This is a genomic window from Sphingopyxis panaciterrae, from assembly GCF_011762125.1.
GTDB classification, from domain to species: Bacteria; Pseudomonadota; Alphaproteobacteria; order Sphingomonadales; family Sphingomonadaceae; genus Sphingopyxis; species Sphingopyxis panaciterrae.
Map to the genome: position 1 here is coordinate 57,004 of NZ_JAASQN010000009.1, position 57,671 is coordinate 114,674.

The window sequence follows — 57,671 nt, forward strand, 5'->3', positions numbered from 1 at the left end:
GGATATCGATCCGACCGAAGGCGGCGCGCCCGGCGTCGACCATGGCCTGCAGCGATTCCTTCGACGACAGGCTCGACGATACCGCAATCGCATGGCCGGGATGCTTGGCGTTGATCGCCGCGGCGATCTCTTCGCACGGTTCCAGATTGCGGCTGGTGATCACGACCTTCGCGCCATGATCGGCATATTCCTCGGCGATCGCGCGCCCGATGCCGCGCGACGACCCGGTGATGATCGCGACCTTGCCGCTGAGGTCGAACAGGCTCATGCCCCGGCTTTCTTCGCGAAGTCCCATGCCGTTTCGGCGAGCGGGCGGACGCGTTCGGACATGTCCTTCGCATGCTGGGACGAGGCGGTTCCCTCGATCACCCGCTTCTTGATGCCCTGGATGATGCCCGCGAGGCGGAAGAAATTATAGGCGAAATACCAGTTCATGTCGGGCACGCCGTCACGGCCGGTGGCGGCGCAATAGCGGGTGACCACCTCGTCGAGCTCCGGAATGCCGAGCGCCTTGCGGTCGAGATCGGCGACGCCCGACCGCCCGCCATTATCGGTCACCCAGGCCATCGCGACATAGGTGAAATCGGCGAGCGGATCGCCGAGGGTCGACAGCTCCCAGTCGAGCACCGCGAGCACTTCGGGCCGATCCCTGGCAAAGATCATATTGTCGATGCGGTAATCGCCATGGACGACGCTGGTGCGCGTCTGCTCGGGCAGGGTCGCGGGCAGCCAGGCGATCAGCCGCTCCATCTCGTCCATCGTTTCGGTTTCGGAGAGCCGGTACTGCTTCGTCCAGCGATCGACCTGGCGGCCGAAATAATTGCCGGGCTTGCCGAAATCCGCAAGCCCCGCCGCCTCGACATCGACGCTGTGGAGCGCCGCGAGCGTGTCGATCATCGCCTCATAAGTGGCGCGGCGGTTTTCGGGGGTCGATCCCGGCATCGCGCCGTCCCAGATCGTCTGGCCGTCGACCATGCCCATCACATAGAACCAGCTGCCGACGACGCTGTCGTCGGTGCACAGGCCATATTGGCGCGCCACGGGAAAGCCCGCCTTATGAAGTCCCGCCTGCACCTTATATTCGCGATCGACCGCATGCGCCGATGGCAGCAATTGGCCAAAAGGCTTGCGGCGGAGCACATAATTGCCCGACTGCGCCGCGATCTTGTACGTCGGGTTCGACTGGCCGCCGGCAAATTTGCCCTGCGTCAGCGGCCCTTCGAAACCTTCGACATGGGCTTCCATCCATTGGGTCAGCTTTGCTTCGTCAAGGATGTCGGCGCCTTCGGGGGCGACGGTGCCGCTGAAGGCCTTTTGTGCATCTAATGTCATTGGCCGAATACGATCACCGACCGTGCGGCGTCGCCCTTTTTCATGCGGTCGAAACCGTCGTTGATCTTTTCGAGCGGGATCGTCTCGGCGACGATCGAGTCGAGGTCGAGCAGTCCGCGCAGGTAGAAATCGACGAGGCGCGGGATATCGACGGGGAAGCGGTTGCCGCCCATGATCGCGCCCTGCAATTTCTTGCCCGAAAGCAGGTCCATCGCGCTGAGCCCGACCTTTTCCGACAGCGGCATCATGCCGAGGATCGTCGCGGTGCCGCCGCGGCGCAGCGAGGCGACCGCGAGGCTCGCCGAAGCCGGACGCCCGACCGCCTCGATCGCATGATCGACGCCGCCCTTGGTCAACTCCAGAATCTGCTTTGCGGCATCATCGGCAAGCGCGTCGACCACATCGGTCGCGCCGAGCTTTACCGCCAGTGCGCGCTTTTCGGCAACCGGGTCGGCGGCGATGATGCGGCCCGCGCCGGCGATCTTCGCGGCGTTGATCGTCGCGAGACCCACACCGCCGCAGCCGACGACCGCGACGGTCTCGCCCGGGGTCAGCTTGCATGCGTTGAAGATCGTCCCCGCGCCCGTCGTCACCGCGCAGCCGATCACCGCGGCGCGGTCGAGCGGCATGTCGGGATCGATGCGCACGCAGGCATGTTCGTGGACCAGCATCGTCTCGGCAAAGGCGCTGAGGTTCAGCATCTGGTTGACGATGCTGCCGTCGGGGCGGGTGATCCGCGGCGGCTGGCCCGGTGCGCGGCGCGTGTCGCCGCCCATGCACAGCGACATGCGGCCGCTGACGCAAAATTCGCAGTGGCCGCAAAAGGCGCTGAGGCAGGTGACGACCGCATCGCCGACCTTCACCGTGCGCACTTCGCTGCCGACCGCCTCGACGATGCCCGCGGCTTCATGGCCGGGGATCGCGGGCAGGGGGTGCGGATAGGCGCCGTCGATGAAGTGCAGGTCCGAATGGCAGAGCCCGCACGCGGCGGTGCGGATGCGCACCTCGTGCGGGCCGCAGTCGGCGATCTGGACGGTCTCGATCGACAGCGGCTGGCCCGGCTCGATCAGGATGGCGGCTTTGGTCATCTAAGGCTCCGTTCTGTCCCCCTCCCGCAAGCGGGAGGGGAGAAAGCTTACCGCGAGGCGCCGATGTCGCCCGACGAAAAGCCCGGCTCGGCGGCATCGCTGTGCTTGGCGAATTCGATGCGCGCGATCGCACGTTCGTGGACTTCGTCGGGACCGTCGGCCAGACGCAGGGTGCGTTGATGGGCATAAGCCTTGGCCAGCCCGAAATCCTCGGACACGCCCGCGCCGCCATGCGCCTGGATCGCATCGTCGATGATCTGCAAGGCCATGTTCGGCGCCTGCACCTTGATCATCGCGATTTCCGCCGCTGCCGACTTGTTGCCGACCTTGTCCATCATGTCGGCGGCCTTGAGGCAGAGCAGGCGCGTCATCTCGATGTCGATGCGCGCGCGCGCCAGGCGATGTTCCCAGATGCTGTATTCGGCAACCTTGCGGCCGAAGGCGACGCGCGACTGCAGCCGCTTCGCCATCTTCGAAATCGCTTCTTCGGCGACGCCGATCGTACGCATGCAGTGATGGATGCGGCCCGGGCCGAGGCGCCCCTGCGCGATTTCGAAACCGCGGCCCTCGCCGAGCAGCATCGCGTCCTCGGCGTTGACGCGGACGTCCTTCAGCTCGATTTCCATATGGCCGTGCGGCGCATCGTCATAGCCGAAGACGGGCAGGTGGCGCAGGATGTTCACGCCGGGGGCGTTCAGCGGCATCAATACCATCGACTGCTGCGCGTGGCGCTTGGCGGCAAAGTCGGTCTTGCCCATGACGATCGCGACTTCGCAGCGCGGATCGCCCGCACCCGACGACCACCATTTGGTGCCGTTGATCACATAATCGTCGCCGTCGCGTTCGATCCGCGTCTCGATATTCGTCGCGTCGGACGAGGCGACCGCGGGCTCGGTCATCAGGAAGGCCGAACGGATCTGGCCGTTCATCAGGCGGCCGAGATATTTTTCCTTCTGCTTGGCCGTTCCGTAACGGTGAAATACTTCCATATTGCCGGTGTCGGGCGCCGAGCAGTTGAACACTTCGCTGGCAAAGCCGACGCGGCCCATTTCCTCGGCGCACAGCGCATATTCAAGGTTGGTGAGGCCGGGGCCTTCGAATTCGAACGTCTCGTCGACATGATGATGCGCGCCCGACCTGGGCGGCATGAACAGGTTCCAGATGCCGGCTTCTTTCGCTTCAGCCTTCAGATCCTCGACGATCTGGATCACCTTCCAGCGCTCGCCGGCCTTGTCCTGCTTGTCATAGGTGGGGACGGCGGGGCGAACCTTGCGCTCGATGAAATCGCGCACCCGATCGCGCCAATAGACCTGCCGGTCGGTGAGGTCGAAATCCATCTTCGCATCCTTCCCTTTACGTTCACGTAAACCATTGGACCGATTCGCCGGGCTTGCCAAGTCCCGCGGTCCGAAAATTACATCATCGCGCCGCACGGCGACATGATCGTTACGGATGCGGCCTCGCCGTCTCGGCAGCGACCGCTGCCATCGCCGCGATGCGCGCCTCATGATCCGACCGCGAAATCGGGAAGCGGGCGATGAACGCGACGCTGGCCAGCGAAAAACCGACCAGGATGAGCAGATAATAGATGGCGAAATCGTTGAGGATCGTCTGGCCGATCATACCCGGCTGCGCCTGCGCCGGGATGCCGGCGGCGCTGATGATCACCCCGGTCAGGAACAGCCCGATCCCGGTCGCGCATTTCTGGATGAAGAAATAGGCCGAGAAGAACAGCCCTTCGGACCGCTCGCCGGTCTGTTCCTGCGACGCTTCGATGATGTCGGCGGCCATCGATTGTCCCAGCATCATCGATGCGACGGCGCAGGCGTTGGACAGGGTGACGAGAGTGAACAGCGCGGGGATCAGTGCCGGATCATGATTGGCGGGAAAGGCGCCGACATATCGCAACGCATAGGGGGCGACCGCGAGCAGCAGCGCGGCGATGCCGGCACCGACCGCCCCGGTCCGCTTTTCGATCCGCTTTTGCAGCAATCCGACGATCAGGAACGCGCCGACGACGCCGATGAACAGGGTCACCGAATAAGCGAGGAAGCCCGCCTGCGGCATCTCCCAATAATAGCTCAGCATGTACGTCGTTGCCGAAAAGGTCATGCCCTGGTTCACATAGGCGAACAGCGAACTGGCGAGCAGGATCAGGAAGGCGCGGTTGCCCAGCGTCCGGCCGATCTTGCGCAACGTCTCGCCCAGCGGCAGGTGCGTCGGGGGGCTGCTGTCCAGCCGCGCGATGCGGCGATGCGTGGTGATCGCCGAAACGCTCGTCGCGACGATCATCAGCGCGGCGCCGGTCCAGCCGTAAAGCTGGTAACCATCGACGTTGAGCTGGCCGACCGGATATTTGTCCGACGGCACCAGATACACCGCGAACGCCAGCGTCAGCATCAACAGACCGCCTGCCCAGCCGAACATAAAGCGCCAGCGGGTCAGCGACGTGCGATCATCATAGTCGCTGGTCAACCCGGGGACGACCGACAGCGCCGGTATTTCATAACAGGATACCGCGGCGCGCATCAGGAAGGCGAACAGGAGCAGATAGCCATAGAGCCAGCCCGACGCGGCGGCGGGCGGGTGCCACAGCATCATCCAGGCGGCCGCCATCGGCAGGATCGACGCGTACATCCACGGATGGCGCTTGCCCCAGCGGCTGTGCGTCTTGTCGCCCCAATAGCCGACCAGCGGGTCGACGATCGCATCGAGCAGCAGCGCGATCAGCAGGATGAAGCCGACGATCCTGGCGTCGAGCCCCAGCACCTGATTATAGAACAGCATCAACAGCGTCGCGAAACCATTGTCCTTGACGCCGTACGCCACCGACCCGAAGCCGTTGCCCAGCTTGATATGCAGCGGCAGTTTTTCCGTCGGCGGCAGCGGCGCCGCGCTCGCCGCACTCACGCGTCGGTTCCGGCCTTGGCCGCCTCCTCCATCTGGGTGAGCGCGTCGAACAGCCCGGGCGCCTCGGGATCCCAGGCGTGGCGCTGGCCGATCGTCAGCCCGCCATCGACCAGCATGTGCGTGCCGGTCATGAACGAGCTTTCCTCGCTCGCCAGATAAGCGACGGCATTGGCGATATCATCGGGCTGGCCGCCGCGCGCGACGGGCTGCGCCGCCTCGCTCATCCCGGCGATGATCGCCTTGGCCATATCCTTGCTCGCGTCGGGCACGTCGAGCGACGAGGTGAAGATATTGGTGTTGATAAAGCCCGGGCAGATCGCGTTGACCCGGATGCCATAGCGCGCCAGATCGGTCGCCGCGACTTTCGACAGGTGCAAAACACCCGCCTTCGCCACCGCATAGGCGATCGGCGAATAGCCCGCGCCGAGTGCCGCGACGCTCGCGGTGTTGACGATGCTGGCGCCCTTCCGCCCCTTCATGTGCGGCGCGGCGTAACGGATGCCCATCGCGACGGACTTGAGCACCAGGTCCATCGTCCGGTCCCAGCCTTCGGGGCTGATCTCGTCGATCGGGGCCCGGTCGCCGCCCGCGGCGGCATTGTTGAAGACGATGTCGATGCCGCCGGCTTTCGCCGCCGCCTCGTTCATCAGCGCCTCGATATCGGACGGCTTGGTGACATCGCAGCGGACGAAGTCGATCTTGCCGTTCGATGCTGCGGCGAGCGCTTGTCCGCCGGCCTCGTCGATGTCGGCGGCGAAGACATGCGCGCCCTCGCTCGCGAGTTTCAATACCGTGGCTTTGCCGATGCCTGACGCCGCACCCGTGACGACCGCTACCTTGCCTGCGAATCGCATTGACCCATTCTCCCGTTTTCTTTTGCCACTTAGCTTAGGCGCCAAAGGAGACGCGTCAACGCCGGTCAAACGGACGCTACGGCGCCGTAACGGCAGGTGCGCCCGGCCAAGTTGACGCTTGCGTAAAGTAGCGAACCGGACGTAGATTTGCACAAAGGAAGAGGAGCCGAGAGGATGAGCGAACTGGACGCTTTCCGCACCGAGGTGCGCGAATGGCTGGAGGCGAACTGCCCCGCCGAGATGCGTGAGCCCGTGCGTGATGAGGGCGACGTCTGCTGGGGCGGGCGCAACTTCAAGTTCAAGAATGACGCCCAGAAACGATGGCTCGAAGCCTGTGTTGCCAAGGGCTATACCGTCCCCGACTGGCCCAGGCCTTATGGCGGCGCCGGGCTGACGGCGGAGCAGACCAAGGTTTTCAAACAGGAAATGAAGCGCATCCATGCGCGCTCGCCGCTCGACAGCTTCGGCATCTGGATGCTCGGCCCCGCGCTGCTGCAATTCGGCACCGAGGAGCAGAAGGTCCACTATCTGAACCCGATTGCACGCGGCGAAATCCGCTGGTGCCAGGGCTATTCGGAACCCGGCTCGGGCAGCGACCTCGTCAGTCTGCAGACCTTCGGCGAAGACAAGGGCGATCATTGGGTCGTCAACGGCTCGAAGATCTGGACGAGCTACGCCGACAAGGCCGACTGGATCTTCTGCCTCGTCCGCACCGACAAGACGAACAAATATCAGGGCATCACCTTCATGCTCTTCGACATGGCGAGCAAGGGCGTCACGACCAAGCCGATCCTGCTGATCAGCGGCAACTCGCCCTTCTGCGAAACCTTCTTCGACGATGTCGAAGTGCCCAAGACGCAGTTCATCGGCGAGATCAACCGCGGCTGGGACGTCGCCAAATATCTGCTCGGCCACGAGCGCGAGATGATCTCGGGCGGCGGCGCGGGCGGCGACATGGTCAGCATCGGCGGCGCCTTCGCCAAGGCGTTCGGCAAGAATGCCGCGGGCGAGCTCGACGATCCGATCCTGCGCGCGGAAATGGCGGCGTTCGACGTCGATGTCTTCGCCTATCGCGCGATGGGCGAACGCTTCATGGACATGTGGAAGACCGGCCGCGCGCACCCCGCCAGCTCGAACATGATGAAATATGTCGGCACCGAACTCAACAAGCGGCGTCACGAGCTTGTCATGTCGAGCGGCGGCAGCGAGGCGCTCGAATGGGACAGCGAAGAAACCAAGGGTGGTGCACGTCCGCGCGGCTGGTTGCGCACCAAGGCCAATTCGATCGAAGGCGGGACGAGCGAAGTCATGCTCAACGTCATCGCCAAGCGGATATTGGATCTGCCGGGGGCTTGAGGCCGCCAACCTCCGTTCGTCCTGAGGAGGGACTGAGCGGAGGCGAAGGCCCGTCTCGAAGGACACGCACGCAACGGTCCTTCGAGACGCCGTTTCGACAAGCTCAACGGCTCCTCAGGACAAACGGAGTTTTTGGAATATGCCGCTCTATCACAATGACGACCAGGCGATGCTCAAGGACAGCGTCGCGCCCTTCGTGGCCGAACAGGCACCCGTGTCGCATCTCCGCAAACTCCGCGATTCGGCCGACGCGACCGGCTTCTCGCGCGACCTCTGGACGCAATTCACCGAAATGGGCCTGCCCGGCATGCTCGTTCCCGAAGCACATGGCGGGCTCGGCATGGGGCATATGGAAGCGGGCATCGTGCTCGAGGAAATCGGCCGCAACCTGACCCCGTCGCCGTTCCTGTCGACCAGCGTCGGCGCGGTCGCTGCGCTGGCAAAAGCCGGCGGCACGCAGGCGGGCCGCTGGCTCCCCGCGATCGCGTCGGGCGAGGCGATCATCGCGCTCGCGATCGACGAGGGCGCCAAGCACCGCCCCGACCGCATCGCCACCACCGCAACGCGCGCGGGCAACGGCTTCCGCCTCGACGGCAAGAAGAGCTTCGTCCTCCACGGACATGTCGCCGACATGAGCATCGTCGCGGCGAAGACTGACAACGGCATCACCCTGTTTGCGGTGCCGAAGGATGCCAAGGGCGTCACCGCCGACCCGCGCCGCCTCGTCGATTCTTCGCTCGCGAGCCATGTCACGCTCGATGGCGTCGAGGTCGATGCCGATGCGGTGATAGGTGAGGTCGATGCGGGCGGCGAGATCCTCGACGCGCTGCTTGCGGCCACTCGCACCGGTGCTGCCGCCGAAATGGTCGGCGTCGGTCAGGGCGCGATGGACATGACCGTCACCTACCTCAAGGAGCGCAAGCAGTTCGGCAAGCTGATCGGCGAGTTTCAGGGCCTCCAGCACCGCGCCGCGCATCTCTATGGCGAAATGGAAGTCGCGCGCGCCACCGTGATGAAGGCGCAACAGCTTTTGGACGAAGGCAGCGAGGGGGTGAAGCTGATGGTTTCGGTCGCGAAAGCGAAAGCCGGCCGCGCCGCCAATCTTGCAGTGCGCGAAGGCGTGCAGATGCACGGCGGCATCGGCATGACCGACGAATATGACATCGGCCTTTATATGAAACGCGACCGCGCTTTGGCGGAATATATGGGCGATGTGCACTACCACATCGACCAGGTCGCGCGGATGAACGGCTACTAATCTGATTACGCCCTCCCCTTCAGGGGAGGGCAGCGAGACTTGGCGGCTTGCCGCCTAGTCGCAGCGGGTGGGGGCCAAAGGCCTTACGCTACGCCGCGAGCCCCCACCCCAACCCCTCCCCTGAAGGGGAGGGGCTTTAGAGGAGAAGCCATTATGAACCTCCAAGACATGTTCGGCCTCGACGGCCGCATCGCGCTCGTCACCGGCGGCTCGCGCGGCATCGGCAAGATGATCGTCGAGGGCTATCTCGCCGCGGGTGCCGCGCGCGTCTACATCTCGGCGCGCAAGACCGCGCAGATCGAGGAGGCCGTCGCCGATTTCGAAACGCGCTATCCGGGCAAGGTTATCGGCCTGCCGGTCGATCTCGCGACCGTCGAGGGTTGCCGCGCGCTCGCCAAGGAACTCGAAGCGCGCGAGGAACGGCTCGACATTCTCGTCAACAATGCCGGCGCCGCATGGGGCGAACCGTTCGAGTGTTTCCCCGAAGCGGGCTGGGACAAGGTGATGGACATTAACGTCAAATCGCCCTTCTTCCTGACGCAAGCGCTGCACGGCCTCCTGAAGGCCGGCGGCTCGCACGACCGCCCGGCGAAGGTGATCAACATTGGCTCGATCGACGGAATGCGGCTCAATCCGTGGGAAACCTACAGCTATCATGCGTCGAAGGCGGCGATCCTCTATCTGACCAAGCGCATGGCGGCGCGGCTGGTGCAGGATCATATCCTCGTCACCGCGATCGCGCCGGGCGCCTTCCAGTCGGACATGAACAAGGCGGCGCGCGATCATGGCGACGCGGTGGCGCAGAGCATTCCGACCAAGCGCATCGGGGTGCCCGAAGACATGGCGGGCGCCGCGATCTTCCTTGCGTCGAAGGCGGGCGACTATGTCGTCGGCGACACGATCACCGTCGACGGCGGGCTGGTGCACGGCAATGTCAGCACGAGCATCGACGCGTAAGCGACCCTTTCCTGATTCGTCACCCCGGACTTGATCCGGGGTCCCGCTGATCGTTGCAAAGCGGGATGCCGGATCGAGTCCCGCATGACGAAGGCGGAGAAGTTGACTCGCCAAACTCCAAGGTGTATTATACAACTAATGCACTAAGGAGAAGGCCCATGCGTCTCGCGTTCCTCATTCCCCCGATGATGCTCCTCGCCGCCTGCGGGCAGGGAAGCGACAAGAAGGATGGGCCCGAGATCAAGATCAATGCCGGCGGTGCCGACGGCGGCGTGCAGATCACGGCCGGCGAAGGCGGCGGCAAGCTGAAGATCGGCGGCGAGGGTGTCGATATCGATATGAAGATTCCGGATTTCGTCAATCTCGACGTCACCGGCGATTTCGATATCGACGGGGTGAAGCTTTACCCGGGCAGCCATGTGACGACGGTCAATGTCGATGCGAATGACAAGGGCGGCGCGAGCAAGGCGACGGTCCAGCTCGGCTTCACCGCGCCCGCTGCGCCCGCCAGGGCGGCCGACTGGATGGCGGGTGAGTTCGCGAAGAAGGGCGTCAAGGTTACCCGCAGCGGCGACGCACTCGCGGGCACCGACAAGGACGGCGACGATTTCACGATCAACTTCGCGCCCGACGGTGCCAATTCGAAAGGCGACGTGCGGATCGTTTCGAAAAACTAATCGTCGCCCCCCGCGAAGGCGGGGGTCGCTGGCTGCCTCGCGTCAAGCCGATAGCGGTCCTGCCTTCGCGGCAGCGACGAAATCAGCCGCTGTTCCGCAGCGCCGTCGCGATCGCGTTGATTGTCAGCTGGATGCCTTCGCCGATGCGTTCGTCGGTCTCGCCCGCGCGGTGGCGCTTCATCAATTCGATCTGGAGCAGGTTCAAGGGCTCGATATAGGGCAGGCGAAGCCGGATCGACGCTTCCAGCGCCGGATTCTTGTCGAGCAGCCGCGTCTGGCCGGTGATGCCCAGCAAACCGTCATGCGCGCGGTGCCACCCGTCGCGAATGCGCGTGAAGATCGCGGCATTCCCGTCGACATCGCCTGCGAGCTCGGCGTAGCGCGCCGCGATCCCCATGTCGGACTTTGCAAGCACCATTTCCATATTGCCCAGCAGCGCGGCGAAAAAGGGCCAGCCCGCCGCCATGTCGGCGAGCAGCGCCTTGTCCTCGAATGCTGCAAAACCTTCGCCGGTGCCGTACCAGCCGGGCAGCATCGCGCGCGACTGCGCCCAGCTGAACACCCATGGGATGGCGCGCAAATCCTCGATCGCATTGCTCTTGGTCCGGCTCGACGGCCGCGACCCGATCTTCAGGGTCGCGATTTCGGCGATCGGCGTCATCGCGCGGAAGAAATCCTTGAACGCCGGGGTGTCGTAGACGAGCCCGCGATAGGCGGCGAAGGCGCTGTCCGACAGCGCGTCCATCGCTCCGGCAAAGCGCGCCGCGTCGGCGTCGCTCGCCGCCTCGGGCTCGAGGCTTGCGAGCAGGCTCGCCGACACCATCGCTTCCAGATTGGCCGCCGCGCCGTCGGCGGTGCCATATTTGGCGGCGATCACCTCGCCCTGTTCGGTGATCCGGATGCGGCCCTGCACCGTGCCTGCGGGCTGGGCGCGGATCGCGGCGAAGGCGCTGCCGCCGCCGCGCCCGACCGCGCCGCCGCGGCCGTGGAACAATTGCATCGCGGTGCCGGCGTCCTCGAACACCGGGGTCAGCGCCTGCGACGCCTGATGGAGCCCCCAGGTCGAGGTCAGATAGCCGCCGTCCTTGTTCGAATCCGAATAGCCGATCATCACTTCCTGATGCCCGCGCTGGCCGATCTGCGGGCCGATTTCGGGCATCGCGAAATAGCGCGCCATGATCGCCGGCGCGCGGTCGAGATCGGCGATCGTCTCGAACAACGGCACGACCATCAAATTCGATTTGCCGGCGTCGCCGCCGCTCCGCCACAGCCCTCCCTCGCGCGCGAGGACATGGACTTCGAGCAGGTCGGACAATTCCTGCGACATCGAGATGATCCACTGGCAGATCGCATCCTGCCCTAGCCGCTCGCGGATATCGGCGGCGGCGTGGACGATCGCCAGCTCGCCCGCGGTCTCGTCGCTCCACTGGTGCCAAGGCGCGGCGAGCGGGCGATCGCTTTGCAGTTCGGCGGTGAGCAGCGCGATACGCTCTTCCTCGCCCAGCGCCTTATAATCGGCGCACACCCCCGCCACCGCCAGCAGTTCGGCCAGCACGCGCTCGTGCACCGCGCTATTCTGCCGCATGTCGAGCGTCGCGAGATGGAATCCGAACACCTCGACCGCGCGGATCAGCCGGCCCAGCGCACCGATGCCGATCAGCTGGCCCTCGCCGCTCGCCGCCAGGCCGTCGGCGAGGGTGACGAGGTCGCGGCGGAAATCAGCCGGCGCCCGATAGGCTTCGCCCTTCAGCGCCGACGGGCGCGGCGGCGCCTTGCCGGTGATCGCCGCGTAAGTAGCGCAAACGCGCGCGTAAATTCCCGACAGCGCGCGGCGATAGGGTTCGTCGCGGCGGCTCGGCGCATCGTCGCCGCTCGCCTCGGCCAGCGCGATGACCGCGTCGGGCACCGGCGCAAGGCTCGCCGACACCGACAATTCGGCGCCGAGCGCGTGGACCGCATCGGCATAATGGCCGAGCACCGCGGCGGCGTTGCGGCCGGTCGCCTGGCGCAGCGTCTCGGCGGTGACGAACGGATTGCCGTCGCGGTCGCCGCCGATCCAGCTGCCGACGCGCAGGAAGGGCGCCGGGCGCTGGCCAAGCTCGGCCTCCCAGCGTGCGTAGAGCTTGGGCACCACCGGCAGGAAGACGTCGCGGAGATAAGTGAGCGCATTGTCGATCTCGTCGGCGACGAACAGCTTTTCGGTGCGCAGCGGCCGCGTCTGCCACAGGAGCACGATCTGCCGCCGGATCGCTTCCTCGACGATATCGCCCTGCGGCGTTTCCTCGGCCCCGGCGTCGCGCAGCAGCATCAGCGCGGCGATGCGGTTCTTGTGGTCGAGCACCGACTTGCGGCGCACCTCGGTCGGGTGCGCGGTGAGCACCGGGGCGATCAGCGAGGCGCCGAGCAGCGCCGCGACCGCATCGCCGCCCGTCCCGTCGGCCTTCAGCTTGGCGAGCGCCGCGGCGACGGTCGCTTCGGGCTCGGCGGCGACCCCCTGCCGGTCCTCGGCCAGATTGGCGAGCATCGAAAACAGCATGAAACCGCGGACAAAGGCGATCGTATCGTCGAGGCTCAGCGCATCGAGCCCCGGATCGATCGCCTCGGCCCCCGCGATGCCGCGGTGCCGGTCGACGCTCGACGACCGGATATATTCGGTCTGGCGAAACAATTTGTCGCCGCCATAGGCGCGGATGACATCACCCAGGATCCGCCCCAAATAGCGGATGTCGGGATTTTGCGAGATCTGGATAGGCGGGCCCATGGCGCGCGTTGCTGCACTGCAGCAGACGCTACGTCAAGCGGCGCATAGCTATGCCGATATCCGATCAGTTCGTCTTGACGAGGTTCAACACCCCCATATCGACCTCCGACCGCCCGTCGAACGCAACAGAGTTGCGCGTGTCGGTGATGAACATCAGTTTGCCGTCATCGCCGGTGACCCGCGCAGACACCGCATAGCTGTGGCGCGGGTCGATCTGGCGGCGGTCGAAGCGGAGCAGGAAGGCGATCGGTACTTGCTGGCCATCGGCGCCGAACGCCTGCCGCGCGATGGTCCGCGACGGGGCATCGGCCAGGCTGACGTCGTCGAGCCGCACCTCGATCTGCGCGCTCGGCGGGAGGGCGATACGCTCGCGATAGGCGATGCTGCCGGCGACGGCGATTTGCTGGTTCTCGGCTTCGCCGGTCGTGGCGCAGGCGGCGAGGGTCAGTGCGGCAAGGCCCAGGGCAATGATACGGACCATCTTCCTTCTCCTTCGAACGTCTCTTCACGGGAGGCAGGAGATTGTACCGTGGGTCGCGGGAAGATGGAAGGCGGCTAACGGCCGGTTACGGCCGTTAGCTTTATCGTCACCCCGGACTTGATCCGGGGTCCCGCTTGACGTCGACAACTGCCGGATGCCCCAAGAAGCGGGATCCCGGGTCAAGCCCGGGATGACGAAGAAGGGTAGGAAGCGGCCGGATGCATCACCCTTCCAGCTCGACATCCCAGTATAACCAGTCGATCCAGCTCGTATGCAGATATCCCGGCGGGAAGGCGCGGCCATTGTCCTGGAGCTGCCAGCTCGTCGGGCGCCAAGGCTGGCGACAGAGCGGCATCCGCGCCTGTTGCGGCGTCCGGCCACCCTTTTTGAGGTTGCACGGCGCACAGGCGGTCGCGACATTTTCCCACGTCGTCCGCCCGCCGAGCCGGCGCGGCACCACATGATCGAAGGTCAGGTCCTTCCCCGACCCGCAATATTGGCATTCGAAGCGGTCGCGCAGGAACAGGTTGAAGCGCGTGAACGCCGGATGCTCGGACGGCTTCACATATTGGCGCAGCGCAATGACGCTGGGGATCGGCATCGTCCGCGTCGGCGAATGAATCTCGCGCTCGTAATTTTCGACGATGGTGACGCGGTCGAGGAACACCGCCTTGACCGCGGTCTGCCACGGCCACAGGCTCAAGGGATAATAGCTCAGCGGCGTATAATCTGCGTTGAGGACGAGGGCCGGACAGCTATCGGGATGCCGGGCAAGATCGGGATGGAACATGGCTTGGTAACGCTGCCCCCTTTACTCGCGGGATGGCGCGCCACTGCCGTTCCTGCATGACACCATCATTACATGCCGCATCAGATTCTGACGTCAAGGGGCTTGTGCCCGCAAGATATGGAATGATTGCCTTTGACTCGGCACAGCATATGGATTCAAGGCGCTAAAGATGTTGACCCGTTTCGCCCCCAGCCCGACCGGCGATCTTCACCTCGGTCACGCCTATAGCGCCGTGCTCGCGCATGCCGCTGCACGCGACGCCGGCGGGCGTTTCCTGATCCGCATCGACGATATCGACGGCAGCCGCTCGCGCGAGGAATTTATCGGCGCCTCGCTCGCCGATCTCGCGTGGCTCGGGATCGACTGGGACGGCGATCCGGTCCGCCAGTCGGCGCGGCTCGGCACCTATGCCGCGGCGCTCGATGATCTGCGTGCCCGCAGCCTCGTCTACCCGTGCTTCTGCACCCGCGCCGACATCGCCGCGAGCCTCGCGGCGCCGCACGGCGCCCCGGACGGATCGGCCGGCGCGCGCTATCCCGGCACCTGCCGCGGTCTCGGCGAAGCGGAACGCGAACGGCGGCGCGCCGCCGAGCCGCATTGCTGGCGCCTCGATATCGAACGCGCCGCCGCGCGCGCCGGGCCGCTCGTCTGGGAGGAACAGGGGCAGGGCGCGCGCACCGCCAATCCGCTGGCGCATGGCGACATCGTGCTCGCGCGCAAGGATGCCCCGGCCAGCTATCATCTCGCGAGCACGCTCGACGATGCCGCAATGGGGGTGACGCATGTCGTGCGCGGCGCCGACCTCATCGCCTCGACCGATGTCCACCGCCTGCTCCAGGCGCTGCTCGGCCTGCCGACGCCGCTCTATCGCCACCACGCGCTCGTCTGCGGCGCCGACGGCAAACGGCTCGCGAAGCGCGATGCGGCGGCGTCGCTCGCCGGGCTGCGCGCGGCGGGGCAGGACGGCCGCGCGCTGGCCGCCGATTTGTGCGAAGCGCGGCTTCCCACTGGATATTTTCTGCAAATGCCCTAGATAGACGGCATGCAAATCCTCCTCGTCCTCGCGGTGGTTGTCGCCGCCGGCTTCGTCCTCTTCTCGCTCGCGCGGGGGCTCTTCTATTTCTCGCAGGGGCATCAGGCGGCGATCGACGGCAAGGTCGAGGAAAACCAGCTGCTCCAGAACCGGATGATGATGGCGCGCGTGAAGTGGCAGGCGATCACCGTCGTGCTGCTGATCCTGGTCGGCGCCTTCGCCGCGGGCGGCTAAGCGGGGCCTTCTTCTTCCGTTCGTGTCGAGCGAAGTCGAGACACCCATCGACCTGCCGCTCGCCCGGGCCTCAACTCCAGGTGCCTGCAAATGGTCAAGCTCAACAAGATCTACACGCGGACCGGCGACGACGGCACCACCGGGCTCGTCGACGGCTCGCGCATCGCGAAATCGGCGCCGCTGATGGCGGCGATCGGCGACGTCGACGAAGCGAACAGCGCGATCGGGCTCGCCGCCGCCGCGCTCGATCCGGCCAGCGACGACGCGAAGATGCTGTCGCGCATCCAGAACGAGATGTTCGACCTCGGCGCCGACCTCGCGACCCCACCCGACATCCAGTTCGGCTTTGGTCCGCACGACATGGCGCTGCGCATCGTGCCCAGCCAGATCGCGCGGCTGGAGGATGAGATCGACCGGATGAACGACGGCCTCGACGCGCTCAAAAGCTTCATCCTGCCCGGCGGGACCGAGGCGGCGGCGCGGCTTCACCTTGCGCGCGCGGTGACGCGCCGCGCCGAACGCGCCGCGGTCGCGGCGAATGCGGAACGCGACCTCAACCCGCTCGCGCTCACCTATCTCAACCGCTTGTCGGACCATCTCTTCGTGCTGACGCGGCATCTGAACGCCGCGGCGGGCGGCGACGTGCTGTGGAAGCCGGGCGCGACGCGCTGAGATCACGTCGCCCCCCGCGCAGGCGGGGGCCGCCATCGTTCTTACTCTTCCTTGGCGCGGAACCTCCAGCGGCCCCCGCCTGCGCGGGGGCGACGAATGATGTTCCCTTAATGTTCTGGACATTCCGGCGCGGCCTGACCATATTCGGTTTCTCGCGAAACCGAATCGCACCTCGGGGAATTGTCTTACCATGGCCAGCCGAACCGACGCTTCGCCCGCAACCGATACCGACCAGCTCGACGGCCTGATGCGGCGCTTCGCCGCGACGCGCCGCCTCTCGCTCGATCTCGTCGCGACGCTGTCGGACGCCGACGCGAGCGCGCAGTCGATGCCCGACGCCTCGCCCGCCAAATGGCATCTTGCGCACACGAGCTGGTTCTTCGAAACTTTCGTGCTGCGCGACCATCTGCCCGGTTATCGCCCGTTCGACGATCGTTATGCCTATCTTTTCAACAGCTATTATGACGCCGAAGGCCCGCGCCATGCGCGCCCGCAGCGCGGCCTGCTGACGCGGCCCTCGCTCGACGAGATTTGCGTCTGGCGCGCGCATGTCGATGCGGCGGTGCAAAGCGCGCTTCCCGATCTGCCCCCGGCGGCGCAGGCGCTCGTCGAGCTCGGCATTCATCATGAGCAGCAGCATCAGGAATTGCTCCTCACCGACGTGAAGCATCTTTTCGCGCAAAATCCGCTCGGCCCGGCGGTGTGGGATGCGGCGCCGGCGGGGCGCAAAGGTGCAATCGCGTGTGAAGTTGCGCAGTTTTCCGCCATTTCTCCATCCGCCGCCGCGCCGGGCGCGATGCGCTGGATCCGCGGCGCCGAAGGTGTCGTATCGATCGGCCATGACGGCGACGGTTTTGCATTTGACTGTGAAGTTCCGCAGTTTTCCGCGCTTTTGACCCCGCACGCGCTCGCCAGCCGCCCGGTCAGCAACGGCGAATGGCAGCAGTTCATCGACGATGGCGGCTACCACACCCCGTCGCTCTGGCTCAGCGACGGCTGGGCGTGGGTGCGGGCCGAAGATATCGGGGCGCCGGCCTATTGGGACAGCGGGCGCCACTTCACCCTCTCGGGCTGGCGCGATATCGACCCCGCGGCGCCCGTGACGCATATCAGCTTCTACGAAGCCGATGCCTTCGCCAGCTGGGCGGGGGCGCGGTTGCCGACCGAGATCGAATGGGAAGCCGCGGCGGCCGCCTTCGATGCTGCGTCGGGCCAGCAACTGGACGGCGCGGATCCGGTCCATCCGGCGGCCGCTGAAGGCGACGACACGGGACTGCAACAGATGTTCGGCAGCGTATGGGAATGGACCGGCAGCGCCTATCGCCCCTATCCCGGATTTCGCGCCGCGCCCGGCGCGGTCGGCGAATATAATGGCAAGTTCATGAGCGGCCAGTTCGTGCTGCGCGGCGGCAGCTGCGCAACCCCGCGCGGCCATTGCCGTGCGTCCTACCGCAACTTCTTCTACCCCCACCAGCGCTGGCAATTCACCGGCGTGCGTTTAGCGAAAGATCTTTGATATGGGTGTCGTACGTCAACTTCGGCAGATTTCCGCCGACGATGCGGGGGTCGACCTGGCCTTTCGCGCCGACGTCCATGCCGGGCTTTCGCAGGGGCAGAAGGCGATTCCGGCGCGCTGGTTCTACGACGCGACCGGGTCGGCGTTGTTCGAGGATATCACCGCGCTCCCCGAATATTATCCGACGCGCAGCGAAACCGATCTCCTGACCCGTCATGCCGCCGATATCGCGGCGGCGACCGGTCGCGGCCGCGCGGTGGTCGAACTCGGCTCGGGCAGCTCGACGAAGACGCCTTTGCTGCTCGATGCGATCGGCCCTGCGGCCTATGTGCCTGTCGACATCTCGGGCGATTTCCTGCGCGACAGCGCGCTCGCGCTCGCGGCGCGCTTTCCCGGCCTGCCGGTTTACCCGGTCGAGGCCGATTTCACCCAGCGCGTCGCGCTGCCGCGCGAAATCTGCCCGCTTCCAAAGCTTGGTTTCTTCCCTGGCTCGACGATCGGCAACATGGTCGCGCGCACCGCGATCGACCTGCTCCGTAACTGGCGCGAGGCGCTCGGCGACGAATCGCTGCTGCTGATCGGCATCGACCGGATCAAGGATATCGCGGTGCTGACAAGCGCCTATGACGATCCCGCCGGGGTGACCGCGGCGTTCAATCTCAATCTGCTCGAACGCATCAACCGCGAACTCGGCGGTGACATGGCGGTCGAAAACTTCGCGCATCGCGCGATCTGGGACGATGTTCACGCCCGGATCGAAATGCATCTCGTTGCGGCGTGCGACATGGACTTCACCGTCGATGGCCATCTCTATCACATGGCGAAGGGTGAAACGATCCACAGCGAGAACAGCCATAAATATGGCCCGCGCGACGCGAACCTGCTGCTCCGCGCCGGCGGGTGGACCCCCATCGCGACCTGGGATGACGCCGATCCCGCTTTCGCGCTGATCCTGGCGAAGGCAACCGAGTTCCGCTCCGCTCCCTGATGCTCCACCCTTGACGCGCGTGCCTCAAGCCGTAGGGGCACAGGCAGAATTTCAGCGAAAGGGACAGCAATGATCGTCGGCGTCATCGGGGCAGGGCAAATGGGCGCGGGGATCGCGCAGGTCGCGGCGGGCGCCGGGCATGATGTACTGCTTTCCGACATCGATCTGGCGCGCGCCGAAGCGGGCAAGGCGGGCATCGCCAAGGCGTTGGGGCGCCTGGTGACCAAGGAAAAGATGAGCCAAGATGACGCCGATGCGCTGCTGGGCCGTATCACGCCGGTCGCCGACCACAGCGCCTTTGCCCCCGCCAACCTGGTGATCGAGGCGGCGACCGAGCGCGAGGAAATCAAGCGCGCGATCTTCGCCAGCGTCGGCCCGCATCTGTCGGACACCGCGATCCTGGCGACCAACACCAGCTCGATCCCGATCACCCGCCTCGCGCAGGCGGCGCATGATCCGGCACGCTTCATCGGGGTCCACTTCTTCAACCCGGTGGCGGTGATGGGCCTCATCGAACTGATCCGCGGTCTCGCGACCAGCGACGCGACGCTTGCGGCCGTCGAAGCATTCGGGCGCGGGCTCGGCAAGGAAATCGTCCATGCGAACGATGCGCCGGGCTTCATCGTCAACCGCGTCCTGATGCCGTTGATCAACGAGGCGGTGTTCGCATTGGGCGAAGGCGTCGCGACGATGCAGGACATCGACGCCGGATGCCGGCTCGGCCTCAATCACCCGATGGGTCCGATCACGCTCGCCGACTTCATCGGCCTCGACACCTGCCTTGAAATCATCCGCGTGCTCCATAATGGCACCGGCGATCCCAAATTCCGCCCGGCGCCGCTGCTGGTCAAATATGTCGAGGCCGGCTGGGTCGGGAAAAAGGCCGGGCGCGGCTTCTACGACTGGACCGGTCCCGAGCCGGTCCCGACGCGGTAATCGAAAAAGCGGGCCCCCAACATTTTATGGCTGGACGATCGCCGCGCCGTTGCACACGGTGGCGGCGGGGTCGAACGTCATCATCTGGGGGGTAACATGCGTTTGTTCATCGCGGCTGCGGCGGCAGCCTGGTTCGGCGTGGCTGCGCCGGTTCAGGCGCAGTCGGTCAGCATCAAGAATCCGGCCGCCTTCGTCGCGACGCTCAAGGCCATGGGTTATGCGCCGGGGGCGCTCAGCAAGATCGACACCTCGCCCGAGGTCGACATCACGGTCGACGGGTTCGGCACGACCCTGCGTCTCGTCGGCTGCACCGCGGGGGCGGACTGCAAATATATGACGCTTGTCGCGTCGTACAGCGATGTGGTCAATCCGCCCGCCAGCTGGGTGCAGAAAATGAACGACGAGTTTGACCTGCTCCGCATCGGCATCAACGACAAGGGCCAGCTCTATATGTTCGGGGCCTATGTGATCGAAGGATTGCCGCAACGCGAGCTGGGGCGCATCTTCGATTATTGGGCGGCCGACACCTCGTCGATCGGCCAGGAAGCGGTCGACGGCGGCCATACGGCGAAGAAATAGGCGGGAGCCGTCCGCCGTTCCGCGCGTTGAAACGATGGGCCCGATGGCCGGCATCAACGGAGGCAAGACATGCGCAGCAAATTTTGGACAGGATTGGCGATCGCCGGCTTCGCGGTATCGTCGCCCGCCTATGCCCAGCAGGGCTCGCCCGACGCACCGACGATCAAGAAGACGGCCGATTCGGTGACCGAACCCTTCGATGGCAAGGAAGTGCCGCCGAAGCTGCTGGCGATCCAGGGTGACCCCTATTCGCTCGCCGGGCTTGGCAAATGCGCCGCGATCATCCGCGAGGTCGGCGAACTCAACGACGTGCTCGGCCCCGACGTCAACGAACAGGTCGACAAGAGCCGCGACAAGAAGCGCGAGGAAACCGCAGGGCGCGTCGCCGGGACGGTGGCGGGGTCGGTGATCCCCTTTGGCGGGCTGATCGGCGAAGTGACCGGCGCCAACGCCGAACGCCGCCGCTACGCCTTCGCCGTCTATGCCGGAACGGTGCGCCGCGGTTTCCTGAAGGGCGTCGGGCTGCAACGCGGCTGCAAGGCACCGGCGCGGCCCTGACCGTTAGGCTGCAGGAGGAGAGCGGGATTATGCGGGTCGCCAATATTCGTCCGTTCCGCATCGACGTGCCGCAAGCCGCGCTCGACGATCTCAAGGATCGTCTGGCGCGCACGCGCTGGCCTGAAAAGGAAACCGTCGACGACTGGGATCAGGGCATCCCGCTCGCCTATGCGCAGGAACTGGCCGTCTATTGGCGCGATCACCATGACTGGCGGCCCGTCGAGGCGCGGCTGAATGCGCTGCCCAATTATCTCGCCGAGGTCGACGGCCTCGACATCCATTTCCTGCATATTCGCTCGGACAATCCGGCGGCGCGGCCGCTGATATTGACCCACGGCTGGCCGGGATCGATCCTCGAATTTCTGGGCGTGATCGAATCCTTGTCGGCGGACTATCACCTCGTCGTCCCGTCGCTTCCGGGCTATGGCTTTTCGGGCAAGCCGACGCTCGCCAAATGGAGCGTCGAGCATATCGCCGCGAGCTGGGACGCGTTGATGCGGGCGCTCGGCTACGACCGCTATTTCGCGCAGGGCGGCGACTGGGGCAGCGCTGTGACCTGCGCAATCGGCATGCACCATGCCGATCGTTGCGCGGGCATCCACGTCAACATGGTCGTCGGTGCCCCGCCGCCCGACCTGATGACCGACCTCAGCGACGCGGAAAAACTCTATCTCGCGCGTTTCGGCTGGTATCAGTCGAAGGACAACGGCTATTCGATCCAGCAGGCGACGCGGCCGCAGACGCTTGGCTATGCGCTCACCGACTCCCCTGTCGGACAAATGGCCTGGATCGTCGAGAAATTCCATGGCTGGACCGACTGCGGACACCGGCCCGGCGGCCAGTCGGTCGGCGGTCATCCCGAAAATGCGGTGTCGAAGGACGCGATGCTCGACATCGTCAGCCTCTATTGGCTGACCGCGAGCGCGGCTTCATCGGCGCGGCTCTACTGGCATAGCTTCCGCCAGTTCGCGGCGGGCGAGATCGACGTACCGACAGGATGCAGCCTGTTTCCGAACGAGATCGTGCGCCTGTCGCGGCGCTGGGCCGAGCGGCGTTACCGCAATATCGTCTATTGGAACGAGCCCGGGCGCGGCGGCCATTTCGCGGCGTGGGAACAGCCTGTACTGTTCGCCGCCGAAGTCCGCGCAGCGTTCGCGCGAATGGAGATATGAGAGATATGAACGGGCCGCCGGGGTTCACCGGCGGCCCGTCCCCCTTTTGTCACAGCGGCCGCATCACCACGCGGCAGCTTTCGGGTGCCGAGCGCTGTGCGGTATTCCACGTCGCGCTGTTGCCGTTCCGGTGCAGGCGTGCGCCGCTTCGGTTCTCGTAAATCTGCCCGCTGTTCGCCGGCGTCGATCGCAAGGTCATGGTCTGGCGGCCGTTGACACGAACGATCGCGGCATTGGGCAGATAGTTGACCGTCAGCCGCGTCCCGCGGTCGCAATCATAGGATGTGCCGGTCCGCGCCGGGGTCGATGCGCAGGCGGCGAGTGCCAGCATGGCGGCGGCGATCATGAAGGTCTTATGCATTGCGGATCCCCTCAATAGCCCGAGCGGACGCATAGCACGTCGGCGAGATATACGCGGTTACCGACGGTTTCCAGATGCTCGCGCGCTGACCCGTTCCAGCCGATCGACCGGCACCAGGTGTCGGCGGTGCGCGCCGCACAGTTCGCGGTTGACGATCCGCCGGCACAGGCCAGCACGCGCGAGCCGTTCGTCCCCGGCTGGGTATGGAATTCGGCAAAATTGCCGCGCGCCACCTGGTCGTTCGCGGGCGGGTTCGGGTTCCATCCGCCACCGCCGCCGCCACCGCCCGTGCCGACGGGCCGGATCGACTGGATCGTCAGCCCGCGCAGGACGGTGCCGAGCATCGGCGTATCGCGCTCGACCGTTCGGCACGTGCCGCGATACCGGGTTTTTTCGCAGAGCTCCCAGCGTCCGTTCGGAACCCGGATCGAATTGACCGGCCACGCCAGTCCCAGATTGGGTTTGGCCTCGCCGACGAAGACCGCCGGGCCGCGATAGGCCGCGTCACGGTAAATTGTCGCTTCGGGCGGCCGGTATCGGCGCTCTTCGGGGGTTTGTGCGGTGCTGGTCGTCAGCACGCCGCTGCCGGCGATCAGAACAAGGCCCGCCGCCGCCTTCCATGGAAATGAGAATCGCATCACCGCAATACCTTTCCCTGTCAAAGTATATCGCTGGTCCCTGGACAGCGAAGTTACGTCACGAGGGTCTGTTTGGCAATCGGGCGGCGATTTACATCAGCCCGAGCATCAGGCCGGCGAGCGCTGCCGACATCAGGTTCGACAGGCTGCCCGCGAGCAGCGCCTTGAGCCCGAGCCGCGCGATCATCGGCCGCTGGTTCGGGGCGAGCCCGCCGGTCACCGCCATCTGGATCGCGATGCTGGAGAAATTGGCAAAACCGCACAGCGCAAAGGTCGCGATCGCGACCGAGATCGCCGACAGGTCGCCCTGGACCTTGCCGAGGTCGATGAAGGCGACGAATTCGTTGAGGACGACCTTGGTCCCGAACAGTCCGCCGGCGGCGGCGCTTTCGTTCCAGGGCACGCCCATCAGCCACATCACCGGGCGAAAGATCGCGCCGATGATCAGCTGGAAGGACAGATCGGGATAGCCGAACCAGCCGCCGATCCCGCCGAGCAGGCCATTGGCGAGCGCGACGAGCGCGACGAAGGCCAGCACCATCGCGCCGACCGCGACCGCCAGCTTGACCCCGGTCTGCGCGCCCTGCGCGGCGGCCATGATGATATTAGCGGGTTTTTCCTCGTCATGGCTCGCCTCGGGCATGATGACAGGTTCGATGCCGAGGTCGCGGGGATCGTCGGGCATCATGATCTTTGCCATCAGGATGCCGCCGGGCGCCGACATGAAGCTCGCGGCGAGCAGATAGGGCAGCAATTGTTCGCCGATCATGCTCGCATAAGCACCGAGGATCGTGCCCGCGACGCCCGCCATGCCGACCGTCATCACGGTGAATACCTGCGACGGCGTCAGGCCCGCCAGATAGGGGCGGATGACGAGCGGGCTTTCGCTTTGCCCGACGAAGATGTTTGCTGCGGCGCCGAGGCTTTCGACCTTGGTGATCCCGGTGATCTTCTGGATCGCGCCGCCGACCCATTTGATCACCAGCTGCATGATGCCGAGATAATAGAGGATCGAGATCAGCGAGGCGAAGAAGACGATGACCGGCAGCGCCGCGATCGCGAAGCTGTTCGCGCCGATTTCGGGCGAGGCGAGCGGACCGAAGATGAAATCGGTGCCGGCCTTCGCATAGCCGAGGAGGTTCGACACCCCGCTCGACATCGCCTGGATGACCGCGCGGCCCCATGGCGTCCCGATCACCAGCACCGCGAACCCCGCCTGGAGCAGAAAGGCGGGAACGACGACGCGCAGGCGAATCCAGCGGCGGTTCGACGAGAACAGCACGGCGATCGCGAGCAGCGCGACGATGCCGAGCAAACCGATCAGGCGTTCCATAGTCTCAGTGCGTCCCCCGCAAGTTCATGGGCCTGTCTAACGGGCTTTGACGCCGGGGCAACCGTCGTGCGGCGGGGCGCGGGCCCGCCGCAGCCCCGGGACCGTCCCCATATCGGGTCGGCAGGCGGCGCAATTTTATTCCAAAGGTCACAAAGGTCACGCCACCTACCCCTCCCTTCTCGCTGCCGGTGCGGGTCGCGGACGCGCCCGGGATGAGATGAAAGGATGGAACGGCGGGCATGATCATCGGACGACCATATGGGGGCCGCATTATGTAGGACAGCAAAAACAGCTCGAACGCATGATTATGGGTTCAGGCCATAGGCCGGACAAATTCGAGTGTTCGATAACGGCCGCTTCTTGCCGTTTCCTCCGCTCCTCGTCATCCCGGGCTTGAACCGGGATCCCGCTTTTTTTGGGGCGCCAGCAGTTTTCGACTTCAAGCGGGACCCCGGATCAAGTCCGGGGTGACGACGAAGGGAACGGCAGCTACCGGCCGTTGCTGCCGTTTGCATTTTCTATCTTTGTCATCCCCGCGAAAGCGGGGACCCAGAGCGGTATTACCCCGCCCTGGGTCCCCGCTTTCGCGGGGATGACAAAGATTGGGTGTGCATGACGAACTTTGAACGTCCGCTCCCCACCCCAAAGCCGCCGCTTCGACAAGTCGCGAATATGTCCACGCGACTTGGTGCCGTCCGTGACGGAGCCATGATTTCCCGGTCTTTCCAGCACTCGCAAAAGCGACTATCGGGCGGCATGACCGAACCGACCTCGACGGGGCTGCCGCGCGCGCTTTCGCCCTCGCTCTTTCTTTTCACCATCATCTATGGCGGCATGGTCGTGCTCGCCGGGGTGCTCGGGAACAAGCAGGTCGCGCTCGGCGGCTGGCTCGCGGTCGAGGCCGGGATTTTCGCGTTCCTCATCCTCGTCGCCCTGTCGAGCGCGGTATCCGAACTGCATGGACAAACGACCGCGAACCGGCTGGTGCTTTGGGGGTTCGTGCCTTTGATCCTCTCGATCATGCTGACCGCGCTGGTGCTGGCGCTGCCTGCTTCGCCCGAGATGCAGCCCGAACGGCTTGCCGCTTTCGACACGATCCTCGGCCAGAGCCCGCGCCTGATGGCGGCGGGAATCGTCGCTTATGGCACGTCGCAATTCCTGAATGTCACGATTTTCAGCAAGCTGCGCGGCCGCGCCGAAGGAAAAATGGGGGGCGCCGGTACCGGATCGGTCTGGCTCGCGATCCGCGGCGCGATCGCCAGCGCGCTCAGCCAGATCGTCGACACTTTGTTGTTCGTCACCATCGCCTTTTACGGCGTGTTTCCGATCGCCAACCTGATGGTCGGGCAGATGCTGGCCAAGGTCACGCTGTCGATCACCGTCATTCCCTTCGTCATCACCGGCCTTGTCGCCCTCGGCCGCAACCTCGATAGCAAGAAGCTCGCATGAACCAGATCGCCGACCCCTCCAAAATGCCCGACCTGCTCGCCAAGGCCGAAACGCTCGTCGAGGCGCTGCCCTATCTGCAGCGTTATGCGGGCGAGACGTTCGTGATCAAATATGGCGGCCATGCGATGGGCGACCCCGAGGCGCAGCGCGATTTCGCCGAGGATGTCGTGCTGCTGAAGGCGGTCGGCATCAACCCGGTGGTCGTCCACGGCGGCGGTCCGCAGATCGGCGCGATGCTGAAGCAGCTCGGCATCGAATCGCAGTTCATCGGCGGCCTGCGCGTCACCGATGCGGCGACCGCCGAGGTTGCCGAAATGGTACTGGCGGGAAAGATCAACAAGGAAATCGTCAGCTGGATCGCCGGGCTCGGCGGGCGCGCGGTCGGCATTTCGGGCAAGGACGCCAACCTTGTCCTCGCCGAAAAGGTCCGCCGCAGCGAGCCCGATCCCAATTCGGGGATCGAACGCCACGTCGATCTGGGTTTCGTCGGGGAGCCGGTCGCGGTCGACCCGACGATTCTGGTCAATCTGACCAAGGATAATTTCATTCCCGTCATCGCGCCCGTCGCCCTGGGTGCTGACGGCGCGACCTATAACATCAATGCCGACACGATGGCGGGCGCGATCGCGGGCGCCCTGGGGGCGAAGCGCTTTTTCCTGCTGACCGACGTCTCGGGCGTGCTCGACAAATCGGGGGCGCTGCTCACCGATCTCGACCGCCCGGCGATCGATGCGCTGAAGAGCGACGGAACGATCACCGGCGGCATGATCCCCAAGGTCGAGACCTGCGTCGCCGCGGTCGATGCCGGGGTCGAGGCGGCGGTCATCCTCGACGGCCGCATCCCGCACGCGATGCTGCTCGAAATTTTCACCGCCAGGGGTGCGGGCACGCTCATTCACCGCTAGGATAGGCGAAGCGACCAATTTTGGCCGGAGACCTTGATGTACCTGATGCTTCTTCAAATATTGTCGATCCTGCTCAACATCCTGTGGTGGATCATCATCGTCCAGGCGGTGATGTCGTGGCTGATCGCCTTCAACGTCATCAACACCCACAATGATTTCGTCGGCCAGCTCTGGTATGTGCTCGAGCGGATCACCGAGCCGTTGTACCGGCCGTTCCGGCGCATCATGCCCGATTTCGGCGGGCTCGACCTGACCCCGATGGTCGTGCTGATCCTGATCATCATCCTGCAGGGACCGGTGATTTCCTATCTCTATACGCTCGGCATGAACAGCGGGGCGATCTGATATGACGAACGGGGCGCAGCTGATCGACGGCAAGGCGTTTGCGGCGGGACTGCGGGCGCGGATCGCCGATGCGGTTCCCGCCTTCGCTGCGGCGACGGGCCGCGCCCCCGGGCTCGCGGTGGTGCTCGTCGGCGATGATCCCGCGAGCGCGGTCTATGTCGGTTCGAAAGGCAAGGCGACGATCGCCGCGGGTATGGCGAGCTTCGAGCATCGCCTGCCCGCGAGCGCGACGCAGGTCGAGGTCGAGGCGCTGCTGCGCCAGCTCAATACCGACGAAGCGGTCGATGGCATCCTGTTGCAACTGCCGCTGCCCGGCCACCTCGACGAACAGGCGGCGGTCGCGACGATCCATCCCGACAAGGATGTCGACGGACTGACCCCGGTCAGCGCCGGCCGCCTCGCGCTCGGCATCCCCGGCATGGTGCCCTGCACGCCTTATGGCTGCCTGCTGCTGCTGCAGGACCGGCTCGGCGACCTCGGCGGCAAGGATGCGGTCGTGATCGGCCGTTCGATCCTCGTCGGCAAGCCGATGGCGGCGCTGCTGCTCGGCGCCAATTGCACCGTCACCATCGCGCACAGCCGGACCCGCGATCTCGCCGACGTCGTCCGCCGCGCCGATATCGTGGTCGCCGCGGTCGGGCGTCCGGAGATGGTCAAGGGCGACTGGATCAAGCCCGGCGCGACGGTGATCGACGTCGGGATCAACCGCCTGCCGCCCGCCGCGGACGCGGCGAAGGGGCGGCTGGTCGGCGACGTCGATTATGCGGGGGTCGCGGCGGTGGCCGAAGCGGTCACGCCGGTCCCCGGCGGGGTCGGGCCGATGACGATCGCCTGCCTGCTTCGCAACACGCTGGTCGCCGCGCACCGCCGCACCGGGCTGGCCGATCCGGAGGGTTTCTGATGCGCCGCTTGGCTGTCGCTGCGATCCTGTCGTCGGCGATCGCCATCGCGGGTGGCGGAGTAGCGGCGCGCGAGCGCAACCGGCCGCTGGCTCCCAACCCCAGCGCCTTCATCGCTGCCGAAATCGCCTTTGCCCGGCTGGCGCAGGAAAAGGGGCAATGGACGGCATTTCGTGAAACCGCCGCGCCCGACGCGGTGATGTTCGTGCCCCAACGCGTCAATGCGCGCGACTGGCTGCGCTCGAAAAAGGATCCGGCCGAAGCGGTCAAATGGCAGCCGCACGCGGTCTATATCAGCTGCGACGGCAATGCCGGCGCGACGACCGGGGCGTGGCAGCAGGGTACGGCGCAGGGCTATTTCACCACCATCTGGCGGCGCGATCCGAAAAAGGGCAAGCTGGCCTGGGTGCTCGATCATGGCGATGCGCTGGCAACGCCGCGCGCGGCGCCTGACTTCATCGCGTCGAAGCAGGCGAAATGCGGGTCGCGTCCTGGCGTCGCGATCGATGCGGGCGCGGAGGGAGCGGACATGGCGGTTGGCGTTTCACCCGATCAGACGTTGAACTGGACGTCGGGCGTCGGCACCGACGGATCGCGCCGCGTCACGGTGCGGATGTGGGACGGCACCGCGATGCAGCCGGTGATCGACGACCAGGTCGCAGCGCCGGCGGCCAAACCCTGATGCTCGACCTGTTCATCTCGGCCTTCGTCACCCTGTTCGTGGTGATCGACCCGCCCGGTTGCGCGCCGATCTATGCCAGCCTGACGACGGGCGCGAATGCGGTGCAGCGCCGGTCGATGGCGATCCGCGCGGTGCTGATCGCGGGATGCATCCTCATCTTCTTCGCGATGTTCGGCGAGGCGCTGCTGAGCTTCCTTCATATCGATCTCGACAGTTTCCGCATCGCGGGCGGGATCATGCTGTTCATCATCGCGATCGACATGGTGTTCGAAAAGCGCACCGAACGGCGCGAGCAGCGCGCCGAAAAGCTGCTTGGCACCCCCGAAGTCGACGATGTCTCGGTCTTTCCGATGGCGATGCCGATGCTCGCGGGGCCGGGGTCGATCGCATCGGTGATGCTGCTCGTGTCGCAGAACAACGGGCTCGACCGGGCGTTCGTGATCTTCGGCGCGTTGCTCGTCGTGCTGTTGCTGACGCTCGCGGCGCTGCTGTCGGCGGGGCCGCTGATGCGGCTGATCGGCAACAAGGGCGAGGCGGTGATCACCCGCCTGCTCGGCGTGCTGCTCGCCGCGCTGGCGGCGCAATTCGTGATCGACGGGGTGAAGGCAAGTTTCAGCCTCGGTTGATTGGATTCACGCGAAGACGCGAAGAAGAGGGTTCAGGCCGATAGGCCCTTTATTCTTTCTACGTTCGGCCTTCCGCAACGATAGGAATCAAAAGCCGCTTCGCGGCGTGCCCGGCTTCTTCGCGCCTTCGCGTGAAACAAAAAAAGGGGCGCCGCCCGCAGGCGCCGCCCCTTCGGTTCCACGGGAGTGGAAATCAGCGTGCGTTGTTGACGTCGTTCTGGGTCACCGGCGCGATGCGGATTTCGACGCGGCGGTTGCACTGATAATCGGCCTCGCTGCGTTCGGGCGAGCATTTGAGCTGCGATTCGCCATAGCCCATCGTCGCCATGCGCGCGCGCTGGATGCCGCGGCCGCCCAGATAGTCGGCGACCGACGCGGCGCGGCGTTCGGACAGGCCCTGGTTATAGCTGTCGCTGCCGGTCGAATCGGTGTGGCCATAAACGTCGATATAGGTGCTCGGATATTCGGCGAGCGTCGCCGCGACATTGTCGAGCGCGCTGCGGAACTGCGACTTCACCAATGCGCTGTTATAGTCGAAGGTGACGTCGCCGGGCATGTTGAGCACCAGCTGGTCGCCCTGGCGTTCGACGTCGATGCCGGTGCCCGCGGTGCGTTCGCGCAGCTTCTTTTCCTGCTGGTCCATATAATAGCCGGCGCCTGCGCCCGCGACCGCGCCGATGCCGGCGCCGACGATTTCCTCGGTCCGGCTGTTCTTGCCGCCGATGAGGTCACCGAGCAGATAGCCGCCCAGCGCGCCGCCGACGCCGCCGATCGCGGCCTTCGAAATCTTCTTCTCGCCGGTCACCGGATCGGTAACGCAGGCGCTCAGCGACAACGCGCCGATGCTCGCGAGGAGGGTGAGCCTGATCATGTTGGTCTTCATTTTTGCGCTCCCTTGTCTGGCGGCCTGAACCCGGAATCATGCGATGGCCGCCTTTTCATGCCGATAACATATGGCCGGGCAACTGGTTCCAAAATTCGCCTGAACCCGGACTGAGCGGGGCGTTCAGTCGCGCGCCATTGTGCAATGCCGCGCCTTTCGCTTATAGGGTGAGCATGACCGAAGCTGACACTGAAGCTGATAGGGGCCGGGCGCCGATGCGCCGTATAATCGCCCGATGAGCCCTTTCCCATGGGGCGACGTCGCGATCATCGCGATCCTCGTCCTCCTCAACGGCGTTTTCGCCATGTCCGAACTGGCCATCGTGTCATCGCGTGACCCGCGGTTGCAGGCGGCCGAGAAGCGCGGCAGCCGCGGCGCCAGGATTGCGCGCCAGCTTGCCTCCGATCCGGGGCGTTTCCTGTCGACGGTGCAGGTCGGCATCACCCTGATCGGTGTTCTGACCGGCGCCTATTCGGGCGCCAGCCTGGGCCAGCCGGTCGCGGAGCGCTTGCAGGCGCTGTTCGGCCTCGATGCCGAGACGGCCTTGTCGGTGGCTTTTGCCGTCGTCATCGCGCTCACCACCTATGTTTCGCTGATCGCGGGTGAGCTTGTACCCAAGCAGTTCGCGCTGCGTGCACCCGAACGGATCGCGATCATCGTCGCACCGATGATGTACTGGCTGTCGAAAATCGGCGCGCCGCTCGTCTGGTTGCTCGACGCGAGTTCGGGGCTGGTGTTTCGCCTGCTCGGCCTCAACCGCGAATCGGAAGACCGGGTGACCGCCGAGGAATTGCACCTGATCGTCGCCGAAGCGTCGAAATCGGGGGTGATCGAGGAAAGCGAGCGCGCGATCATCTCGGGCGTCGTCCGCCTGGCCGACCGCCCGGTGCGCGAGGTGATGACGCCGCGCAAGGATGTCGACTGGGTCGATATCTCGCTCGATGCGCGCGGGGTGCGCGACAAATTGCTCGAAACCCCGCACAGCCGCCTGCCCGTCGCGCGCGGATCGGTCGACGATATTGTCGGTGTCGTGCAGGCGCGCGATATCGCCGCGGCGCTGTTTCAGGGCGAGGTGCTCGACCTCGAGCAGTTGATGCGCCCGGCGAAGGTCATCCACGACCAGATCGATGCGATGGACGCGCTCGAAGCGTTGCGCGCCGCCGACGTGCCGATGCTGTTCGTTCACGACGAATATGGTCATTTCGAAGGACTGGTGACCCCCGCCGACCTGCTGGCGGCGATCGCGGGCGAATTCGCGTCGGATCAGGATATCGGCAGCGAGCCGTTCGTCGTCGAACGCGACGACGGCAGTCTGCTGATCGCGGGGTCGATGCCCGCCGACCAGATGGCCGAGCGGCTGGGGATCGAACTGGACGACGACCGCGATTATGCGACCGCGGCGGGCCACGCGCTCGCGATCCTCAAGCACCTGCCCACCGAGGGTGAGAAATTCACCGACAAGGGCTGGCGTTTCGAGATCGTCGACATGGACGGGCGCAAGATCGACAAGCTGCTCGTCACCGAAATCAGCAAGCCGAAGGATGAGGACGCGGACTAGACGGCGCTTAAAGCCACAAAAACCCCGCATGCAGGCCTCTAAAATGAGTCCTTTGCGGCTTTAAGCGCCGCCGCGTCCTCGCGCAGTGCCGAATGGACGATGTCCATATCGGGGCTTTTTCGAGGGCAGCGACAGTTTTCGACGTCCAGCGGGACCCCGGATCAAGTCCGGGGTGACGATGAGGGGAACGGCAACTTCCGGCCGTAAACGGACCTGCCGGGCTCCTCCAACCGGCGGATCAGAGTTCGCCGCCGAGCGCGCCGTACTTCGCTTCGAACCCGGCCTTGTCGCCGCGCGCGAGATAGCCCGCCTGGTCGACGATATTGTCGCGCGCGATGCGGCCCTGGAAGGCGCCGAGCTGCGGATCGATCGTCGCGACGTCGGCGTCGGTCCAGTCGGCGATCTGCCGGAAGCTGGTGACGCCGAGGCCGCCGAGCAGCGCGACCATCTTGGGGCCGACGCCCTTCAGCAATTGCAGATTGTCGGTTTTCGCCGCCGCGGCGGCAGGGGCCGGTGCGGGAGCCGGAACGGTCGGTTCCTCGGGAACGATGGGCTCCGGTTCCGGCGCTGACGGCGGCGCGGGTTCGGGAGCGGGCGGTGTTTCGGCGGGGGGTGCTGCCGGGACCGACGGCTCTTCGGGGATGTCCAGCGCGGGCGCGGCCTTGGGGGCAGGGCGCGCCTTGGCAACGGGCTTGGCGAGCGGTGCGGGCGTCGGCGTCGGCGCGGGGGCCGGCGCGATCGGTTTGAAGCGCGCCGGTTCGGCGGCGACGATGTCGGGCTTGGCGGGTTCGAGCGGCTTGCGCGGTTCGGCTGCGGGAGCGACCGGCGGCGCGATTTCCTCCGGCTTCTTGCGGCGCAGCAGCCACCAGAGCAGCACGATCGCGACGACGAGGCCGACGACGGCGATGATCCAATTTTCCTGAAGCCAAATCATGATGAACTCCCTGCTTTCCGTCCAAGCCTATGCGTGCGCATTCGCCGCGTCCAGCGCGGCCTATTCGGCCTCGCGCGCGACCTCGCGCCAGCCGATGTCGCGGCGGCAGAAGCCGGTGGCGAAATCGAGCCTGTCGACCGCGGCATAGGCGCGCGCCTGCGCCTCGGTCACGGTGCGGCCGGTCGCGGTGACATTGAGCACGCGCCCGCCTGCCGCGACGATCACGCCATCGGCGCGTGCGGTCCCGGCGTGGAAGACCCGGACGCCGCCGGTCTCGGCCGCTGCGATCCCGCGAATGACGCCGCCTTTTTCGGGGGTCGCGGGATAGCCGTTCGCCGCCATCACCACCGTCAACGCATAATCGCTGGCAAAGGCCGGCGGCGCGGCGTCCGCGAGTTTGCCGGTCGCCGCCGCATGAAGCAGCGCGGCGAGATCGCCGGCATAGCGCATCATCAGCACCTGGCATTCGGGGTCGCCGAAGCGGCAATTATATTCGATCAGCTTCGGCCCCGCGTCGGTGAGCATCAGCCCGGCGAAGAGGACGCCGACATAGGGCGTGCCTTCGGCGGCGAGCGTTGCCACTGTCGGCCGGATGATGCGGTCCATGACCTGCGCTTCGAGGTCCGCGGTCAAAACCGGCGCGGGGCTGTACGCGCCCATGCCGCCGGTGTTCGGCCCGACATCGCCGTCGCCGACGCGCTTGTGATCCTGCGCGCTGCCGAAAGCGATGACGTCGGTGCCGTCGGAGAGCGCGAAGAAGCTCGCTTCCTCGCCGGTCATAAATTCCTCGATCACCACTTCGGCGCCCGCGCTGCCGAAGGCGCCATCGAACATGTCGTCGATCGCGGCTTCGGCCTCTTCCGGCGTCTCGGCGATGATCACGCCCTTGCCCGCGGCGAGGCCGTCGGCCTTGATCACGACGGGGATCGCAAAGCCTTCGAGCACCGCGCGCGCTTCTTCGGCGCTGGTGCAGCGGACATAGGCGGCGGTCGGGATCGAGGCGCGCGCGCACAGATCCTTGGTGAAGCCTTTCGATCCTTCGAGCCGCGCCGCGGCGGCGCTGGGGCCGAAGGTGGGGATGCCGATCTCGCGCAAGCGGTCGGCAAGACCCGCGACGAGCGGCGCTTCGGGGCCGACGACGACGAAATCGATCGCATGCGCCTTCACGAAGGCGATCAGGTCATCCAGATCGTCGGCGGCGATAGCGACGCATTCGGCGTGGGCTTCGATGCCGGGGTTGCCCGGTGCGGCATAGAGCTTGGCGCAGCTTGGCGATTGTGCCAACTGCCAGCTGAGCGCATGTTCGCGGCCCCCCGAGCCCACCAGCAGGATATTCATGTCTGTCCCTTTTCCCGATCCGGCGTCCGACGATGGCACCGAAGCGCGGCTGTTAGCCGAGGCGGCGCCCGGCGACAATGTTCCGCCGCTGTCGGTCAGCCAATTGTCGGCGGCGATCAAGCGCACGGTCGAGGACGGCTTTGCGCGCGTGCGCGTGCGCGGCGAGCTGTCGGGCGCGAAACGCGCCGCGTCGGGGCATTTCTATGCGGCGCTCAAAGACGATAATGCGCTGATCGACATGGTGATGTGGAAGGGGCAGGCGGGGCGGCTCGCCTTCCGGCCCGAAGACGGGATCGAGGTGATCGCGACCGGCAAGCTCACCACTTACCCCGGCCGCTCCAAATATCAGCTGGTCGTCGACACGCTCGAGGTCGCGGGCGAGGGCGCGTTGATGCTGTTGTTCGAAAAGCTGAAGGCGCGGCTCGGCGCCGAGGGGCTGTTCGACCGCGAGCGTAAACAGCGCCTGCCCGTGCTGCCGCGCACGATCGGGGTCGTCACCTCGCCGACCGGCGCGGTGATTCGCGACATTCTCCACCGCCTCGCCGATCGCTGTCCGACGCATGTTATCGTCTGGCCGGTGCTGGTGCAGGGCGACGGCGCCGCGGCGCAGGTAGCCAATGCCGTGCGCGGTTTCGACGCGATCCGTCCGGGCGGGCCGGTGCCGCGCCCCGACCTGGTCATCGTCGCGCGCGGCGGCGGCTCGATCGAGGATCTGTGGGCGTTCAACGAAGAGATTGTGGTGCGCGCGATCGCCGACTGCCGGATTCCGACGATCAGCGCGGTGGGGCACGAGACCGATGTTACCCTCGCCGACCATGCCGCCGACGTGCGCGCGCCGACCCCGACCGCCGCCGCCGAAATGGCGGTACCGGTGCGTGCCGAGCTCACCGCGCAGCTTGCGACATGGGGCGGACGGATCATCGGCGCCGCGAACCGGCATCATGCGCTGGGCAGCGAGCGGCTGGTCGCGCTCGCGCGTCATCTGCCGCGCCGCGAGGCGCTCTATGCGCCGCAGCGCCAGCGGCTCGACGATCATGGCGACCGGCTCGATCGCGCGCAGCGCCACCGGCTCGCGGTGATATCGGAACGGCTGGCGACGCGCGGTGCGGCGCTGCGCCCCGCCCTGCTCGCGCGCCGCTGGGATCGCGACCGCGCCTTGATCGAAGGGCTGGGGCGGCTGCTGGGCAGCCTCGATCCGCGCGCCTTGTTGTCGCGCGGCTATGCGATGGTGCGTGATAGCGGCGGCGCGATCGTGACGACCGCCGGCAAGGCGCGCGGTGCGGGGCATTTGCGGCTGCAGTTCGCCGATGGCGAGGTGCCGGTGCAGATCAGCGACGGCGATCTGCTGCCGCCGCCTTCATCATCATCGCCGCCGGACGCGCCCAAACCGGCGCGCAAACCGCCAGCGGCATCGCCGGGGCGAGGGCAGGGTGAGCTCTTCTGAATCGTCCGGGGGTGGCCGCAAGACGCGATGCTGTTATAGTCGGAGGCTAACCCGCCTGCCATATGGATCCCGAATCATGCTGATCGCCAGCCGCAACCGCCTCGCCACGCTCCAGTACGGGCCCAATGGCTTTCGCATCGTGTCGCCGGGCGACCATGTGCTGTGCGCGGTGACCGGCGCGGCGATCGGGCTCGAAGAATTGCGCTATTGGTCGGTGGCGCGGCAGGAACCCTATGCCACCGCCGCGATCTCGGTGCAGGCAGCGCTGGACGATATCCGCAGCGCATGAGCGGCCGGACGTACCGCGCCCGTTGCACGGCCGCCTTGCCCCTGCTCCTCGTCACCGCGAGCTGCGTTCCGCCCGCCGACACACCCGCGCCATCGCCGCCGCCCGCCGCCAGCCCGGCGCCGGTCCCTTCGTCTCCGGCCCCAACCCCGGCCCCGCCGCGCGCGCCGGTGCGCCATGATTTCGTCCTGCGCGGCGCCGCCGAACAGGGCGGAGTGCTGATCGGCCAGGTGCCGGGCGATACCCGGACGCTGACGCTGGACGGCAAGGCGGTGCCGGTCGCCGCCGACGGCAGCTTCCTCATCGCATTCGACCGCGACGCCGAAACCGGCCAGCGCCTCGTCGCGACGCTCGCCGACGGCCGCGCGGTCGAGCGCTTCCTTCCCGTCGCCGCCGGTAGCTGGCGGATTGAAAATATCAATGCACCCTATCGCGGCAGCGCGTCGAGCGACGCCGAATTCGAACGCCGCCGCCCCGCCGAACTGGCCCAGATCGCCGAGGCGCGTCGCGTCGATCATGCGTCGGACGGCTGGCGGCAACGCTTTCGCTGGCCGGTGACCGGGCGCCTGTCGGGCTTCTTCGGATCGCAGCGCGTCTATCAGGGCAAGCCCGGTAGCTATCATGGCGGTACCGACGTCGCGGTGCCGGCGGGGACACCCTTCGTCGCCCCCGCCGACGGCGTCGTCGTCCTCGCCGCCGCCGCGCCCTTCACGCTCGAGGGCAATCTGCTGATCGTCGATCATGGCATGGGTTTGAACAGCGCCTTCCTCCATTGCCAGCGGCTCGACGTGAAGGTCGGCGACCGCGTGGTCCAGGGGCAGCAGCTGGGGACGGTCGGCCGCACCGGCCGCGCCACGGGCCCGCACATGCATTGGGGCCTCAAATGGCGCGACGCGCGTCTCGACCCCGGAAAACTCGCGGGACCGATGGGGAATTGATCACCGCCATTTCGGTTGAAATCGTATCCGATGAAACAAAATTTCGCGGAACGGCCCAACTGGCGACAGAGAATTTCGCGATGTTTCCAATGTGTTGCAAATCCATCACTATAGTCTTCGAAACGTCATACAGCCGGGCAAATCTTCTTTACTCCCGATGAGAGAGGTCTCATTTCGCGACCCATCGGGGCGCATTTTTTGCGCAGATGCATGGCATCTGCGCGGCACGTCCCCGTATTCACTCATCCGGTAGCAAGGGACTGCTCTGTGAAATCTCAATTCTCTAAACTGAAAATCGGCGTCGCGCCCCTCGTGCTTGGCGCGGCCCTGATTTCCGCCCCTGCGTTCGCGCAGGACACCGCCGCAGACGATGATGCCGCTTCGGGCGAAACGATCGTCGTCACCGGTTCGCGCATCGCGCGCCCGGATCTGGAAAACAGCGCCCCCGTCGCGGTTCTGGGTGAAGCCCAGCTTGACCAGCAGGGGCTCAAGAACTTCGCCGACATCGCGGCGCAGAACCCCCAGTTCGCCCCGTCGTTCGGCGCGTCGCGTACGCAGTCGACCTTCTCGGGTTCGGCTGATTCGGGCCTGAACCTCGTCAACCTGCGCAACCTCGGCGCCAACCGTTCGCTCGTCCTGATCAACGGTCGCCGCGTGCCGGGCGGCAGCCCGACCGACACCTACGTCGATTTCAACACGCTGACGACCGCGAATATCAAGGAAGTGCAGGTCCTGACCGGCGGCGCTTCGGCCATCTACGGCTCGGACGCCGTTGCCGGCGTGATCAACATCATCACCAAGAAGGATTTCGAAGGTCTCGAGGTAGGCGCCAGCTACGGCATTTCGCAGCGCGGCGACAACAAGAACCCGAGCGCTTACCTGATGTTCGGTTCGAAGCTTGCCGATCGTGGTCACATCCTGGTGACCGCCGAATATGACTATCAGGGTTTCGTTGGCTGTTCGTCGCGCTATCTCTGCGCGCAGGATTTCGCCTGGACCGATCCCGAAGTTGGACCGCGCCGTGGTCCCGCAGTATATTCGGGCGTGCCGTTGGGTGGCCGTTTCTTCGCCGGCGACGGCAGCTTCACCAACCGCAATGGCGACTTCGTCCAGTTCTCGGTTCCGATCGACGGATATAACCGTAATGCGCGCCGTACGCTCGCCATTCCGACGAAGCGCATGATGTTCTCGGCCGAGGCCGAATATGCGGTCAGTGATTCGGTCAACGTCTTCATGGAAGCGAGCTATGGCCGCTCGACGACCACGGGCCTGTTCGAAGCGGCGCCGTTCTCTTCGGATACCAACCTGTTCGGCGGCGTGCTCGAAGCGACGATTCCTTACGACAATCCCTTCCTGCCCGACGCGGTGAAGGCGGCCTATACGCCGGACCAGATCGCCAATGGCATCACCTGGTGGCAGCGTTTCCAGGACCTGGGTGAGCGCGGCTCGACCAACGAGCGTCAGACCGTGCGCATCGTCGCCGGCCTGAACGGCGACTTCGAGCTGCTCAAGGACCGCAACTGGCACTGGGAAGTCAGCTATGTCTATGGCCGTACCTCGCTGAACAGCAAGACCGAGGGTCTCGTTGGCACCGATCGCCTCTATTACGGTCTGCGCGTCGAGGCGGATCCCGCCAACCCCGGCGGCTATCGCTGCATGGACGCCGGCGCACGCGCCGCGGGCTGCGTCGCGATCAATCCCTTCGCTCCCTATACGCAGGAAATGAAGGATTATCTCGTCGTCTCGGCTGGTCAGCAGGGCCGCAGCGTCCTGCACGATGCGAACGCCTATGTGACGGGTGAACTGTTCGATCTGCCCGGCGGTCCGGTCAGCATCGCGCTGGGTGCCGAATATCGCAGCTTCTCGGGCTTCCTCGACTATGACGACGCGATCGAAGGCGGCCTGACCACCGGCAACCAGATCGGCGACGTCGACTTCGTCAAGTCGACGGTCAAGGAAGCCTATGTCGAGGCAGTTCTGCCGGTCCTGTCGGATATGGCGTTCGCCAAGCGTCTGACGATCGAAGGCGCGTTCCGTATTTCGGATCCCAATCGCGGCAAGAATTACGAAACGTGGAAATATGGCGGCACCTGGGAACCCGTTGACGGTGTAAGCTTCCGCGTGATGCGCAGCCGCTCTGTTCGCGCCCCGGTTCCGAGCGATCTGTCGGGCATCGGCCAGACCTTCGGTACGGTCAACGATCCCTGCACTGCGGCGCGCCGCAATGCCAATGCGACGCGCGCCGCGAACTGCGCCGCCGATGGCATCCCCGCCAACTATGATCCGCCGCTGACGGTGGAGCAGGGCGTTCAGGGCTTCGTTGGCGGTAACGCGGATCTCGAGCCGGAAAAGGCGACGACGCTGACCTATGGTGTCGCGCTCCGGCCGACCTTCCTGCCCGGCTTCTCGCTGACCGTCGACCGCTTCGACATCAAGATCAAGGATCTGATCTCGACCGTGGGTCGCCAGGAACAGGCTGACCTGTGCTACGACACGACCGACCGGCTGTTCTGCGACCAGTTGACGCGCGGTACGGATCCGGCGGTTCCGGGTGCGAACTATGTGCTCGAATCCGTGAACGACCAACTGCTCAACGTGGCGACGCTGCGGGTCAAGGGTATCGACGTCGATGCGCGCTATGCCTTCAACGTCGGCGGCGGACGCATCAACCTGCAGGGTGTGGCGACGATCTACGACAAGGCAACGAAGGTCGCCATCCCGGGCCAGGATCCGGTCAAGTATGACGGCACCATCGGCGGTTCGACCTCCGACCAGGGTTGGCCGACGTGGCAGGGCACGCTGAACTTCAACTACAAGCTTGATGATTTCGCGTTCAACTACCACTTCCGCTACATTCCGAAGACGGAAGCAGCCGTGGGTGTCAAGGAAGCGGGCTTCCCCGATATTCCGGCGCAGAGCTACAGCGATATTCGCCTGAGCTACAACGTCAACAAGCAGTATGAGTTCTACTTCGGTGTGAACAACCTGTTCGACAACAGCCCGCCGTTCTTCCCGACGGGCACCGCCGGCACGCAGGCGCTGGACACCATCCCTGCCTATTACGATGTCTTCGGACGGTCGTTCTATGCCGGCATCAAGGCGAACTTCTGATCGAAGTCGCCGAAGCTGCGCGGTGAACCGGGCAGCGAAGCACAAAATGAAGGAGGGCGGCTGATTCAGCCGCCCTCTTTTTTTGATTGGCGGCGGTGAGAGAGGCGTGCGCGAAGGTTGTTGCAAATGCGCCACAATGGCCCGCGAAACGTCAAGCCGGCCGGGAAATTTCCTTTACTCAACATGAACAACGGCTCATCCCCTCGCAATCGGGGCCCCAGCATGCAGGCTGAAACTCACCTTGGCGGGGCCTGGGTATGTCGTAACTCAGTAGCAAGGGACTGCACTGTGAAAACCACCCACATTTCGAAACTGAAACTCGGCGCCGCGCCGCTCGTGCTCGGCATGGGGCTCGTCGCGTTCGCGCACCCCGCGATGGCGCAGGATGCCGTCGACGACGGGGCTGCTGCCGAAGAAACTATCGTCGTCACCGGCTCGCGTATTCCGCAGGCCAATCTGGAAGGCGCCGCGCCGATCACCGTGGTGACCAACGAAGACCTCAAGCTGCAGGGCACGACGCGCGTCGAGGACATGCTGAACTCGCTGCCGTCGGTTTTCGCCAGCCAGGCTTCGGGCCTCGCCAATGGCGCCGACGGTACCGCGTCGGTCGACCTTCGCGGCCTCGGCACCACCCGCACGCTCAGCCTCGTCAACGGCCGCCGCCTGCTGCCGGGCGATCCGAGCCCCGGAAGCGGTTCGGCCGCCGACATCAACATGATTCCCGCCGCGCTGCTCAAGAACGTCCAGGTCCTGACCGGCGGCGCTTCGGCGACCTATGGTGCCGACGCGGTCGCGGGCGTCGTCAACTTCGTCATGGACACCGACTTCACCGGTTTCCGCCTCGACGGCCAGTACAGCGTCTATCAGCATAATAACCGCAACAAGCTGACGCCGCCGCTGCTCGATGCGCGCGGCTTCGGCTATCCGCGCGGCAGCGTCGTCGATGGCGGCACGATCGACGTCACCGCGACCTTCGGCGCCGCGTTCGACGACGGCCGCGGCCACATCGTCGCCTATGCCGGCTATCGCAAGGCGAAGGAGGTGCTCCAGTCCCGCCGCGACTATAGCGCCTGTACGATCCAGAATACCGGCGGCGGCGCCCCGAACTGCGGCGGCTCGCTGACCAACTCGTCGGGCACGGCGCTGGTCTTTGTTCCGAAGCGGAACAATGCTGGAGAGGTCATCCCCGGCTTTACGTCGACGGCTTACACGTTCATGCCGGGCCGCGGCTTCGAGAACACCACGACGCGTTACAATTTCGCGCCGACCAATCATTTCCAGCGTCCGGACGAACGCTATACGGCCGGCCTGTTCGCGAACTACGAGATCAATGAATCGATCAAGCCCTATCTCGAATTCATGTTCATGGACGACCGCACGGTTGCCCAGATCGCGCCGTCGGGCAACTTCGGCAACACGCTGACCGTCAACTGCGACAATGCGCTGATGTCGGATGTGCAGCGGAACGTCATCTGCGGCCCGGTGGGCAGCACCAACTACTACAACCTGATCAATGGCTATATCGGCAACTTCCCGACCGCGATCGGGGCCGGTTACAACCCGAATCCCGGCGCCGATGCACTGGTGTTCACCGATTCGCTCGGCAACACCTATAATCAGGCGTTCATGCAGGTACTGCGCCGCAACGTCGAAGGCGGCCCGCGCACGAGCGACCTTCAGCACACCAATTACCGCGCGGTGATCGGGACGAAGGGCGATCTCGGCAAGGCCTGGTCGTACGACACCTATTATCAATATGGCCGTTCGAACTACAGTCAGGTCTATTCGAACGAATTCTCGGCGGCGCGGCTGGGCCGGGCGCTGAATGTCGTCGATGAGGGTATGGTGCGCAACGGCGTCGCCAACGGCAATATCGTCTGCCGGTCGGTCATCGACGGCAGCGATCCGAACTGCATTCCATACGACATCTTCAACGGCGCCGGCGGAGCCAGCCCCGAATCGATCGCCTATCTGTCGGCCACCGGCTTCCAGAAGGGTTACACGTCGGAGCAGGTCTTCAACGCCTCGCTGACCGGTCAGCTCGGCGAATATGGCTTCAAGACGCCGTGGGCGGACGATGGCGTCGGGGTCAACTTCGGCTTCGAATGGCGCAAGGAGTCGCTCGAGCTCAAGACCGACGAAGCGTTCGCGACGGGTGACCTGACCGGGCAGGGTGGCGCGACGCTGCCGCTGTCGGGCAGCTTCCGGGTTTATGAATTCTTCGCCGAAACGCAGATTCCGCTGGTCCAGGACAATTTCATCTATGACCTGACCTTCAGCGGCGGCTATCGCAAATCCTATTACCGGACGAGCGCCGACCGGAAATATGATACCGATACCTTCAAGCTGCAGCTCGAACTGGCACCGATCCGCGACATCCGGTTCCGCGGTTCGTACAACCGTGCAGTTCGCGCACCGAACATCCAGGAACTGTTCGCGACCCCGACCGTCGGTCTCAACGGTGCGAGCGATCCGTGCTCCGGCGCCCCGATCACCGCGACCGACTATGGCTGTCTCGCGCAGGGGTTCATCGTGGGCCAGGGCACGGCCGAAAACCCGGCCGGCCAGTATAACGGCCTGCTTGGTGGCAACCCGGACCTGAAGCCCGAAACGGCGACGACGAAGACCTTCGGCGTCGTGCTGCAACCGAGCTTCCTGCCGCGCTTCTCGCTGACCGTCGACTGGTTCGACATCAAGCTGAAGGACGCGATCCAGCCGCCGGCACAGGATGCAATCCTGAAAGATTGTTCGCTGAATGCCACTGCGACGTTCACGCCCTTTTCGTGCGGCTTGATCAACCGTGATGCGGCAGGGTCGCTCTGGCTGACGCCCGATGGCTATGTCGACAATACGCCGTCGAACCTCGGCAAGCTTCGCACCAAGGGGCTCGAAATCGGCGCCGGCTATAACCACGAGATCGGCAGTGCCGGGACGCTGTCGTTCAGCTTCAATGGCACCTATCTCGACGAATATAGTGTCGATAACGGGATCACCGACCCTTACGACTGCGCCGGCTACTACGGCCCGGTCTGCTCGTCGGGCGGTACGACGGCGGGCGGCGCGATGCTGCCGAAATGGCGCCACAAGCTGCGCACGACCTTCCAGATGGCGAACGGTGTCGGCATTTCGCTGCAATGGCGCTATGTCGGCAAGGTCAAGGCCGAAACGCTCAGCGACAGCCAGTCGCTGCACAGCGACGCTCGGTTCAACCCGGGCGAGCGTCTGAAGGCGTATAACTACTTCGATCTGGCGACCACTTTCGCCGTGTCGGACAATTATACCTTCCGCCTGGGCGTTAACAACATCCTCGACAAGCAGCCGCCGCTGGTGACGTCGGGCAACGCCGGCGTCGACGGCACGAACCTGTGCCCGACCGGTCCGTGCAACGGCAACACCTATCCGGCGGGCTATGACGCCCTCGGCCGCTATATCTTCGCGGGCGTGTCGCTGGACTTCTAAGCTTCGGCTTTTATCCTTAAGAAGGGGCGGCGGGTCTTCGGACCGGTCGCCCCTTTTTCTTTGACCTGACTAGGGTCCGTACTCCATTACTGCGTCGTCGAGGTTTGAAGCAAAATGGCTCAGTGCGAGGAGAGAAGGCGAAGACATATGTCAATATTTCGAGACTTCTCGACGAAGCACTGGGCCATTTTGATCAAATCCCCCCTCCGTTTAAATGGGGGGGGCGCCCAAATGGCTTCCATCTCGGCCCGAAAGCCGCTTGCAAGGGCAACCAGCCCTCGCGGCGCGTCTTTCGGCCCGAGTTGTTCGCCATTTGGGCGCCTCGACGACGCTGCAATGGCGTACGGACCCTAGTGCCCATGCTCGATTCCCGAACCGCCGACGTGCTGAAGCAGGCCGTCGGTGCTGCCCAGGCGGGCGAAATCGAACGCGCGCGCGCGATTGCCGAAGGCGCCTTGGCGACCGGCGGCGACGGGGTAGCGCTCAACGCGTTTCTCGGCATGCTGCTGGCGCGGTCGGGCGACCTTGCGGGCGCGGCGCGTCATCTCGCAACGGCGCATCGGGGGCGGCCATCCGATGCGACGATCGCCTGCAACCTGATCGCGGTGCTGATCGACACGGGCGAGCTTGCTCAGGCGTTCGACGTCGCGACGCGGGATCTTGCGCGCGCGGATTCGACCTTGCGGGTGGCGCGCTATCGCGGTTTCATTTCGCAATCGCTCGAACGCTTTCCCGACGCCGTCGAAGCCTATGAGCAGGTCGTCACCGGCGCCCCCGACGATTTCGAAAGCTGGAACAATCTGGGCAACGCACGGTCGGCGACCGGCGACCTGGAGGGCAGCGTCGTTGCACTCGAACGCGCGATGGCGCTCAATTCGCTCGCACCGCCGACGCGGCTCAACCTGGCGGTCGCGTGGCGGTCGGTCGGGCGCGATGAGGAGGCCGAGGCGCTGCTCAAGCGCACGGTCGAGGAATTTCCGGGCGATGCCCGCGCCCTTCATGAACTCTATGTCCAGTACAAGAAGGAGGGACGGCAGGATGAGGCGATGGCGGCGATCGAGGGCGCCGTCGCGCTCGACCCGGACAATGCCAATCTCCAGCTGAAATTCGGGGTCGAATGCGGGCTTCTGCACCGTACCGCAGAGGCCGAGCAGGCCTTCCGCAAGGCGATCGCCGCCGACCCGTCGCTGACCGATGCCTATCTGGGGCTGACGGTTCAATATGAGCATAGCAATCGCGAAGAGGAATTTGCGCCGCTGATCGCGATGGCCGAAGCCCATGGTCTGGACGACGGGGCGCTCGCCTTCATGCGCGCGTTCGAACTGCGGCGCGCCAAGCGCTTCGACGAGGCGCTCGCGAGCCTGGATCTGGTGCCCGCCGACATGGAAGCCGAACGCGCCACCCATTTGCGCGGCCAGTTGCTCGACCGGCTGGGCCGTGTCGACGAGGCGTTCGAGGCTTTCAGTGCGACCACCCGTCTGCATATGACGTCGCCGACGCAGCCGCTGGAGCGGGCTGCGGCGCTGCGCGAAAAATTGCGCGGCGAACTCGACCTGCTGACGCCTGAATGGACGGCGAGCTGGCCCGACGCGCGCGAAGGGGCCGGACGGTCCGATCCCGTGTTTCTGCTGGGCTTTCCGCGCTCGGGAACGACGCTGCTCGACACGATATTGATGGGCCACCCCGGAACGACGGTGCTCGAAGAGCAGCCGCCGCTGAACAATGTCGACAAGCATATCGGCGGGATGACGAACATCCCGGAGCTCGACGCTGCGGCGGTCGACGATGCGCGGCACCTTTATTTCGACGAGGTGGCCAAGGTCGCGCCCGCACCGTTCGATCCCGCGCGAATGCTGATCGACAAATCGCCGCTGTTCCTGTCGAAGGCGGTGCTGATCCAGCGATTATTCCCGGAAGCGCGCTTCATCCTCGCGCTCCGCCATCCGTGCGACGTGCTGCTCAGCTGCTTCATGAGCAATTTCCGGCTCAACGATGCGATGTCGAATTTCCTGCGGCTCGAGGATGCGGCCGAATTTTATGATCTGACCTTCCAGCATTGGGAACGGGCGCGGTCGCTGTTCGCGCTGAACGTCCACACGATCGTCTATGAACGGCTGGTCGAGGATGTAGAGACCGAGGTGCGGCCGCTGTTCGATTTCCTCGGGCTCGAATGGCATGCCGATGCGCTCGACCACCGGACCACCGCCAAGGCGCGCGGGCTGATCACCACCGCCAGCTATGCGCAGGTCGTCGAACCGATCTACAAGCGCGCGGCCGGGCGATGGGAGGGGTATCGCCGCCATCTCGAACCGATCCTTCCGGTGCTGCGCCCATGGGCCGAAAAATTCGGGTACGACATGTGACGCGCGATCGCGCCGCGCTGCTCGCCGACGCCGACCGCGCGCTCGCGGCACAGGATTTCGGCGGCGCGGCGACCTTGCTCGAAGCGGCGGCGGCGATCGGCGACGGCGATATCGCGATCATGCTGCGGCTGGCGGGTGCCCATCGCGCCCGCGGACACCCGCGCGTCGCGCTCGATGCCGTGCACCGTGCGCTCGCGCTCGCGCCGCTCGACTTCATGGCGCTGACGATGCGGGCGAGCCTGCTCGACCAGACGGGCGACCCGCAGGCCGGCGAAGCCTGGGGCCATGCCATCGCCCAGAAACCCCGGGAGGCGCTGCCGCCCCAACTGGCGGCGGTGCTGGCCGAAGGCGAACGGCGGCACGCGCACTGGCTCGACGCGCGCGAGGCGCGCTGGGCCGAGCGGATGGCCGATGCCGAAAGCCGCGCCGATGCGGAGGCGCGTGCGCGGATCGAGCGGTTCCGCAGCAATGCGCTGCGCCGGACGCGGCCCTATCATAGCGAACCGACGCATTTTCATTTTCCGGGCCTGCGCGAGCGCGAATTCCATCCGCGCAGCCTGTTTCCCTGGCTCGCCGGGATCGAGGCGGCGACCGAAACCATCGCCGCCGAACTGGTTGCGGTGATGGCCGCCGAACGCACCGAACTGGTGCCCTACGTCCAATATGCGGCGCACCAGCCGCTCGACCAGTGGCGCGCGCTCAACCACAATCCCGACTGGACCGCGATCCATCTGCTGCGCGGGGGCCGGCGGATCGAGGCCAATGCGCGGCATTGTCCCGATACGCTGGCGTTGCTCGACGGGCTGGGACAGCCCAAAATTGCCGGCGCGTCGCCCAATGCGATGTTCTCGCTGCTCGCGCCCGGGACCGCCATCCCGCCGCACGTCGGCTATAATAATGCGCGGCTCGTCTGCCACCTGCCGCTGATCGTGCCCGAGGGTTGCTGGTTCCGCGTCGGCGCGGAAACGCGCGACTGGCGGCGCGGCGAGGCGTTCGTGTTCGACGACACGATCGAGCATGAGGCGATGAACCCCAGCGACCGGCTGCGTGTCGTCTTCATTTTCGATCTTTGGCACCCCGACCTTGGATCCGCCGAGCGCGAGGCGGTCGCTGCGCTGATCGCGAGCGACGCGGGCAATGTGCCGGAGAGCATGTGAGTTTCGCGCGCCGGCTGGCATCGGTTCGCGCCGGACAGGCCGGCGCCGACGACATCGGCGAGCTCGCCAGCCTGGCGCTTGATGAAGGCGAAGAGGAAGCGGCGCTGCCCTGGGTCATGGTGGCGGCGGACCGAGCGCGATCGGCGCGGCTCTGGCAATGGGCCGGGCTGCTGCACCGCGCGCTCGACGCGCATCAGGCGGCGCTCGATGCCTTCGCTGCGGCAGCGCGGCTGGCGCCCGCCGACGCGGGCATCGCGCACGGCCGCGCGCGCATTGCGATGGAGGCGGGGCTCGATGCGGTGGCGCTGTTCGAAACGGCCGAGCGGCTGGGACCGCCGAGCAGCGATATCCTGACCGGCCTCGCGGCGGCGCGCTGGGCGGCGGGACGCGGCGAAGAAGCCGAAGCCGCGCTCGCTGCGATCGTCGCGCAGGTGCCGCTGTGGATCGCGGGGCATCTCCAGCTTGCGCAACTCCGCGCCCTGATGGGACGGCCCGCCGAGGCAAGCGCTTCGTTCGAACGGGCGCTGGTGCGGGAGCCCGGCTCGCTCGCATTGTGGCATGGCTTGCTCGACCTTTCGCTGCGCCGCGAGGATTATGCGGCGCTCGCCGAAGCGGCGGCGCGGGCCGAAAGGGCCGGGGTATCGGCCGCCGACGTCGCCGGCCATGCCGCGATCGCCGCCGCCGAACTGGGCGATACCGGGCGGGCCGACCGCCTGTTCGCGGCCATTTCCGACGATGCGACGGGCCCCGCGCTCAACCTGTGGCGCGTGCGTCACCTGCTGCGGACGGGGCGGGCGGGGGAGGCCGATGCGCTGATCGATCGTGAAATCGAAGCGGGCGGACCCCGGCGCGCCGCGATCTGGCCCTATGCGGCGCTGGCATGGCGGTTGGCGGGCGATCCGCGCCATGACTGGCTCGTCGGCGATCCCCGGTTGGTGCGGCGGTTCGACCTTCGCGATCGCCTGCCTCCGCTGGACGATCTGGCGTCGCATCTGCGCTCGCTGCACGTCGCCGGCGGCGAATATCTCGACCAGTCGGTCCGCGGCGGCACCCAGACCGACGGGCCGCTCTTCGCACGGGTCGATCCGGTCATCCGCGCGCTGCGCACCGCGATCGTCGCGGCGGTCGAAACCTATGTTTCCGGATTGCCGCCGCGCGATGCCGGTCACCCGCTGCTGGCGCCGCGCCGCGACCGGCGCCCGCGCTTTGCCGGCAGCTGGTCGGTGCGGCTGCGGGGCGGCGGTTATCATGCCAACCATGTCCATCCGCAGGGCTGGATCAGTTCGGCGCTCTATGTCGCAGTGCCGTCCCGCCGCCCGGACGACGCCCCCGATGCCGGATGGCTGGCGCTGGGCGAACCCGATGCGGCGCTGGGGTTGCCGCTGCCCGCGACGCAGCTGGTCGAGCCCGTGCCCGGGCGGCTGGTGCTGTTCCCATCGTGGCTATGGCACGGGACGCGGCCGTTCGGCGACGGCGAGCGCCTGACGATGGCCTTCGACGTCGCGCCGCCGCGATGATGGAAAAGACTTGGCCGGTCGCAGAGGAAAGCATAAAGTAGCGTTATGCAATGATTTGAAGGCTCCATTGATGTCTAAAATTCGATTGATACCGCTTGCCGCGCTGCTCGCTTGCGCGGCGATACCCGCCGCCACGCTGGCGGCCGATCCCGCGCCGGCCGGCGCGGCGACCGCGAAGCCAAAGGCGGTCGCCGGCAAGAAGGGCACCGACCCGAACGAGGTCGTGTGCCGCAAGGAAGAGGTGCTGGGCAGCCGCCTGCAGACGCGCAGGGTCTGCATGACGCGCAGCGAATGGGCCGACGCGCGCAACGATACGCGCGGCGTTATCGAAAGGGCGCAGGTTCAGCGTGCCCAGACGACGCAATAGGCAGGCGAACGGCGCCCGGCTAATATGACGGCGCGCCGCCTTGCGGCGTCAGCTGGCGGTCAGCACCAGCGCCCCGTCACCCTCGTCGACCTTCACCGTCGATCCGTCCCGGACCTCGCCCTTCAGGATCAGGTCGGCGAGCGGGTCCTGCAGATATTTCTGCACCGCGCGCTTCAGCGGCCGCGCGCCATAGACCGGATCATAGCCGACGCGGCCGAGCCACGCGCGCGCCGCATCGGTGAGGTCGAGCGTCACTTTGCGGTCGGTCAGCAATTTCTGGACCCGCGCGACCTGGATGTCGACGATGCCGCCCATATGCTGCTGCGCGAGGCGGTTGAAGAGCACGATCTCGTCGAGCCGGTTCAGGAACTCGGGCCGGAAATGTCCGCGCACGACCTCCATCACCGCGGGCTCGGCCTGTTCGACCGGCGCGTCGTCGGGCAGCGCCGCGATCGCCTGGCTGCCGAGGTTCGACGTCAGGATGATCAGCGTATTGGTGAAGTCGACCGTGCGGCCCTGCCCGTCGGTCAGGCGCCCGTCGTCGAGCACCTGGAGCAGGATGTTGAAGACGTCGGGGTGCGCCTTTTCGACCTCGTCGAACAGCACGACCTGATAGGGGCGGCGGCGCACCGCTTCGGTGAGCGTGCCGCCTTCTTCATAGCCGACATAGCCCGGGGGCGCGCCGACCAACCGCGCGACGCTGTGCTTTTCCATGAATTCGGACATGTCGATGCGGACCATCGCATTGTCGTCGTCGAACAGGAAGCGTGCGAGCGCCTTGGTGAGTTCGGTCTTGCCGACGCCCGTCGGGCCGAGGAACAGGAAGCTGCCGAGCGGACGGTTGGGATCCTGTAACCCGGCGCGCGCGCGGCGGACCGCGGTCGAGACGGCGCGCACGGCCTCGTCCTGCCCGATGACGCGCTTTTCGAGCGTCGCCTCCATGCCGAGCAATTTCTCGCGCTCGCCTTCCATCATCCGGTCGACGGGGATGCCGGTCCATTTGCTGACCACCGCGGCGATGTCGTCGGCGGTGACTTCCTCGCGCAGCATCGCGTTGCCCGCTGCGGCTTCGGCATCGGCCAAGCGCTTTTCGAGCCCGGGGATCGTGCCATAGCTGAGCTCGCCGGCCTTCGCGAGGTCGCCGGCGCGCTGCGCCTGGTCGAGCGCCGAACGCGCCGCGTCGAGCTCTTCCTTGATCTTCGCCTCGGCGTGGATCTTGTCCTTTTCGGCCTGCCATTTCTGGGTCAGTCCTGCCGACTGTTGCTCAAGGTTCGCGAGTTCGGATTGCAAGGTCGCCAGCCGGTCCTTCGACGCCGCGTCGCTTTCCTTGCCGAGCGCCGATTCCTCGATCTTCATCTGGATGATGCGGCGGTCGAGCGTCTCGATCTCCTCGGGCTTCGATTCGACCTCCATGCGGATGCGGCTCGCCGCCTCGTCCATCAGGTCGATCGCCTTGTCGGGCAGGAAGCGGTCGGAAATATAGCGGTTCGACAGCGTCGCGGCGGCAACGATCGCGCCGTCGGTGATCCGCACCCCGTGGTGCAGCTCATATTTTTCCTTGAGCCCGCGCAGGATCGAGATCGAATCCTCGACCGTCGGTTCGCCGACGAACACCGGCTGGAAGCGGCGCTGCAGCGCGGGGTCCTTTTCGACATGCTTGCGATATTCGTCGAGCGTCGTCGCGCCGATGCAATGGAGTTCGCCGCGCGCGAGTGCCGGTTTGAGCAGGTTCGACGCGTCCATCGCGCCCTCGCCCTTGCCCGCGCCGACCAGCGTGTGCATTTCGTCGATGAACAGGATGATCTCGCCCGCGGCGGCCTTCACATCGTCGAGCACGCCCTTCAGCCGCTCTTCGAACTCGCCGCGATATTTGGCGCCCGCGATCAGCGCGCCCATATCGAGCGACAGCAGGCGGCGGTCTTTCAGACTGTCGGGAACGTCGCCGTTGGTGATGCGCAGCGCCAGCCCCTCGGCGATCGCGGTCTTGCCGACCCCCGGCTCGCCGATCAGCACCGGGTTGTTCTTGGTGCGGCGCGCGAGGATCTGGATCGTGCGGCGGATTTCCTCGTCGCGGCCGATGACCGGATCGAGCTTGCCCTCGCGCGCGACTTCGGTGAGGTCGCGGGCGAATTTCTTGAGCGCTTCATAACGGTCTTCGGCCGAGGCGGTGTCGGCGGTGCGTCCGCCGCGCAGCGCGTTGATCGCGGCGTTGATCGCGTCGGCCTTGACCCCCGCGTCGGCGAACGCCTTGCCCACCGGGGTGGTCGGCGCCAGGACCATCGCGAGCAGCAGCCGTTCGACGGTGACATAACCGTCGCCTGCCTTGGTCGCGACCTGCTCGGCCTGGTCGAGCAGGCGCACCGCATCATTGTCGAGCCCCGGCGTTTGCTGCGCGCCCGATCCCGACACCGCAGGCACCTTGGCGAGCAAGGCATCGATGCCGGCGACCGCACGCGGCGCGTCGCCGCCGCTCTTCGCGATCAGCCCGGCGGCCATGCCTTCATTGTCTTCGAGCAGCGCTTTCGCGATATGCTCAGGGCTGATCCGTTGATGGTTCATGCGGATCGCGATCGTCTGCGCCGCCTGTAAAAAGCCCTTGGCGCGATCGGTAAATTTTTCGAGGTTCATTCCGGATAAGCCCCTTTCTCGCCCAGCAAGATAGTGTTGCTATTGTGCAACACAAGGGGTGGCCGATGGTTGCGGAGGGGCATGACCCGGGAAAAAATTTCACGCGAAGACGCGAAGACGCGAAGAGGTTGCGGCGGCCGCAAAGCAGCGCACTTTCTGAACGCCGCGGCCAGCCGCAGCGTCCGGGAAAGAAGGGGTCTTTCGACCCCAAACCATCTTCTTCGCGTCTTCGCGTGAATATTTTTACGCCCCCGACCGCGCGAGCTGATCGAGCAACCGCACGCCGAACCCCGTCATGCCCTTGGGCGAGAGCGCAGTCGCCTTGTCGGCCTGGTTCACCCCGGCGATGTCGAGATGCGCCCATGGCGTCGACTCGTCGACGAAATAGCCGATGACATGCGCCCCGATGCTCGCGCCCGGACCCTGGTTCGGCGTGATGTTGCGGATGTCGGCGACGTCCGACTTGATCTTTTCGGCGAAATTTTTGTGCAGCGGCATGCGCCACAACTCTTCGCCGCTTGCTGTCCCCGCGGCGAGCAGCGCGGCCGCGAGCTTCTCGTCGCGCGCGAATAGGCCGGCATATTGATCGTCGAGCGCGCCGACGATCGCGCCGGTCAGCGTTGCGATATTGACGATCGCGCGCGGCTTATAGGCATAAGCGACATATTCATTGGCGTCGGCGAGGACGAGACGGCCTTCGGCGTCGCTGTTGAGCATCTCGATCGTCTTGCCCGACATGGTGCGGGTAATGTCGCCGGGGCGCTGGGCGTTGCCGTCGGGCATATTCTCGGCGAGCGCGGCGACGCCGACGACATGCACCGGCGCGCGCGATTTCGCGAGCGACAGCACCGCGCCGACCGCCGATGCGGCGCCCGACATGTCGCCTTTCATATTCCACATGCCGGCGCCGGGTTTCAGCGAAATGCCGCCCGAATCGAACGTGATGCCCTTGCCGACAAACGCCAGCGGCGCATCGGGAGCGCCGCCGCCGCGATAGCGTATGATCATCAGCCGCGATCCGCGCGGGCTGCCTTGGCCGACCCCGACGAGTGTGCCCATGCCGAGTTTGCGCATCGCCGCTTCGTCGAGCACCTCGATGCTCACCCCCGCGACCCCCGCAAAGGCATCGCGGGTGCGCGCGACGAAGCTTTCGGGATAGATGATGTTCGCGGGTTCGTTGGCCAGGTCGCGCGACAGGCGGACGCCGTCGGTCAGCGGTTGCCAGCGCTCGCCGAACGCCGCCTTGGCGGCCGCGGGGTTGGCGCCGAGCAATGTCACCGCGCCGGTGGGCGGTGCCTTTTTGTCGGCGGTCTTGTAGCGGTCGAAGCGATATTGGCCGAGCGCGAAGCCATAGGCGACGTCGGCCGCTCCGGTGTCGCCATAGGCGCCCGCGACCGTCACCGGCTGCGCCTCGTTTTTCAACTCCTGCGCTGCCTTGCCGCCCGCTTCGGCGAGCGCGAGCGACGAGGGGGCCAGGCCGGCGCCGACGAGCAGGATGCGCGACCAGGCGCCGATCCCGCGCAGCGACAGCGTCGATCCCGCCTCGCCTTTGTAATCGGCGGCGGCAATCGCGGCGGCGACGGCGTGGCGGTCGGTGTCGGTCATTGGGGCACCGTCCAGCGGCGGCAGCGCCGCATCGGCCATCACGATGACGAGCGCCCCGCCCGCGGGGGCTTCGGCCGCGAAGCCGATCGTGCGTTCGGCGCTGTTCGCCGCGGTCGCGGGAACGACGCCCGAACCGGTGACGTTCTGGGCCAGCGCGGCGGGCGCGAGAGTGACCGACAGGCAGGCGGCGAGAAGCAGGCTCTTGGTACGCATCGGACGATATTCCCCTGATTTTTCAAACCTGCCTGCCTGCATAGCGGCGCTGCTGTGCTGCGCAAACCGCACTCGACGAACGACAGCCGCTTGCCATCGGGCGACAGGCTCGCCACACAGGCGCGATTTCGAAACGCGCCCGGACAGGAGATTGGACCATGCTGCGACGGGCTTTGCTGGCTTTGCTGTTGCTGATCGCCGTCGTCGCCGCGTCGCTCGCCTTCTGGGAGCCGCTGACCGCGCATGCCCCCGCCGCGCCCGCGTTCAAGTCCGCCGACGTCCGCATCGCGCGCGACAAGTTTGGCGTCCCGCACATCTTCGGCAAGACCGACGCCGATGTCGCCTATGGCGTCGCCTATGCGCATGCCGAGGATGATTTCTCGACCTTGCAGGAAGTGCTCGCGATGACGCGCGGCCGCGCAGGTGCGATGCTCGGCGAGGATGGCGCGAAGGTGGATTATGCCGCGGCGCTGCTGAATATCCGCGCGACGACCGCGCGCGACTGGCCGCGGCTTCCCGCGGATGTGAAGGCGCTCTTCACCGCTTATGCCGCGGGGCTCAACCATTATGCCGACAAGCACCCCGGCGAGGTCCGCCTGTCGGGACTGTTTCCGGTCACGGGCGAAGATGTCGTCGCGGGGTTCGTCCTGCGCTCGCCTTTCTTCTTCGGGCTCGATTCGGTGCTCGGATCGCTTGCCGAGGGCACGCCGATCGGGCGCGAGGGTGGCCCGGCGCTCGATGCCACGGGCAAGCTCGTCCCGCGCGAGCTGACCCCGGTCGGCCGCGATCCGGCCGATAGTTTGACGCCGGTCGGCCGCGATCCGGCCGATAGTTTGACGCCGGTCGGCCGTGATCCGGCCGACAATGGCTCGAACGGCATGGCGGTCGCGCCGGCGCGCTCGACCGACGGCGCGACGCGGCTGGTGTCGAACTCGCATCAGCCGTGGACGGGCGGCGTCGCCTGGTACGAACTGGTCGTCCATTCGGGCGAGGGCTGGGATTTCGCGGGCGCGAATTTCCCCGGATCGCCCTACCCCTTCCTCGGCCACAATAAATATCTCGGCTGGACCAACACGGTGAACCGGCCCGACCTGATCGACGTCTACCAGCTGGTGCTCGACGACAGCGGCAAGAATTATCGCTTCGACGGCCAATGGCGCCCGCTCGAGGAGCAGCGCATCTGGCTGAAGGTCAAATTCGGACCCTTCGTGCTGCCGGTGCCGCGCACCATCTATCGCTCGGTCCACGGACCGGTGGTGAAGAATGAACAGGGCGCTTTCGCGATCCGCTATGCGGGACAGGACCAGGCGAATATGGTCACCCAATATTACCGGCTGAACAAGGCGAAGAATTTCGCCGAGTGGCGCACGGCAATGGCGGGGCAGGGGGTGCCGGCGACCAATTTCATCTATGCCGATGCCGCGGGCAATATCGGGATGTTCTATAACGCAATGTTCCCCGACCGCCCGGCGGGGTTCAACTGGCGCGGCGTGCTGCCCGGCGACACGTCGGCCGATGTGTGGACGAAGACGCTGCCGTTCGATCGCGTCCCCGCGCTCGTCAATCCGCGCTCGGGCTATGTGATGAACGCGAACAACACGCCGTGGGTCGCGGCGGGGCCGGGCGACGAACTTGACGCGGCGGCCTTCTCGCCCCTGCTCGGGATCGAGGACGACATGACCAATCGCGCATCGCGGCTGATCGATCTGTTCGAGGCGTCGGGGCAGATCGACGAGGCGCGGCTGAAGGCGATCAAATACGACACCAGTTACGCGAAGACCGGCTATGCCAAGTCGTGGATCGACCGCATCCTCGCGCTCGACGTCAAGGGCGATCCGGCGCTCGCCGAGGCACAGCGGCTGCTCGCCAAATGGGACTGGAACCTCGACGGCAAGGGCCACGGCGACGCGCTGGCGCTGATGCTGCTGCGCCCCGCGAACGGCAGCCATTATCAGCGCCGCGCCGATCCCGACCCATTGACGGTGCTCAGGCAGGTGGTCGCGCATTTGCAGGACCATTTCGCGACGCTCGATCCAAAGCTCGGCACCGTGCTGCGGCTTCGCCACGGCGAAGGGGCGCACCGCATCGACCTGCCGCTCGACGGCGGCAACGACACGGTGCGCGCTTCGACCCTGTGGGACGAGGAGCCGGACGGGCGGCTGAAGGTGCGCCACGGCGACAGTTTCATCATGTTCGTGACCTGGGACAGAGCGGGGCGCGTCCGGTCCGAATCGATCCAGCCGTTCGGATCGGCCACGACGCGGCCGGCCAGTCCGCATTATAACGACCAGGCGCCGCTGTTCGTGGCACACAAGCTGAAGCCGGTGCTGTTCGATCCGGCGGCGCTGAAGGCCAGCGGGGCGCGCTTCTATCGGCCTTGAAAGCGGCATGGTGCTGTCCTAAACCCCTGATACAGTGCCTTTCCGGCACCGTTCCGCGTGCAGCCCGTCCGTGCTGGCGCGCATTCGAGAGGATGCCCATGCCCCGTTTCCACCGCCTTGCCGTCGCCCTTGCCCTTTCGACGTCGCTCGTCGCCGCAGGCCCTGCGCTCGCCAAGGCAAAAGGCGCCGCCCCGGCACCGATCGCCGACCTGGTGAAGGCGGTCGACATTCCTTATCAAAGCTTCACGCTCGACAACGGCCTGCGCGTGATCGTGCACGAGGACCGCAAGGCGCCCGTCGTCGCGGTCTCTGTATGGTATCGCGTCGGGTCGAAGCATGAACCGAAGGGCAAGACGGGGTTCGCGCATCTGTTCGAACATCTGATGTTCAACGGATCGGAAAATGCCCCGGGCGATTTTTTCGAACCGCTGCAACAGGTCGGCGCGACCGACAGCAACGGGACGACGAACGTCGACCGCACCAATTATTTCGAAACGGTGCCGACCGGCGCGCTCGACCGCGCGCTGTTCCTCGAAAGCGACCGCATGGGGCATCTGCTCGGCGCGGTGACGCAGGAAAAGCTCGATAACCAGCGCGGCGTCGTCCAGAACGAGAAACGCCAGGGCGACAATAATCCCTATGGCCTGCTGCGCTACGAGATTTTCGAAAACCTCTTCCCGTCGGGCCACCCCTATCATCACAGCACGATCGGTTCGATGGCCGACCTCGACGCCGCGAGCCTCGCCGATGTGAAGAAATGGTTCACCGACAATTACGGCCCGAACAATGCGGTGCTCGTCCTCGCGGGCGACCTCGATCTCGCGACCGCGAAGGCCAAGGTGCAGTCATGGTTCGGCGACATTCCGCGCGGGCCGGCGGTGCAGCCGCCCAAGACTGCGATCCCGAGCTTGCCCGCGCCGCTCGCGAAGGAGGTGAAGGACCTGATCCCGACGACGCGCCTCTATCGCATGTGGGCGATCCCGGGTCTGAACGATGCCGAGGCGGTACCGCTCCAGATGGCGATGGGGGTGCTCGGCGGACTGTCGTCGTCGCGGCTCGACAATGCGCTCGTGCGCAAGGATCCGGTCGCGGTCAGCGTCGCGGCCTATGCCCAGTCGTTCGAGGATGCGGGCATCGTCATCGTCCAGGCCGACGTCAAGGACGGCGTCGATCCCGCGCTTGTCGGCAAGCGGCTCGACGAGGAAATCGCTGCCTATCTGGCGAGCGGCCCGACCGCCGACGAGTTGCAGCGCACCGCCGCCAGCTATCTCGGCGGCACGATTTCGGGGCTCGAAGCCGTCGGGGGTTTCGGCGGCAAGGCGGTGACCCTGGCCGAGGGCGCGCTCTATTCGAACGACCCCGCTTATTACAAGGTCGAACTCGACCGGATGGCGAAGGCGACACCCGAACAGGTGAAGTCGATCGCGAATAAATGGCTCTCGCGTCCGGCCTTTTCGCTGACCTACACGCCGGGCGAACGCACCGAGGGCGGCGAAGCGCGCGGCGGCGCGGTGACGGCAGGCAAGGTCAGCGCCGCGGTCGAGCCCGACCGCTATTGGAACGCCGCGCTTGGCGACGCTGGCCCCGATACCGGGATCGGGGAAGCGGCATCGATCGCCGATCGCTCGCAATTGCCCGCCGTTGCCGATCTCAAGGCGCTCGATTTTCCGGTGATCGAACGCGCCAGGCTCAAGAACGGGATCGAGGTCGTCTTCGCGCGGCGGGGGGCGGTGCCGACGGTCCATGTCGCGGTCAGCTTCGACGCGGGCTATGCCGCGGATCCGCACAGTGCATTGGGCACCCAGTCGCTGATGCTGAGCCTGATGGACGAAGGCACGGCCAGCCTCGATTCGATCGCCTTCGCCGAGGCGAAGGAACGGCTCGGCGCGCAGATCGACGGATCGGCCAACGCCGACGAGACGGTGTTCAGCCTGTTCGCGCTGGGGCCCAATCTCGGCGCTTCGCTCGGCCTGCTCGCCGATTATATCCGTAATCCGGCGTTCGACGCCAAGGAGCTTGAGCGTGTCCGCGCGCAGCAGCTCAACCGGCTGAAGGCCGAAATGAACAATCCGAACGCCATTGCCTCGCGGGTGCTGATG

At 65.9% G+C, this 57,671-nt stretch carries 48 protein-coding genes (2 of these 48 only partly in view); 31 read left to right on the top strand and 17 right to left on the bottom strand.

From position 1 onward, the window contains the following. The 6 genes from FHR22_RS21315 to FHR22_RS21340 all read right to left on the bottom strand — a co-directional run. Positions 1–268 carry the beginning of an SDR family oxidoreductase gene (locus tag FHR22_RS21315; protein WP_166946109.1) on the bottom strand. It extends 494 nt beyond the left edge of the window, so the window shows 268 of its 762 coding nt (coding positions 1–268); the start codon lies at positions 266–268; its stop codon lies beyond the left edge, outside the window. Next, positions 265–1,332 (bottom strand): phosphotransferase family protein, encoded by a 1,068-nt coding sequence (locus FHR22_RS21320; protein ID WP_166946111.1) that lies wholly within the window; start codon positions 1,330–1,332, stop codon positions 265–267. Before FHR22_RS21320 ends, FHR22_RS21315 begins: the two co-directional genes overlap by 4 nt. Beyond that, positions 1,329–2,420: a Zn-dependent alcohol dehydrogenase gene (locus FHR22_RS21325; protein ID WP_166946114.1), complete on the bottom strand. Its 1,092-nt coding sequence runs from the start codon at positions 2,418–2,420 to the stop codon at positions 1,329–1,331. Before FHR22_RS21325 ends, FHR22_RS21320 begins: the two co-directional genes overlap by 4 nt. Before the next feature lie 47 nt (positions 2,421–2,467). Then, entirely contained in the window at positions 2,468–3,757 is a 1,290-nt protein-coding gene (locus FHR22_RS21330; protein WP_166946116.1) for an acyl-CoA dehydrogenase family protein, read from the bottom strand. 109 nt (positions 3,758–3,866) lie between these two features. Next, positions 3,867–5,330: an MFS transporter gene (locus FHR22_RS21335; protein ID WP_166946118.1), complete on the bottom strand. Its 1,464-nt coding sequence runs from the start codon at positions 5,328–5,330 to the stop codon at positions 3,867–3,869. Beyond that, positions 5,327–6,184: an SDR family NAD(P)-dependent oxidoreductase gene (locus FHR22_RS21340; RefSeq protein ID WP_166946120.1), complete on the bottom strand. Its 858-nt coding sequence runs from the start codon at positions 6,182–6,184 to the stop codon at positions 5,327–5,329. The genes FHR22_RS21335 and FHR22_RS21340 overlap by 4 nt, the downstream gene beginning before the upstream one ends. Positions 6,185–6,358: 174 nt before the next feature. Here FHR22_RS21340 and FHR22_RS21345 point away from each other — a divergent pair, with 174 nt between their 5' ends. The 4 genes from FHR22_RS21345 to FHR22_RS21360 all read left to right on the top strand — a co-directional run bounded on the left by FHR22_RS21345 (position 6,359) and on the right by FHR22_RS21360 (position 10,432). Beyond that, the gene (locus tag FHR22_RS21345; protein WP_166946122.1) at positions 6,359–7,540 is read left to right on the top strand and encodes an acyl-CoA dehydrogenase family protein; all 1,182 of its coding nucleotides are present in this window, start codon (positions 6,359–6,361) and stop codon (positions 7,538–7,540) included. Positions 7,541–7,679: 139 nt separating this feature from the next. Beyond that, positions 7,680–8,798 (top strand): acyl-CoA dehydrogenase family protein, encoded by a 1,119-nt coding sequence (locus FHR22_RS21350; RefSeq protein WP_166946124.1) that lies wholly within the window; start codon positions 7,680–7,682, stop codon positions 8,796–8,798. 153 nt (positions 8,799–8,951) lie between these two features. Beyond that, positions 8,952–9,755 (top strand): SDR family oxidoreductase, encoded by an 804-nt coding sequence (locus tag FHR22_RS21355; protein ID WP_166946125.1) that lies wholly within the window; start codon positions 8,952–8,954, stop codon positions 9,753–9,755. 158 nt (positions 9,756–9,913) lie between these two features. Continuing rightward, a complete protein-coding gene (locus tag FHR22_RS21360) occupies positions 9,914–10,432 on the top strand; it encodes a hypothetical protein (RefSeq protein WP_166946127.1) in 519 nt (172 codons plus the stop codon). A gap of 82 nt (positions 10,433–10,514) precedes the next feature. Here the strand turns inward: FHR22_RS21360 and ppc are convergent, their stop codons facing one another. The 3 genes from ppc to FHR22_RS21375 form a co-directional block, all read right to left on the bottom strand. Then, positions 10,515–13,193 (bottom strand): phosphoenolpyruvate carboxylase, encoded by a 2,679-nt coding sequence (gene ppc, locus FHR22_RS21365; RefSeq protein WP_166946129.1) that lies wholly within the window; start codon positions 13,191–13,193, stop codon positions 10,515–10,517. Between the two features lie 64 nt (positions 13,194–13,257). Continuing rightward, complete coding sequence (locus FHR22_RS21370; protein ID WP_166946131.1) at positions 13,258–13,674, bottom strand: YbaY family lipoprotein; 417 nt, start codon at positions 13,672–13,674, stop codon at positions 13,258–13,260. A gap of 223 nt (positions 13,675–13,897) precedes the next feature. After that, positions 13,898–14,464, bottom strand: coding sequence for an HNH endonuclease (locus FHR22_RS21375; protein ID WP_166946134.1), 567 nt, complete (start codon positions 14,462–14,464; stop codon positions 13,898–13,900). A 169-nt stretch (positions 14,465–14,633) separates the two neighbouring features. Between FHR22_RS21375 and gluQRS the strand changes: the two genes are divergently transcribed. From gluQRS to FHR22_RS21420, 9 genes are all read left to right on the top strand, one after another. After that, positions 14,634–15,497, top strand: coding sequence for a tRNA glutamyl-Q(34) synthetase GluQRS (gene gluQRS, locus FHR22_RS21380; RefSeq protein WP_166946136.1), 864 nt, complete (start codon positions 14,634–14,636; stop codon positions 15,495–15,497). Positions 15,498–15,506: 9 nt separating this feature from the next. Continuing rightward, positions 15,507–15,731 carry an HIG1 domain-containing protein gene (locus tag FHR22_RS21385; protein ID WP_166946138.1) on the top strand — a complete coding sequence of 75 codons (225 nt, stop codon included), beginning with the start codon at positions 15,507–15,509 and terminating at the stop codon, positions 15,729–15,731. A 90-nt stretch (positions 15,732–15,821) separates the two neighbouring features. Continuing rightward, a complete protein-coding gene (locus FHR22_RS21390; protein ID WP_166946140.1) occupies positions 15,822–16,403 on the top strand; it encodes a cob(I)yrinic acid a,c-diamide adenosyltransferase in 582 nt (193 codons plus the stop codon). A 190-nt stretch (positions 16,404–16,593) separates the two neighbouring features. Further along, complete coding sequence (gene egtB, locus FHR22_RS21395) at positions 16,594–17,919, top strand: ergothioneine biosynthesis protein EgtB (protein ID WP_208417860.1); 1,326 nt, start codon at positions 16,594–16,596, stop codon at positions 17,917–17,919. A gap of 1 nt (position 17,920) precedes the next feature. Further along, positions 17,921–18,907 carry an L-histidine N(alpha)-methyltransferase gene (gene egtD, locus FHR22_RS21400; RefSeq protein ID WP_166946142.1) on the top strand — a complete coding sequence of 329 codons (987 nt, stop codon included), beginning with the start codon at positions 17,921–17,923 and terminating at the stop codon, positions 18,905–18,907. Between the two features lie 69 nt (positions 18,908–18,976). Then, positions 18,977–19,843, top strand: coding sequence for a 3-hydroxyacyl-CoA dehydrogenase NAD-binding domain-containing protein (locus FHR22_RS21405; protein ID WP_166946144.1), 867 nt, complete (start codon positions 18,977–18,979; stop codon positions 19,841–19,843). Between the two features lie 96 nt (positions 19,844–19,939). After that, positions 19,940–20,422 carry a hypothetical protein gene (locus tag FHR22_RS21410; protein WP_166946146.1) on the top strand — a complete coding sequence of 161 codons (483 nt, stop codon included), beginning with the start codon at positions 19,940–19,942 and terminating at the stop codon, positions 20,420–20,422. 69 nt (positions 20,423–20,491) lie between these two features. Beyond that, positions 20,492–20,980 carry a hypothetical protein gene (locus FHR22_RS21415; protein ID WP_166946149.1) on the top strand — a complete coding sequence of 163 codons (489 nt, stop codon included), beginning with the start codon at positions 20,492–20,494 and terminating at the stop codon, positions 20,978–20,980. A 29-nt stretch (positions 20,981–21,009) separates the two neighbouring features. Continuing rightward, positions 21,010–22,152, top strand: a complete 1,143-nt coding sequence (locus tag FHR22_RS21420; RefSeq protein WP_166946151.1) for an epoxide hydrolase family protein — start codon at positions 21,010–21,012, stop codon at positions 22,150–22,152. A gap of 49 nt (positions 22,153–22,201) precedes the next feature. Here the strand turns inward: FHR22_RS21420 and FHR22_RS21425 are convergent, their stop codons facing one another. The 3 genes from FHR22_RS21425 to FHR22_RS21435 form a co-directional block, all read right to left on the bottom strand. After that, a complete protein-coding gene (locus FHR22_RS21425) occupies positions 22,202–22,513 on the bottom strand; it encodes an MliC family protein (RefSeq protein ID WP_166946153.1) in 312 nt (103 codons plus the stop codon). Between the two features lie 11 nt (positions 22,514–22,524). Then, a complete protein-coding gene (locus tag FHR22_RS21430) occupies positions 22,525–23,151 on the bottom strand; it encodes a beta/gamma crystallin-related protein (RefSeq protein WP_166946155.1) in 627 nt (208 codons plus the stop codon). A gap of 91 nt (positions 23,152–23,242) precedes the next feature. Further along, on the bottom strand, positions 23,243–24,484 hold the full coding sequence (locus tag FHR22_RS21435; protein WP_166946157.1) for a NupC/NupG family nucleoside CNT transporter: 1,242 nt from the start codon (positions 24,482–24,484) through the stop codon (positions 23,243–23,245). A 756-nt stretch (positions 24,485–25,240) separates the two neighbouring features. Between FHR22_RS21435 and FHR22_RS21440 the strand changes: the two genes are divergently transcribed. The 6 genes from FHR22_RS21440 to FHR22_RS21465 are packed head-to-tail and all read left to right on the top strand — an operon-like array spanning position 25,241 to position 29,390. Beyond that, positions 25,241–25,933 (top strand): queuosine precursor transporter, encoded by a 693-nt coding sequence (locus tag FHR22_RS21440; RefSeq protein WP_166946159.1) that lies wholly within the window; start codon positions 25,241–25,243, stop codon positions 25,931–25,933. Next, positions 25,930–26,838 carry an acetylglutamate kinase gene (gene argB / locus FHR22_RS21445; RefSeq protein WP_166946162.1) on the top strand — a complete coding sequence of 303 codons (909 nt, stop codon included), beginning with the start codon at positions 25,930–25,932 and terminating at the stop codon, positions 26,836–26,838. The genes FHR22_RS21440 and argB overlap by 4 nt, the downstream gene beginning before the upstream one ends. 36 nt (positions 26,839–26,874) lie before the next feature. Then, positions 26,875–27,183 carry a YggT family protein gene (locus FHR22_RS21450; protein WP_166946164.1) on the top strand — a complete coding sequence of 103 codons (309 nt, stop codon included), beginning with the start codon at positions 26,875–26,877 and terminating at the stop codon, positions 27,181–27,183. 1 nt (position 27,184) lies between these two features. Then, entirely contained in the window at positions 27,185–28,084 is a 900-nt protein-coding gene (folD, locus tag FHR22_RS21455) for a bifunctional methylenetetrahydrofolate dehydrogenase/methenyltetrahydrofolate cyclohydrolase FolD (RefSeq protein WP_166946166.1), read from the top strand. Continuing rightward, positions 28,084–28,764 carry a hypothetical protein gene (locus FHR22_RS21460; RefSeq protein ID WP_166946168.1) on the top strand — a complete coding sequence of 227 codons (681 nt, stop codon included), beginning with the start codon at positions 28,084–28,086 and terminating at the stop codon, positions 28,762–28,764. The genes folD and FHR22_RS21460 overlap by 1 nt, the downstream gene beginning before the upstream one ends. Continuing rightward, on the top strand, positions 28,764–29,390 hold the full coding sequence (locus tag FHR22_RS21465; RefSeq protein ID WP_166946170.1) for a MarC family protein: 627 nt from the start codon (positions 28,764–28,766) through the stop codon (positions 29,388–29,390). Before FHR22_RS21460 ends, FHR22_RS21465 begins: the two co-directional genes overlap by 1 nt. Before the next feature lie 193 nt (positions 29,391–29,583). On the opposite strand, the gene FHR22_RS21470 is transcribed toward FHR22_RS21465, so the two are convergent. Then, positions 29,584–30,273 carry a YiaD family glycine zipper/OmpA-like lipoprotein gene (locus FHR22_RS21470; RefSeq protein WP_166946172.1) on the bottom strand — a complete coding sequence of 230 codons (690 nt, stop codon included), beginning with the start codon at positions 30,271–30,273 and terminating at the stop codon, positions 29,584–29,586. Between the two features lie 235 nt (positions 30,274–30,508). Here FHR22_RS21470 and FHR22_RS21475 point away from each other — a divergent pair, with 235 nt between their 5' ends. Then, positions 30,509–31,831 (top strand): hemolysin family protein, encoded by a 1,323-nt coding sequence (locus FHR22_RS21475; protein WP_166946174.1) that lies wholly within the window; start codon positions 30,509–30,511, stop codon positions 31,829–31,831. Positions 31,832–32,069: 238 nt separating this feature from the next. Here the strand turns inward: FHR22_RS21475 and FHR22_RS21480 are convergent, their stop codons facing one another. Together FHR22_RS21480 and purD are read right to left on the bottom strand one after the other, a co-directional pair. Then, entirely contained in the window at positions 32,070–32,765 is a 696-nt protein-coding gene (locus tag FHR22_RS21480) for a hypothetical protein (RefSeq protein WP_166946176.1), read from the bottom strand. 60 nt (positions 32,766–32,825) lie between these two features. Further along, entirely contained in the window at positions 32,826–34,103 is a 1,278-nt protein-coding gene (gene purD / locus FHR22_RS21485) for a phosphoribosylamine--glycine ligase (protein ID WP_166946178.1), read from the bottom strand. Between purD and xseA the strand changes: the two genes are divergently transcribed. From xseA to FHR22_RS21530, 9 genes are all read left to right on the top strand, one after another. Then, entirely contained in the window at positions 34,102–35,547 is a 1,446-nt protein-coding gene (gene xseA, locus FHR22_RS21490; protein WP_166946180.1) for an exodeoxyribonuclease VII large subunit, read from the top strand. The two genes, purD and xseA, sit on opposite strands and share 2 nt — an antisense overlap. Positions 35,548–35,623: 76 nt before the next feature. Then, positions 35,624–35,836 (top strand): DUF2093 domain-containing protein, encoded by a 213-nt coding sequence (locus tag FHR22_RS21495; RefSeq protein ID WP_166946182.1) that lies wholly within the window; start codon positions 35,624–35,626, stop codon positions 35,834–35,836. Next, on the top strand, positions 35,833–36,771 hold the full coding sequence (locus FHR22_RS21500; protein ID WP_166946184.1) for a M23 family metallopeptidase: 939 nt from the start codon (positions 35,833–35,835) through the stop codon (positions 36,769–36,771). Before FHR22_RS21495 ends, FHR22_RS21500 begins: the two co-directional genes overlap by 4 nt. 267 nt (positions 36,772–37,038) lie before the next feature. Beyond that, positions 37,039–39,882, top strand: coding sequence for a TonB-dependent receptor domain-containing protein (locus FHR22_RS21505; protein WP_166946186.1), 2,844 nt, complete (start codon positions 37,039–37,041; stop codon positions 39,880–39,882). Between the two features lie 288 nt (positions 39,883–40,170). Next, complete coding sequence (locus tag FHR22_RS21510) at positions 40,171–43,341, top strand: TonB-dependent receptor domain-containing protein (protein WP_341787202.1); 3,171 nt, start codon at positions 40,171–40,173, stop codon at positions 43,339–43,341. Positions 43,342–43,700: 359 nt separating this feature from the next. Further along, the gene (locus FHR22_RS21515) at positions 43,701–45,704 is read left to right on the top strand and encodes a tetratricopeptide repeat-containing sulfotransferase family protein (RefSeq protein ID WP_166946190.1); all 2,004 of its coding nucleotides are present in this window, start codon (positions 43,701–43,703) and stop codon (positions 45,702–45,704) included. Continuing rightward, complete coding sequence (locus FHR22_RS21520) at positions 45,701–46,861, top strand: aspartyl/asparaginyl beta-hydroxylase domain-containing protein (protein WP_341787204.1); 1,161 nt, start codon at positions 45,701–45,703, stop codon at positions 46,859–46,861. The genes FHR22_RS21515 and FHR22_RS21520 overlap by 4 nt, the downstream gene beginning before the upstream one ends. Continuing rightward, a complete protein-coding gene (locus tag FHR22_RS21525) occupies positions 46,858–48,378 on the top strand; it encodes a putative 2OG-Fe(II) oxygenase (protein WP_341787206.1) in 1,521 nt (506 codons plus the stop codon). The genes FHR22_RS21520 and FHR22_RS21525 overlap by 4 nt, the downstream gene beginning before the upstream one ends. A gap of 70 nt (positions 48,379–48,448) precedes the next feature. Beyond that, complete coding sequence (locus tag FHR22_RS21530; protein ID WP_166946194.1) at positions 48,449–48,745, top strand: hypothetical protein; 297 nt, start codon at positions 48,449–48,451, stop codon at positions 48,743–48,745. Between the two features lie 48 nt (positions 48,746–48,793). On the opposite strand, the gene clpB is transcribed toward FHR22_RS21530, so the two are convergent. Together clpB and FHR22_RS21540 are read right to left on the bottom strand one after the other, a co-directional pair. After that, a complete protein-coding gene (clpB, locus tag FHR22_RS21535; RefSeq protein WP_166946196.1) occupies positions 48,794–51,373 on the bottom strand; it encodes an ATP-dependent chaperone ClpB in 2,580 nt (859 codons plus the stop codon). Between the two features lie 243 nt (positions 51,374–51,616). Continuing rightward, the gene (locus FHR22_RS21540) at positions 51,617–53,191 is read right to left on the bottom strand and encodes a leucyl aminopeptidase (RefSeq protein ID WP_166946198.1); all 1,575 of its coding nucleotides are present in this window, start codon (positions 53,189–53,191) and stop codon (positions 51,617–51,619) included. Between the two features lie 158 nt (positions 53,192–53,349). On the opposite strand from FHR22_RS21540, the gene FHR22_RS21545 reads away from it, so the two are divergent. Then, positions 53,350–55,572 (top strand): acylase, encoded by a 2,223-nt coding sequence (locus FHR22_RS21545; protein WP_208417861.1) that lies wholly within the window; start codon positions 53,350–53,352, stop codon positions 55,570–55,572. Positions 55,573–55,670: 98 nt separating this feature from the next. Next, positions 55,671–57,671, top strand: partial view of a M16 family metallopeptidase gene (locus FHR22_RS21550; RefSeq protein WP_166946200.1) — the 5' portion only. It continues 885 nt past the right edge of the window; the window shows 2,001 of its 2,886 coding nt (coding positions 1–2,001); its start codon is at positions 55,671–55,673; its stop codon lies off the right edge, out of view.

Bases quoted from the DNA above. Each gene is read 5' to 3' on its own strand.
- egtD (WP_166946142.1), top strand. From the start codon at position 17,921: ATGGGTGTCGTACGTCAACTTCGGCAGATTTCCGCCGACGATGCGGGG.
- FHR22_RS21420 (WP_166946151.1), top strand. From the start codon at position 21,010: ATGCGGGTCGCCAATATTCGTCCGTTCCGCATCGACGTGCCGCAAGCC.
- FHR22_RS21495 (WP_166946182.1), top strand. From the start codon at position 35,624: ATGCTGATCGCCAGCCGCAACCGCCTCGCCACGCTCCAGTACGGGCCC.
- FHR22_RS21370 (WP_166946131.1), bottom strand. From the start codon at position 13,674: ATGGTCCGTATCATTGCCCTGGGCCTTGCCGCACTGACCCTCGCCGCC.
- FHR22_RS21460 (WP_166946168.1), top strand. From the start codon at position 28,084: ATGCGCCGCTTGGCTGTCGCTGCGATCCTGTCGTCGGCGATCGCCATC.
- FHR22_RS21435 (WP_166946157.1), bottom strand. From the start codon at position 24,484: ATGGAACGCCTGATCGGTTTGCTCGGCATCGTCGCGCTGCTCGCGATC.
- clpB (WP_166946196.1), bottom strand. From the start codon at position 51,373: ATGAACCTCGAAAAATTTACCGATCGCGCCAAGGGCTTTTTACAGGCG.
- FHR22_RS21325 (WP_166946114.1), bottom strand. From the start codon at position 2,420: ATGACCAAAGCCGCCATCCTGATCGAGCCGGGCCAGCCGCTGTCGATC.
- FHR22_RS21540 (WP_166946198.1), bottom strand. From the start codon at position 53,191: ATGCGTACCAAGAGCCTGCTTCTCGCCGCCTGCCTGTCGGTCACTCTC.
- FHR22_RS21470 (WP_166946172.1), bottom strand. From the start codon at position 30,273: ATGAAGACCAACATGATCAGGCTCACCCTCCTCGCGAGCATCGGCGCG.
- FHR22_RS21440 (WP_166946159.1), top strand. From the start codon at position 25,241: ATGACCGAACCGACCTCGACGGGGCTGCCGCGCGCGCTTTCGCCCTCG.
- FHR22_RS21330 (WP_166946116.1), bottom strand. From the start codon at position 3,757: ATGGATTTCGACCTCACCGACCGGCAGGTCTATTGGCGCGATCGGGTG.
- egtB (WP_208417860.1), top strand. From the start codon at position 16,594: ATGGCCAGCCGAACCGACGCTTCGCCCGCAACCGATACCGACCAGCTC.
- FHR22_RS21350 (WP_166946124.1), top strand. From the start codon at position 7,680: ATGCCGCTCTATCACAATGACGACCAGGCGATGCTCAAGGACAGCGTC.
- FHR22_RS21465 (WP_166946170.1), top strand. From the start codon at position 28,764: ATGCTCGACCTGTTCATCTCGGCCTTCGTCACCCTGTTCGTGGTGATC.
- FHR22_RS21480 (WP_166946176.1), bottom strand. From the start codon at position 32,765: ATGATTTGGCTTCAGGAAAATTGGATCATCGCCGTCGTCGGCCTCGTC.
- FHR22_RS21360 (WP_166946127.1), top strand. From the start codon at position 9,914: ATGCGTCTCGCGTTCCTCATTCCCCCGATGATGCTCCTCGCCGCCTGC.
- FHR22_RS21515 (WP_166946190.1), top strand. From the start codon at position 43,701: ATGCTCGATTCCCGAACCGCCGACGTGCTGAAGCAGGCCGTCGGTGCT.
- gluQRS (WP_166946136.1), top strand. From the start codon at position 14,634: ATGTTGACCCGTTTCGCCCCCAGCCCGACCGGCGATCTTCACCTCGGT.
- FHR22_RS21375 (WP_166946134.1), bottom strand. From the start codon at position 14,464: ATGTTCCATCCCGATCTTGCCCGGCATCCCGATAGCTGTCCGGCCCTC.
- FHR22_RS21450 (WP_166946164.1), top strand. From the start codon at position 26,875: ATGTACCTGATGCTTCTTCAAATATTGTCGATCCTGCTCAACATCCTG.
- argB (WP_166946162.1), top strand. From the start codon at position 25,930: ATGAACCAGATCGCCGACCCCTCCAAAATGCCCGACCTGCTCGCCAAG.
- xseA (WP_166946180.1), top strand. From the start codon at position 34,102: ATGTCTGTCCCTTTTCCCGATCCGGCGTCCGACGATGGCACCGAAGCG.
- FHR22_RS21320 (WP_166946111.1), bottom strand. From the start codon at position 1,332: ATGACATTAGATGCACAAAAGGCCTTCAGCGGCACCGTCGCCCCCGAA.
- purD (WP_166946178.1), bottom strand. From the start codon at position 34,103: ATGAATATCCTGCTGGTGGGCTCGGGGGGCCGCGAACATGCGCTCAGC.
- FHR22_RS21530 (WP_166946194.1), top strand. From the start codon at position 48,449: ATGTCTAAAATTCGATTGATACCGCTTGCCGCGCTGCTCGCTTGCGCG.
- FHR22_RS21355 (WP_166946125.1), top strand. From the start codon at position 8,952: ATGAACCTCCAAGACATGTTCGGCCTCGACGGCCGCATCGCGCTCGTC.
- FHR22_RS21405 (WP_166946144.1), top strand. From the start codon at position 18,977: ATGATCGTCGGCGTCATCGGGGCAGGGCAAATGGGCGCGGGGATCGCG.
- FHR22_RS21430 (WP_166946155.1), bottom strand. From the start codon at position 23,151: ATGCGATTCTCATTTCCATGGAAGGCGGCGGCGGGCCTTGTTCTGATC.
- folD (WP_166946166.1), top strand. From the start codon at position 27,185: ATGACGAACGGGGCGCAGCTGATCGACGGCAAGGCGTTTGCGGCGGGA.
- ppc (WP_166946129.1), bottom strand. From the start codon at position 13,193: ATGGGCCCGCCTATCCAGATCTCGCAAAATCCCGACATCCGCTATTTG.
- FHR22_RS21390 (WP_166946140.1), top strand. From the start codon at position 15,822: ATGGTCAAGCTCAACAAGATCTACACGCGGACCGGCGACGACGGCACC.
- FHR22_RS21385 (WP_166946138.1), top strand. From the start codon at position 15,507: ATGCAAATCCTCCTCGTCCTCGCGGTGGTTGTCGCCGCCGGCTTCGTC.
- FHR22_RS21415 (WP_166946149.1), top strand. From the start codon at position 20,492: ATGCGCAGCAAATTTTGGACAGGATTGGCGATCGCCGGCTTCGCGGTA.
- FHR22_RS21340 (WP_166946120.1), bottom strand. From the start codon at position 6,184: ATGCGATTCGCAGGCAAGGTAGCGGTCGTCACGGGTGCGGCGTCAGGC.
- FHR22_RS21500 (WP_166946184.1), top strand. From the start codon at position 35,833: ATGAGCGGCCGGACGTACCGCGCCCGTTGCACGGCCGCCTTGCCCCTG.
- FHR22_RS21475 (WP_166946174.1), top strand. From the start codon at position 30,509: ATGAGCCCTTTCCCATGGGGCGACGTCGCGATCATCGCGATCCTCGTC.
- FHR22_RS21410 (WP_166946146.1), top strand. From the start codon at position 19,940: ATGCGTTTGTTCATCGCGGCTGCGGCGGCAGCCTGGTTCGGCGTGGCT.
- FHR22_RS21545 (WP_208417861.1), top strand. From the start codon at position 53,350: ATGCTGCGACGGGCTTTGCTGGCTTTGCTGTTGCTGATCGCCGTCGTC.
- FHR22_RS21425 (WP_166946153.1), bottom strand. From the start codon at position 22,513: ATGCATAAGACCTTCATGATCGCCGCCGCCATGCTGGCACTCGCCGCC.
- FHR22_RS21345 (WP_166946122.1), top strand. From the start codon at position 6,359: ATGAGCGAACTGGACGCTTTCCGCACCGAGGTGCGCGAATGGCTGGAG.